This is a genomic window from Curtobacterium sp. 8I-2 (assembly GCF_902506155.1).
Taxonomy (GTDB): domain Bacteria; phylum Actinomycetota; class Actinomycetes; order Actinomycetales; family Microbacteriaceae; genus Curtobacterium; species Curtobacterium poinsettiae.
Genome location: NZ_LR732826.1, coordinates 54258 through 109627, shown reverse-complemented (window position 1 = coordinate 109627; position 55370 = coordinate 54258). Strand labels below are relative to the sequence as shown.

57 protein-coding genes (2 of these 57 cut by a window edge) are annotated in these 55370 nt (G+C 72.1%); 23 read left to right on the top strand and 34 right to left on the bottom strand.

Annotated elements, in window-relative coordinates; genetic code table 11:
* Positions 1–1255 carry the 5' portion of an ATP-binding cassette domain-containing protein gene (locus BOSE127_RS17255; protein ID WP_159555963.1) on the bottom strand. 323 nt of this gene lie to the left of the window's left edge, so the window shows 1255 of its 1578 coding nt (coding positions 1–1255); it begins with the start codon at positions 1253–1255; its stop codon lies off the left edge, out of view.
* Between the two features lies 1 nt (position 1256).
* Between BOSE127_RS17255 and BOSE127_RS00575 the strand changes: the two genes are divergently transcribed.
* Positions 1257–1970 (top strand): L,D-transpeptidase family protein, encoded by a 714-nt coding sequence (locus BOSE127_RS00575; protein WP_236559464.1) that lies wholly within the window; start codon positions 1257–1259, stop codon positions 1968–1970.
* A 99-nt stretch (positions 1971–2069) separates the two neighbouring features.
* Here BOSE127_RS00575 and BOSE127_RS00570 read toward each other — a convergent pair whose 3' ends face one another.
* Positions 2070–2984: a LysR family transcriptional regulator gene (locus BOSE127_RS00570; protein ID WP_159555961.1), complete on the bottom strand. Its 915-nt coding sequence runs from the start codon at positions 2982–2984 to the stop codon at positions 2070–2072.
* Between the two features lie 72 nt (positions 2985–3056).
* Here BOSE127_RS00570 and BOSE127_RS00565 point away from each other — a divergent pair, with 72 nt between their 5' ends.
* Positions 3057–4037 (top strand): EamA family transporter, encoded by a 981-nt coding sequence (locus BOSE127_RS00565; RefSeq protein ID WP_159555960.1) that lies wholly within the window; start codon positions 3057–3059, stop codon positions 4035–4037.
* On the opposite strand, the gene BOSE127_RS00560 is transcribed toward BOSE127_RS00565, so the two are convergent.
* Positions 4006–4983 (bottom strand): epimerase, encoded by a 978-nt coding sequence (locus BOSE127_RS00560; protein WP_017886482.1) that lies wholly within the window; start codon positions 4981–4983, stop codon positions 4006–4008. The two genes, BOSE127_RS00565 and BOSE127_RS00560, sit on opposite strands and share 32 nt — an antisense overlap.
* A 1-nt stretch (position 4984) precedes the next feature.
* Positions 4985–5209: a hypothetical protein gene (locus tag BOSE127_RS00555; RefSeq protein ID WP_159555959.1), complete on the bottom strand. Its 225-nt coding sequence runs from the start codon at positions 5207–5209 to the stop codon at positions 4985–4987.
* On the opposite strand from BOSE127_RS00555, the gene BOSE127_RS00550 reads away from it, so the two are divergent.
* Positions 5208–6122, top strand: coding sequence for a cation diffusion facilitator family transporter (locus BOSE127_RS00550; protein WP_017886484.1), 915 nt, complete (start codon positions 5208–5210; stop codon positions 6120–6122). The two genes, BOSE127_RS00555 and BOSE127_RS00550, sit on opposite strands and share 2 nt — an antisense overlap.
* 104 nt (positions 6123–6226) lie before the next feature.
* On the opposite strand, the gene BOSE127_RS00545 is transcribed toward BOSE127_RS00550, so the two are convergent.
* Together BOSE127_RS00545 and BOSE127_RS00540 are read right to left on the bottom strand one after the other, a co-directional pair.
* Entirely contained in the window at positions 6227–6832 is a 606-nt protein-coding gene (locus BOSE127_RS00545; protein WP_159555958.1) for a hypothetical protein, read from the bottom strand.
* Positions 6833–6931: 99 nt separating this feature from the next.
* Positions 6932–8221 (bottom strand): MFS transporter, encoded by a 1290-nt coding sequence (locus tag BOSE127_RS00540; protein ID WP_159555957.1) that lies wholly within the window; start codon positions 8219–8221, stop codon positions 6932–6934.
* A 48-nt stretch (positions 8222–8269) separates the two neighbouring features.
* Here BOSE127_RS00540 and BOSE127_RS00535 point away from each other — a divergent pair, with 48 nt between their 5' ends.
* Positions 8270–9181: a LysR family transcriptional regulator gene (locus BOSE127_RS00535; protein ID WP_159555956.1), complete on the top strand. Its 912-nt coding sequence runs from the start codon at positions 8270–8272 to the stop codon at positions 9179–9181.
* Between the two features lie 133 nt (positions 9182–9314).
* Here the strand turns inward: BOSE127_RS00535 and BOSE127_RS00530 are convergent, their stop codons facing one another.
* From BOSE127_RS00530 to BOSE127_RS00505, 6 genes are all read right to left on the bottom strand, one after another.
* Positions 9315–10091: a hypothetical protein gene (locus tag BOSE127_RS00530; protein ID WP_139179716.1), complete on the bottom strand. Its 777-nt coding sequence runs from the start codon at positions 10089–10091 to the stop codon at positions 9315–9317.
* Positions 10081–10620, bottom strand: coding sequence for an RNA polymerase sigma factor (locus BOSE127_RS00525; protein WP_017886488.1), 540 nt, complete (start codon positions 10618–10620; stop codon positions 10081–10083). The genes BOSE127_RS00530 and BOSE127_RS00525 overlap by 11 nt, the downstream gene beginning before the upstream one ends.
* 145 nt (positions 10621–10765) lie before the next feature.
* The gene (locus BOSE127_RS00520) at positions 10766–11029 is read right to left on the bottom strand and encodes a hypothetical protein (protein ID WP_017886489.1); all 264 of its coding nucleotides are present in this window, start codon (positions 11027–11029) and stop codon (positions 10766–10768) included.
* Complete coding sequence (locus BOSE127_RS00515; RefSeq protein ID WP_017886490.1) at positions 11026–11685, bottom strand: DUF308 domain-containing protein; 660 nt, start codon at positions 11683–11685, stop codon at positions 11026–11028. The genes BOSE127_RS00520 and BOSE127_RS00515 overlap by 4 nt, the downstream gene beginning before the upstream one ends.
* Before the next feature lie 145 nt (positions 11686–11830).
* Entirely contained in the window at positions 11831–13846 is a 2016-nt protein-coding gene (locus BOSE127_RS00510; protein WP_139179715.1) for a lectin-like domain-containing protein, read from the bottom strand.
* 109 nt (positions 13847–13955) lie between these two features.
* Positions 13956–15602 carry a glycoside hydrolase family 13 protein gene (locus BOSE127_RS00505; protein WP_159555955.1) on the bottom strand — a complete coding sequence of 549 codons (1647 nt, stop codon included), beginning with the start codon at positions 15600–15602 and terminating at the stop codon, positions 13956–13958.
* A 106-nt stretch (positions 15603–15708) separates the two neighbouring features.
* Between BOSE127_RS00505 and BOSE127_RS00500 the strand changes: the two genes are divergently transcribed.
* The 5 genes from BOSE127_RS00500 to BOSE127_RS00480 all read left to right on the top strand — a co-directional run bounded on the left by BOSE127_RS00500 (position 15709) and on the right by BOSE127_RS00480 (position 19624).
* Positions 15709–16275, top strand: coding sequence for an NADPH-dependent FMN reductase (locus tag BOSE127_RS00500; RefSeq protein WP_017886493.1), 567 nt, complete (start codon positions 15709–15711; stop codon positions 16273–16275).
* Between the two features lie 173 nt (positions 16276–16448).
* Entirely contained in the window at positions 16449–16961 is a 513-nt protein-coding gene (locus BOSE127_RS00495) for a MarR family winged helix-turn-helix transcriptional regulator (RefSeq protein ID WP_159555954.1), read from the top strand.
* A 122-nt stretch (positions 16962–17083) separates the two neighbouring features.
* Positions 17084–17590, top strand: a complete 507-nt coding sequence (locus tag BOSE127_RS00490) for a Dps family protein (protein ID WP_017886495.1) — start codon at positions 17084–17086, stop codon at positions 17588–17590.
* A gap of 8 nt (positions 17591–17598) precedes the next feature.
* Positions 17599–18399: an SDR family NAD(P)-dependent oxidoreductase gene (locus BOSE127_RS00485; protein WP_159555953.1), complete on the top strand. Its 801-nt coding sequence runs from the start codon at positions 17599–17601 to the stop codon at positions 18397–18399.
* A gap of 31 nt (positions 18400–18430) precedes the next feature.
* The gene (locus BOSE127_RS00480) at positions 18431–19624 is read left to right on the top strand and encodes an NAD(P)/FAD-dependent oxidoreductase (protein ID WP_159555952.1); all 1194 of its coding nucleotides are present in this window, start codon (positions 18431–18433) and stop codon (positions 19622–19624) included.
* A gap of 138 nt (positions 19625–19762) precedes the next feature.
* On the opposite strand, the gene BOSE127_RS00475 is transcribed toward BOSE127_RS00480, so the two are convergent.
* The 4 genes from BOSE127_RS00475 to BOSE127_RS00460 form a co-directional block, all read right to left on the bottom strand.
* Complete coding sequence (locus BOSE127_RS00475; protein ID WP_159555951.1) at positions 19763–20833, bottom strand: alpha/beta fold hydrolase; 1071 nt, start codon at positions 20831–20833, stop codon at positions 19763–19765.
* Between the two features lie 70 nt (positions 20834–20903).
* A complete protein-coding gene (locus BOSE127_RS00470) occupies positions 20904–21779 on the bottom strand; it encodes an SMP-30/gluconolactonase/LRE family protein (protein ID WP_159555950.1) in 876 nt (291 codons plus the stop codon).
* 52 nt (positions 21780–21831) lie between these two features.
* The gene (locus BOSE127_RS00465) at positions 21832–22665 is read right to left on the bottom strand and encodes a DUF1206 domain-containing protein (protein WP_159555949.1); all 834 of its coding nucleotides are present in this window, start codon (positions 22663–22665) and stop codon (positions 21832–21834) included.
* Between the two features lie 127 nt (positions 22666–22792).
* Positions 22793–23959 (bottom strand): RtcB family protein, encoded by a 1167-nt coding sequence (locus BOSE127_RS00460; protein ID WP_042538341.1) that lies wholly within the window; start codon positions 23957–23959, stop codon positions 22793–22795.
* A gap of 471 nt (positions 23960–24430) precedes the next feature.
* On the opposite strand from BOSE127_RS00460, the gene BOSE127_RS00455 reads away from it, so the two are divergent.
* The 8 genes from BOSE127_RS00455 to BOSE127_RS00415 all read left to right on the top strand — a co-directional run bounded on the left by BOSE127_RS00455 (position 24431) and on the right by BOSE127_RS00415 (position 33518).
* Complete coding sequence (locus BOSE127_RS00455; protein WP_159555948.1) at positions 24431–26251, top strand: glycoside hydrolase family 15 protein; 1821 nt, start codon at positions 24431–24433, stop codon at positions 26249–26251.
* A gap of 46 nt (positions 26252–26297) precedes the next feature.
* A complete protein-coding gene (locus tag BOSE127_RS00450) occupies positions 26298–26900 on the top strand; it encodes a J-domain-containing protein (protein WP_159555947.1) in 603 nt (200 codons plus the stop codon).
* Positions 26901–28410: 1510 nt separating this feature from the next.
* Positions 28411–30867 carry a phosphoketolase family protein gene (locus BOSE127_RS00440; protein ID WP_159555945.1) on the top strand — a complete coding sequence of 819 codons (2457 nt, stop codon included), beginning with the start codon at positions 28411–28413 and terminating at the stop codon, positions 30865–30867.
* A 93-nt stretch (positions 30868–30960) separates the two neighbouring features.
* A complete protein-coding gene (locus BOSE127_RS00435; protein ID WP_017887492.1) occupies positions 30961–31290 on the top strand; it encodes a hypothetical protein in 330 nt (109 codons plus the stop codon).
* Positions 31271–31486, top strand: coding sequence for a hypothetical protein (locus tag BOSE127_RS00430; protein WP_017887493.1), 216 nt, complete (start codon positions 31271–31273; stop codon positions 31484–31486). The genes BOSE127_RS00435 and BOSE127_RS00430 overlap by 20 nt, the downstream gene beginning before the upstream one ends.
* A 33-nt stretch (positions 31487–31519) precedes the next feature.
* Positions 31520–32203, top strand: a complete 684-nt coding sequence (locus BOSE127_RS00425; RefSeq protein WP_017887494.1) for a fumarylacetoacetate hydrolase family protein — start codon at positions 31520–31522, stop codon at positions 32201–32203.
* Positions 32204–32356: 153 nt separating this feature from the next.
* A complete protein-coding gene (locus tag BOSE127_RS00420) occupies positions 32357–33331 on the top strand; it encodes a sugar phosphate isomerase/epimerase family protein (RefSeq protein WP_017887495.1) in 975 nt (324 codons plus the stop codon).
* A gap of 10 nt (positions 33332–33341) precedes the next feature.
* On the top strand, positions 33342–33518 hold the full coding sequence (locus BOSE127_RS00415) for a hypothetical protein (RefSeq protein ID WP_017887496.1): 177 nt from the start codon (positions 33342–33344) through the stop codon (positions 33516–33518).
* A 321-nt stretch (positions 33519–33839) separates the two neighbouring features.
* Here the strand turns inward: BOSE127_RS00415 and BOSE127_RS00410 are convergent, their stop codons facing one another.
* From BOSE127_RS00410 to BOSE127_RS00400, 3 genes are all read right to left on the bottom strand, one after another.
* Positions 33840–33995 (bottom strand): hypothetical protein, encoded by a 156-nt coding sequence (locus tag BOSE127_RS00410; protein WP_017887497.1) that lies wholly within the window; start codon positions 33993–33995, stop codon positions 33840–33842.
* A 158-nt stretch (positions 33996–34153) separates the two neighbouring features.
* Positions 34154–36664 carry an ATP-dependent DNA ligase gene (locus BOSE127_RS00405; RefSeq protein WP_159555944.1) on the bottom strand — a complete coding sequence of 837 codons (2511 nt, stop codon included), beginning with the start codon at positions 36662–36664 and terminating at the stop codon, positions 34154–34156.
* A complete protein-coding gene (locus BOSE127_RS00400) occupies positions 36661–37551 on the bottom strand; it encodes an SDR family oxidoreductase (RefSeq protein WP_017887499.1) in 891 nt (296 codons plus the stop codon). Before BOSE127_RS00400 ends, BOSE127_RS00405 begins: the two co-directional genes overlap by 4 nt.
* A gap of 135 nt (positions 37552–37686) precedes the next feature.
* On the opposite strand from BOSE127_RS00400, the gene ku reads away from it, so the two are divergent.
* Positions 37687–38697 carry a non-homologous end joining protein Ku gene (gene ku / locus BOSE127_RS00395; protein WP_140449207.1) on the top strand — a complete coding sequence of 337 codons (1011 nt, stop codon included), beginning with the start codon at positions 37687–37689 and terminating at the stop codon, positions 38695–38697.
* 11 nt (positions 38698–38708) lie between these two features.
* Here the strand turns inward: ku and BOSE127_RS17250 are convergent, their stop codons facing one another.
* Positions 38709–39521, bottom strand: a complete 813-nt coding sequence (locus BOSE127_RS17250; RefSeq protein ID WP_236559463.1) for a cupin domain-containing protein — start codon at positions 39519–39521, stop codon at positions 38709–38711.
* Positions 39522–39663: 142 nt separating this feature from the next.
* On the opposite strand from BOSE127_RS17250, the gene BOSE127_RS00385 reads away from it, so the two are divergent.
* Positions 39664–40308 (top strand): antibiotic biosynthesis monooxygenase, encoded by a 645-nt coding sequence (locus BOSE127_RS00385; RefSeq protein WP_071251780.1) that lies wholly within the window; start codon positions 39664–39666, stop codon positions 40306–40308.
* Positions 40309–40320: 12 nt separating this feature from the next.
* Here the strand turns inward: BOSE127_RS00385 and BOSE127_RS00380 are convergent, their stop codons facing one another.
* Genes BOSE127_RS00380 through uriH form a run of 4 tightly spaced genes read right to left on the bottom strand, consistent with a single transcriptional unit; the run spans position 40321 to position 44638 of the window.
* The gene (locus BOSE127_RS00380) at positions 40321–41262 is read right to left on the bottom strand and encodes a Ppx/GppA phosphatase family protein (RefSeq protein ID WP_056073155.1); all 942 of its coding nucleotides are present in this window, start codon (positions 41260–41262) and stop codon (positions 40321–40323) included.
* A gap of 51 nt (positions 41263–41313) precedes the next feature.
* Positions 41314–42174 (bottom strand): ribokinase, encoded by an 861-nt coding sequence (locus BOSE127_RS00375; protein ID WP_140449204.1) that lies wholly within the window; start codon positions 42172–42174, stop codon positions 41314–41316.
* Entirely contained in the window at positions 42171–43601 is a 1431-nt protein-coding gene (gene uriT, locus BOSE127_RS00370) for a uridine transporter UriT (protein WP_140449203.1), read from the bottom strand. The genes BOSE127_RS00375 and uriT overlap by 4 nt, the downstream gene beginning before the upstream one ends.
* 5 nt (positions 43602–43606) lie before the next feature.
* Complete coding sequence (uriH, locus tag BOSE127_RS00365) at positions 43607–44638, bottom strand: uridine-preferring nucleoside hydrolase UriH (protein ID WP_071251777.1); 1032 nt, start codon at positions 44636–44638, stop codon at positions 43607–43609.
* Between the two features lie 162 nt (positions 44639–44800).
* Between uriH and BOSE127_RS00360 the strand changes: the two genes are divergently transcribed.
* Entirely contained in the window at positions 44801–45799 is a 999-nt protein-coding gene (locus BOSE127_RS00360) for a LacI family DNA-binding transcriptional regulator (RefSeq protein ID WP_040419828.1), read from the top strand.
* Between the two features lie 220 nt (positions 45800–46019).
* On the opposite strand, the gene BOSE127_RS00355 is transcribed toward BOSE127_RS00360, so the two are convergent.
* The 6 genes from BOSE127_RS00355 to BOSE127_RS00330 form a co-directional block, all read right to left on the bottom strand.
* Positions 46020–47717 (bottom strand): MDR family MFS transporter, encoded by a 1698-nt coding sequence (locus BOSE127_RS00355; RefSeq protein ID WP_017887508.1) that lies wholly within the window; start codon positions 47715–47717, stop codon positions 46020–46022.
* Positions 47714–48334, bottom strand: a complete 621-nt coding sequence (locus BOSE127_RS00350) for a TetR/AcrR family transcriptional regulator (protein WP_017887509.1) — start codon at positions 48332–48334, stop codon at positions 47714–47716. Before BOSE127_RS00350 ends, BOSE127_RS00355 begins: the two co-directional genes overlap by 4 nt.
* 51 nt (positions 48335–48385) lie before the next feature.
* Complete coding sequence (locus tag BOSE127_RS00345) at positions 48386–48868, bottom strand: GNAT family N-acetyltransferase (RefSeq protein WP_231564055.1); 483 nt, start codon at positions 48866–48868, stop codon at positions 48386–48388.
* A gap of 91 nt (positions 48869–48959) precedes the next feature.
* Entirely contained in the window at positions 48960–49649 is a 690-nt protein-coding gene (locus BOSE127_RS00340) for an HAD family hydrolase (RefSeq protein WP_042538317.1), read from the bottom strand.
* A 54-nt stretch (positions 49650–49703) separates the two neighbouring features.
* Positions 49704–50345, bottom strand: a complete 642-nt coding sequence (locus BOSE127_RS00335) for an MBL fold metallo-hydrolase (protein WP_159145922.1) — start codon at positions 50343–50345, stop codon at positions 49704–49706.
* 58 nt (positions 50346–50403) lie between these two features.
* Positions 50404–50829, bottom strand: coding sequence for a MarR family winged helix-turn-helix transcriptional regulator (locus BOSE127_RS00330; RefSeq protein ID WP_042538313.1), 426 nt, complete (start codon positions 50827–50829; stop codon positions 50404–50406).
* Positions 50830–50922: 93 nt separating this feature from the next.
* Between BOSE127_RS00330 and BOSE127_RS00325 the strand changes: the two genes are divergently transcribed.
* Together BOSE127_RS00325 and BOSE127_RS00320 are read left to right on the top strand one after the other, a co-directional pair.
* The gene (locus BOSE127_RS00325; protein ID WP_042538311.1) at positions 50923–51678 is read left to right on the top strand and encodes a glycosyltransferase; all 756 of its coding nucleotides are present in this window, start codon (positions 50923–50925) and stop codon (positions 51676–51678) included.
* Positions 51679–51789: 111 nt separating this feature from the next.
* Positions 51790–52431, top strand: coding sequence for a hypothetical protein (locus tag BOSE127_RS00320; RefSeq protein WP_071251775.1), 642 nt, complete (start codon positions 51790–51792; stop codon positions 52429–52431).
* A 9-nt stretch (positions 52432–52440) separates the two neighbouring features.
* Here the strand turns inward: BOSE127_RS00320 and BOSE127_RS00315 are convergent, their stop codons facing one another.
* Positions 52441–53058: a helix-turn-helix domain-containing protein gene (locus BOSE127_RS00315; RefSeq protein WP_056073188.1), complete on the bottom strand. Its 618-nt coding sequence runs from the start codon at positions 53056–53058 to the stop codon at positions 52441–52443.
* A gap of 58 nt (positions 53059–53116) precedes the next feature.
* On the opposite strand from BOSE127_RS00315, the gene BOSE127_RS00310 reads away from it, so the two are divergent.
* Positions 53117–54112, top strand: a complete 996-nt coding sequence (locus BOSE127_RS00310) for an NAD(P)/FAD-dependent oxidoreductase (RefSeq protein WP_056073190.1) — start codon at positions 53117–53119, stop codon at positions 54110–54112.
* 60 nt (positions 54113–54172) lie between these two features.
* On the opposite strand, the gene BOSE127_RS00305 is transcribed toward BOSE127_RS00310, so the two are convergent.
* The 3 genes in view from BOSE127_RS00305 to BOSE127_RS00295 are tightly spaced (at most 47 nt apart) and all read right to left on the bottom strand, a layout consistent with a single transcriptional unit that may run on beyond the window.
* Positions 54173–54838, bottom strand: a complete 666-nt coding sequence (locus tag BOSE127_RS00305) for a pentapeptide repeat-containing protein (protein WP_017887518.1) — start codon at positions 54836–54838, stop codon at positions 54173–54175.
* A gap of 47 nt (positions 54839–54885) precedes the next feature.
* Positions 54886–55296: a DUF6314 family protein gene (locus BOSE127_RS00300; protein WP_056073193.1), complete on the bottom strand. Its 411-nt coding sequence runs from the start codon at positions 55294–55296 to the stop codon at positions 54886–54888.
* Between the two features lie 9 nt (positions 55297–55305).
* Positions 55306–55370: the final stretch of a hypothetical protein gene (locus BOSE127_RS00295; protein ID WP_017887520.1), read on the bottom strand. It continues 190 nt past the right edge of the window; 65 of the gene's 255 nt are visible here — the last part of the coding sequence; the start codon falls outside the window, past its right edge — the gene reads right to left on this strand; it ends in the stop codon at positions 55306–55308.

The window sequence follows — 55370 nt, the reverse complement described above, 5'->3', positions numbered from 1 at the left end:
CCCCGAGCACGAAACGCGCGGGCAGCCGCAGCACCTGCGCGAGCCCGTCCGCCAGGTCGGTCGGGTCGACCCGCACGAAGAGCGCGATGGCCGGCACCCCCACCGCGAGGACCCGGAGCGCGGTCGCCAGCGCGAGCGTCAGCGACCCGTCGGTGACGTGCGCGAACCCGAGGTCGAACCACTCCCGACCCGAGGGTCTGCCGTACAGCGCGATGCTCACCGCCGTCAGCGGCACCGCGACCAGCACCGGTGCGAGTCGGAAGAGCAGTGTCCGGACCGGCAGGCGCAGGAGCGGCAGGAGCGCGAGTTCGAGCGCCAGGGCGACGGCGGCCGAGACGACGTCGAGGCTCAGCACCAGGCAGACACCGAGTGCGAGCACGCCGATCAGGGAGGCGACGGGCTGGACGCCGGGGATGCCGGTCGCGCGCGCGGCCAGCGGTCGTCGCGTGGGGGCCGACGCGTCGGTCGCGGCGGTCCGGTCCGTGTCGGTGGTCCGGTGCGTCCCGGCGGTCCGGTCTGGAGGCCCGGGGCGGTTCCCGGCTGTCGGTCCCGTCTCCGGGATGGCCGCGTCCGACGGTCCCTGGTCGCGCCCGACGGACCGCGCGCCGTCCGGCCCGAGGACGACCTCGTCGGCGTCGAGTGCCCGGACGAGGTCGCGGTCGTGGGTGACCGCCACCACCGCGGTACCGGCGTCCGCGAGTGCTCCGAGGCGCCCCACGACGGCCTGCCACGTGGCACGGTCCTGCCCGGAGGTCGGTTCGTCGAGCACGACGACCGGCGGACGGGCCGCGATGGCCGAGGCGATCGCGAGTCGTCGCTGCTCGCCGCCGGACAGGGTGAACGGGTTGGCGTCGGCCAGGTGTGCGAGCCCGAACTCGTCGAGCAGCGCGGAGGCTCGTTCGGCGGCATCGGGCGCACCGAGCACGCGGGGGCCGGCTTCGACCTCCTCGCGCACGGAACGGGCGACGAACTGGTGCTCCGGATCCTGGAACACCGTGCCGATCCGGGCCGCGAGTTCGCGGCTCGTCCAGGTGTGGGGCGTCGTGCCGACGCCGTCGGCCAGGAGGTCCGTGGCGCGGAGCTCACCGGCTGCCGGCGGGAGCAAGCCCGCGAGGGTCAGACCGAGCGTCGACTTGCCGACACCGTTCGGTCCGGTGACGGCGAGGACCTGCCCGGCTCGGAGCCCGAGGTCGATGCCGTTCCCGACCGGCTGCTTCCCCCGTGCCGTGCCGAGTCCCCGCGTCTCAAGCAGCACCGTGGTCCCCGCGCCGTGCCTGTCTCTTATACCCACCCCCACGCGGTCCGCCGCCGCACCGACCCCCACCCCGACGACGCCGAAGCCGACCCGATCGGCAGCACCGGTCGACGGGATCGACGCCCCGACCAGCACCACGGTCGCTGCCGCCACGGGCGCGTCCGTCCCGGTCAGCGCGAGCGCGGGTGGCAAGGCGACGCAGACCCTCGAGAACCCGCAGGCGTCCGGAGCCCCGCTCGTCCTCCGGGTCGTCGACCAGCAGGACGGCTGGGCCGAGGTGCAGCTCGCACAGCGCCCGAACGGCAGCACGGGCTGGGTGCCGACCAGCGCCGTCACCCTGTCCGAGGACCCGTACGCGATCGTCGTCACCCGTTCGACGAACACCCTCGACCTGTACAAGGCCGGCAAGGTCGTCGACAGCTACCCCGTCGCCACCGGCACCGGTGGCACCCCGTCGCCGACCGGTCGGTTCGCCCTGACCGAGCTGCTCGCGCCGACGAACGAGGGCTACGGCCCGTACGCGTACGGCACGACGGCGTTCTCGGACGTGCTCAACTCGTTCGGCGGCGGCCCCGGACAGATCGGGCTGCACGGCACCGACGACACGTCCAGCATCGGCACCGCCGCATCGCACGGCTGCATCCGCATGCACAACGACCACATCACCGCGCTGGCGGAGCGCCTGCCGCTCGGCACCCCGTTCCAGGTGCGCTGACGCGGTCACGCCGCCACAGAAGCGCGTCTGCCGCGGCCCGCCCGTGGCCCGCCCACGGCCTGGAGGCACGGCGTGCGCCCGGCAGTAGGCGCAACCGTCTCAGGTGGTGACGTCCAGGGCGACGGCGACCAGGGCCTCCAGGACGGTGCGCACCACGGGACGGACGGCACGGTCGGGGCGGACGAGTGCCTCGATGCGACGTCCGGCACGGACGTCGGCGAGCTCGGCCAGGTGGAAGCGGCCGGCGGCCCGCGTGCCCGTCGTGTACCGCGGGACGAGCGCGATGCCGTGCCCGGCGGCCACCAGGTTCTCGATGAGCGGCAGGTGGATCGTGCGGAACGCGACGCTCGGCGGGGTGTCCGTCGCCGCGGCCATGGCGTGCAGGACCCGGTCGATCGGGTACCCCTCCGGGACGCCGATCCACGTCTCCCCGACGACCTCGTCGATGCCCACGCGCGCGCGGCCGGCCAGGGCGTGGCCTGGTGGCAGGGCCACGTCGAGGGGCTCCCTGAGCAGCGGGACGGTCTCCACCGATCCTTGGTCGGCCGGTCGGACGCCGTCCGACCGGTGCCCGACGACCACGTCGTGGTCCGCCGCGAGCGGTGCGAAGTCTCCCTCGCTGACGTCCACGTCGACCAGGGTCAACGCGATGCCCGGGTGCGCCTGCATCCGGGTGAGCACGCCGGGCAGCAGCAGTTCCGCCGCCGACGGGAAGATCGCCAGCGACACCGGTCCGGTCGTCCCGCCCAGGTGCTCCTGCCAGGCGGCGTCCACCCGCGCGATGGCGGTGGCGACCCCGGACGCCAGGCCGGCGAGCACCTCGCCGTGCGGGGTCAGCCGGACCCCGCGGCCGACGCGTTCGACCAGCGGGACCCCGACCTGCCGTTGCAGGGTCTGCAGCTGCTGGGAGACGGCGCTCGGTGTGCGGTGGGTGGCCTCGGCGACGGCGGTGACACTCCCCCGCTCGGCGAGCTCCCGCAGGACCGCCAGCAGCTGCACGTCGAAGTCGACCATGCAGGGACCCTACATCGTGGTTCGCGAAGGTTTCGATGGACCTACAACGTCGTGCCCGGGACGATGAGGAGCATGACCGCCCGAGACCGCCTCCTCGCCGTCGTCGTCGCCGTGGTCTGGGGACTGAACTTCCCCGCGACGGCACTCGCGCTCGAGCACTTCCCGCCGTTCCTGCTCGCAGCGCTGCGGTTCGCGATCCTGGCGGTCCCGACGCTGCTGTTCGTGCCGCGGCCCCGGATCCCGTTCGGGCGGCTGCTGCTCGTCGGCCTGGGGCTCGGGGTGCTGCAGTTCTCGTTCCTGTACCTCAGCATGGCGTCCGGCATGCCGTCGGGGCTCGCCTCGCTGGTGCTGCAGGCCTCCGCGCCGTTCACGGTGGTGCTGGCCGGGGTGTTCCTGCGCGAGCGGCTGACCGGACGGCAGGTCGTCGGGGTCACCGTCGCCGTGGCCGCCCTCGCCGCGATCGCCCTGCACCGCTCGCAGACCGCCGCGCTGCTGCCGGTCGTGCTCGCACTGTGCGGTGCGCTCGGGTGGGCGATCGGCAACGTCGCGACCCGACGAGCGGGAGCCGCGAACCCGCTGCACCTGACCCTGTGGTGGTCCGTCGTGCCACCGGTCCCGATGGTTGTGCTGTCGCTCGTGGTCGAGGGGCCGGACCGCATCGGCACCGCACTCGGTTCGGCGTTCACGGCGGCCGCGCTGCCCGCTGACCTGGGCCTGTTGTACATCGTGGTCGTCGCCACCCTGGTGGGCTACGGCATCTGGTCACGGCTGCTGGCGGCCTACCCGTCGAGCACGGTCGCACCGTTCTCGATGCTCGTGCCGGTGGTCGGGGTGCTCGCGTCGTGGGCGGCCTTCGGCGAGGTGCCCGACCTGGTCGAGGTGCTCGCCGGCGCGGTCGTCGTGGCCGCCGTGCTGTGGTCGTCGCGCCCGGCCCGCGGGCCACGGCCGGGAGCGTACCCGGCGCCAGCCGCGGCCCCGGCACCGGCCCCGGCCCCGATCGACGGGGTCCCGGTTCCGGTGCTCAGCCCCGGTGCTGGCGACGCTCCGCGATGATCCCGGCGAGCGCCCCACGCAGGTGCGGGTAGCGGAACTCGTAGCCGGCCTCGGTCAGCCGGGTCGGCACCACCCACCGGCTCTTCAGCACGAGTTCGGTCTCGGTGCGGATCACGAACGACCCGAGCTCGAGCATCCACCGGAACGTCGGCACCCCGAACCGGCGCCCGACGGCGTCGCGGATGGTCGCCATGACGGTTCGGTTGTCGGACGGGTTCGGGCTCGACACGTTCACCGGCCCCTCGATCTCCGGGTGGTCGCGGAGGAACCGGATCGACCCGAGGACGTCGGCGATGTGCACCCAGCTGAACCGCTGCCGACCGTGGGTGGGCCGGTGGTGGTGGTAGGTGCCGGCGCGGAGCCGGGATCGGGTCGGCACCCACGGCCCGTCGTACTGCGGCCCACCGAGGCCGGCCTGGGCGAGCCGGAGGAGCGGCAGCAGGGCGCTGCCGTCGCCGAACACGATCGCCATCCGGAGTGCCACACGACGGGTGCCGGGCAGGTCGGCGCCGAAGAAGGCGTCCTCCCACGCGCGCGCCACCGAGACCGAGAACCCCTCGCCGATCTCCCCCGTCGCTTCGTCCTGCGGGCGGTCGTCGGCGTGCCGGTAGATCGTCGCGGTCGAGGCGTTCAACCACAGCGGCGTCGGGTGCTCGGACGTCCGGATGGCCTCGGCGAGCTCGAGCGTGGTGTCCACCCGCGAGCGCATGATCTCGGCGCGGTTGCGTCGGCCGTACCGGCAGTTGACGCTCTTGCCCGCCATGTTCACGACGATGGCGGCGCCGTCGACGAGTTCCCGGATGCGCATGGTGTTGCCCCACACGGCGTCGCCGGTCCGCCCGATCGTGACGACCTGGTAGCCCTCTTCCGTGAAGGCGTCCCGCAGGTACTGCCCCACGAAGCCGCTCGCTCCCGCGATCACGACGCGGCCCTTCTGGTCGCTCATCTCATCCCCGTTCTGTGTCCGGCGCGATCTCGTACCGGAACGCCCCCTCGTACCGGTACAGCGTGCCGACCACCGGTGCCGCGAGCACCAGGGACACGCGCTGCAGGTCGGCTTCGTCATCGAATCGTTCCACGAGCGTCACACGCGCGGGGACCAGGCGCAGCGCGACCGGCTCACGGTTCGATCCTGGCATGTCGTCGGTGCGGATCCCTACGATGTCGCACATGGGACACGACCACGGGCACGGCGTCGGGCACGCCTCGGAGCGCGCCCTGCTCATCGCGTTCTGCATCTCGGCGGGCATCCTGCTGGCCGAGGTCGTCGGCGCCGTGGTCACCGGTTCGCTCGCGCTGCTCGTCGACGCCGGGCACATGGTCGTCGACACCGGCGGACTCGGCATCGGGCTCGTCGCGACGCGGCTCGCCCGCCGGTCGCCGACCGCGCAGCGCACCTGGGGCTTCCAGCGGGCCGAGGTCCTCGGGGCCACCGCACAGGCCGCCATCCTGCTCGCCGTCGGGGTCTACGTGATCATCTCGGCGGCCCAGCGGCTCGTCGTGCCGGAGGAGATCCACTCCGGGCCGCTGCTCGTGTTCGGCATCGTCGGCCTCGTCGGCAACCTGGTGGCCTACGCGGTGCTGCTGCGGGCATCGGGCGAGGGGTTCACCTCGCGAGCCGCCCGGCTCGAGGTCCTCAACGACACCCTCGGGTCGGTCGCCGTCATCATCGCGGCGATCGTGCTCATGCTGACCGGGTGGGAGCGGGCGGACTCCGTCGCCGCGATCCTGATCGGTCTGCTCATCCTGCCGCGGGCGATCCGGCTGCTGCGTGAGACCGCGAACGTGCTGCTCGAGTCGACGCCGCCGGGGCTCGACCTCGACGACGTGCGCGGCCACATCCTCGAGCTCGACCACGTCATCGCGGTGCACGACCTGCACGCGACGCTCGTGGCGACCGGGGTACCGAACCTGACCGCGCACGTGGTCGTGGACGACCATTGCTTCTCGACGGCGCACGCCCCCGCGATCCTCGACGAGCTGCAGCGGTGTGTGGCGGAGCACTTCGACGTGCCGGTGGAGCACTCGACCTTCCAGTTGGAGCCGGTGTCGCACCGGCGGCACGAGTACGAGGTGCACGCGTAGGGTCCCGCGCTCGGGCGTGCGGGCGTCAGCGCCCCGGTTCCGCGACGATCCACCAGGTGATCGACGCGTGGTCTGTCGCAGAACGGGTGTCCGCGGGTGCCGGGTCAGCAGTCGTCGGTGCGCGTGGGGTACGCCGTGATCACCCGGTCGGTGGTGGCCGAGACGATCACCTTCACCCACGGCTCGTCGTCGGGGCGCGAACCGTCGTCGAACCGGACGGGTGCGGCGTAGCAGACCTTGCCGTCGCCGACGTCGAGCGGGAACCCGGGGCGGGGGTCCTCGAGCGCGGTCTGCACCGCCGTGAGCATGGCGTCGTCCCAGTCGCGCGAGCCGTGCCCGGTGACGACGTCGCGCCAGTCAGCGGTGTGGCGCACCCGGATGTGCTCGTACCCCTGGGCCGCGGTGCCGCACTGCAGGGTGACGCGGCCCAGGGCCTGGGTCTCGTACTGCGCGACCGCGGCCTGGGTAGTGCTGTCGCACCGCGCCAGGGCGGCGGACCCGGGCAGGTCCGGCCCCGTGCGGGTGATCGTGACGGTGCCGTCGCCGGTGGCGGTCGACGCGTCGCTCGGCGTCCGCGCGGCCGAGCCGACGTCGATGGTCGGGTCGTCCGCGCCCTGCCGTGCCGTCAGGAACAGCCCGCCGGCGAGGAGACCCGCGGCCACCACGGCCGCGATCCCCGTGATCACGGGACGGTTGCGGTTCTGGGGCACGCGCCCAGTATGCCGGAGGTGGGTCGCGCCTCCAGGCCGGATCACGGAGGACGGAACCCGGTTCCGGGTGCGGGAGGCGGACGCCAAGCCCGCCCGCCGTCAGGCGCGCGCGGCCAGCCGGGTGCCGGCGACGAGGGCCAGGACGGCGACGAGCACCACGTACCCGATCAGGACGGGCAGCGTCGGGATCACCAGCAGCGCTGCCCCGACGGCCACGACCGGCACGGTGAGCCCGGCGTAGGCGATGAGGAACGTGGCTGCGAGCACGCCACCCCGACGCTCCGGTCCGACGAGTGCTGCGGCACTGCCGATCGCGGCACGGAACAGCAGGCCGACGCCGGCACCCGCGACGACCCCGCCGCCGATGAACCCGGCGACCTGCAGCAGCACCGCGGCGACGGCCAGGACGACCAGCCCGACGACCAGCAGCACCATGCCGAGCCGGATCTGCGCCCGCTGCGACAGTCGGGCGAAGACGATCTGCGACAACGCGCTCGCGGCGAAGACCCCGAAGGTCGTGGCGCCGGCGGCCAGGCGGTCGGTGACGTGGAAGGTGGTGCCGAGGAAGCTCGGTGCGACCGAGGTGAAGAGCCCCTGCACGGCGAGTGCGGCGAAGGCGGCTGCCCCGGCGGCCCAGAACGCGGCACCCTGCCCCTCGGGAGCCTGCATGCGCTGCGGTCGGTAGGCCACGGGCTGCTCGGGGCGGTCGACCGTCTCCGGTGCGGCGAGCACCAGCACGAACGCGACCGCCAGCGCGATGACGAACACCACGTAGGGGACCATGAGCGGCTGCCCGACGAACTCGGCGAGGGCTCCACCGACCAGGGCGCCGAGCGACAGCCCACCGAGGTTCACGGCCCCAGCGGCGACGCTCGCACCCTTCGCGGAGTCGCTCGACCCGGTCGCCCGGACCCGGAGTTCACCGAGGTGCGCCGTCGCGGTCGCCGTCAGCGTCCCGACGCCGAGGCCGGTCACGAGCCGGGCGACGATGAGGCCGGTGACGTCGTTCCAGAGCAGGAACAGCACGGCGGCGACGAGCTCGAGCGCGATCGACACCAGGATGAGTGGCCGCCGCCCGTGCACGTCACTGAGGTGCCCCGCCAGGTACAGCGACCCGACGACCCCCACCCCGTACGCGGCGAAGATCACCGTCGTGGTGAACGTCGGGAACCCGTCGCGGGCCTGGTAGATGACGTAGAGCGGCGCGGGGACGGTCGCGAAGGCCATCACCGCGAGGAACGCGAACGCGACGACCCAGAAGCCGAAGCCGTGACGCCGACGGGTGTGGACACGGCGTCCGCGCGGCGCGACGACGCGGTCGCTCGCCGATGCGGGCGCGGCGCTGGTGGCGGGGACGGTACCCGTCGGGGTCTCGGTGACGGTTGACATGCTCTGATGATCGCGTGCGCGGTGCATCGAGTCCAACGGATGCCCTTGATGTCAGTGATCGATCTGCTCGATACTCAGACGATGGAGACCCGACTGCTCGAACAGTTCGTCACCGTCGCCGCCGAGGGCAGCGTCACCCGGGCGGCGGAACGGCTCTGGGCCGCGCAGTCCACGGTGTCCGCGGGCATCGCCTCGCTCGAGCGCAGCTTCGGCGTGCGGCTCTTCGACCGCACCGGCCGACAGCTCGTGCTGACCCCCGCCGGCGAGGACCTGCTCCCCCATGCCCGCGCGGTGCTCGAGTCCCTCGACCGGATGCGTGACCTGGCCACCGCCGACGACGCCGACCTGCGGGGTCGGGTGCGGCTCGGCATCTTCACGAGCATGGACATCGTCGACCTCACGGGCGTGCTGCAGCGGTTCCGGCGGCAGCACCCGCTCGTCGCCGTGGAGCTGATGACCTCGCCGTCGGGGACGACCGGCCTCGTGCAGGACCTGGTCGCCGGGCGGCTCGACATCGCCTACACGGGCCTGCCCACCGTGCCCGCCGGCGTCGTCGTGGAGCCGTTGCGGGAGATGCCGTTCCGGGTGTTCACCGCGGCGGACCACCCGCTCGCCGGCCGGTCGTCGGTGTCGCTCGCCGAACTCGCCGACGAGCCCTTCGTCGACACGGCACACGGGTTCGGCAACCGGATCATCCTCGACGGAGCACTCGAGCGACTCGGCATCCGTCGGCGCATCGTCGCGGAGATGAACGACATGCCCGCCGTGATCCGGTTCGCCTCGGCCGGGCTCGGCGTCGGGGTCGTGCCGGACTCGGGCGTGCGGTACGACGGGGCGGTGCTCGACCTGGAGGACGAGGTCGACCCGCTCCGCATCGGCCTGGCGGTCCGGACGTCCCCGGAGCCGAGCCGCGCGGTCCGGACGCTGGCGCGCGACATCGTGGCGGCGCGGGTGGGGTGACGCTGGGCGCGCTCGGTGTGCTTCGTGAGCAGGAACGGTCGCGTCGCGGTGCGCGAGGCGACCGTTCCTGCTCACGATCTGACCACCGACGGACTGGAGGCACGGGTCGGGTCCGCCACGTGCCTCCGGGCCGTCAGTCCCCCCAGAACGTCGCGATGAGGGCGGGCAGGAGCCCGTCGGTCGGGACGTTGGTCTGTTCGATGGTGATCCAGGTGTCACCGCGGGCGAAGTACGTGTAGGCCTTCTCGACGCCGTACGGCTCGACGATCCCGCGGGACTGGCAGAAGGTTCCGCCGTCACGCTCCGTGCAGGTCCCGCCGCCGTCGTACGCGGGGAACTCCTCGATCTCCCGCTGGATGGTCGCCTCGGTGGCGGTCCCGGCCCGGACCTCGATCCCGGACACGTCCGCGCGCGGGTCACGCCACGAGCAGGAGACCTTCGACTGGGTGCCCTCCGGGTCCTGACCATCCGGCACTCGATCGGTACCCGACGGTGGGTCGGCCTGCGTCAGCGGGGTGTCACCGAAGAAGCGGTCGTAGTCCTCGGCGGGGACGAGCGCGCGACAGTCCGTGGGGATCGTCGCCGCGACGGGGGTCGGTGTCGACGTCGGGGTGGGCTTCGGCACCGGGGCACCCGTGATCGGGGCGGAGCTCGGCGTCGTGGAGGACGGCGCAGGCTCGGGCTGCCGGGTCTGGGTGGGAGCGGCGACCGGGTCGGCGTTCTGCTGCGACAGGGTCAGGGCGACGGCGCCGGTGGCGGTGCCGACGGCGAGCAGCGCGACGACACCGATGACTATCCCGGACCGGCCACGACGACGCTTCGGGAGCGGGGTGGCACGTTCGAGGACGTTCTGCTTCATCGAGACGAGCATGCGCTGCAGGTCGTCTCCCTGCGGAGGCTCAGTGTTCATCGTGCATCACCACCTTCTTGAGTCGTCGACGGTTGCGGGACACCCGCTGGGTGACCGCGCCGACCGTGAGTCCGAGGAGTTCGGCGGCCTCGGCGTACGAGTGCCCCTCGAGCAGGCAGAGCTCGCAGATGCGGCGGTCGAGGTCCGGGAGCGCGGCGATCTCGGCGCGGACCCAGCGCAGGGTCTCGCGGGCCTCGTCGTGGTCGGCGGGCGAGGCGAGGTGCTCCGGGAGCTCGTCCGTGCGGCGCCGGGCCTGCTTGCGCCCGGTGTTGAAGGCGTGGTTGCGGCACACGACGAGCAGCCACGGCAGCACCGTGTCCGCCGGCAGCTCGAGGGTCGCGGCGCGCTGCCAGAGCGTCAGGAACGCGTCCTGCACGATCTCCTCGACGTCGGACCGGTCGTCGACCAGCGCCCACGCGTAGCGGGTGAGGGTGGCGGCGTACCGGTCGAACGCCCGGGCGAGCGCGCCGGTGTCTCCCTGTGCCATCGCACGGACGAGTCCTTCGTCCGTGTCGGTGCCGGTCGTCACATCCACATCCCACCCCCTTCACTCAGAGGTGTCGGCAGGACAGGCGATCCTGACAGGACCGTTCCGGATTCGTGACCTCGGGCGTGTCCGCCCAGGACTGGGGGTCAGCCGTCAGCCGTCAGCCGTCAGCCGTCAGCGGCGGGACTCAGTGGAAGTCGTCGCCGTCGCCCTCGGCCGGCGTCTTGTGTCCGCCGAGCATGTCGTTGTCGTCCTGGTCACTCGACGAGGCGAGCTGCAGCATCGCGAGCACGACGACCACCACGATGAACGCGACGCCGAGGAAGATCACGGCCAGCTGCAGTTCCCGCGTCGAGAACAGCACGACGAGCCCGGTGAACACCGCGATGATCGCGGAGATCCCGAGGAGCTCGACCGGGCGCAGACGGTCACGTCGGCTGGGGGTGGTCATGCGTGTGGTGCTCCGTCCGGGGCGACGGCCGGCGTGGCCGTGCCCCACTTGTGCGAGAGGCCGGCGATCACGTGGAAGACGGCCGTGATGGCGAGGTACGCACCGAGCAGGCCGACGAGCACGATCGAGGCGTCGAGGGTGCCGGTGACCTTCTCCACGCCACCGAGCTGCTGGGAGTAGTCCGGCGGGGTGACGAGGAAGGCGACCGCGAGCAGCAGCGTGAGGCCGCCGATCGTGGTCCAGTCGCGGGCGAAGGGCGAACGCCGCCGGGCCCGGAGCCCCTGCGACAGCTCGAGGGCTCCGGTCAGCACCGCGAACGCGACGATGACCGTGATGAAGGCCGGCAGCCCGAAGCCGTTGCACGCGATCGCGGCGACGGCGGCGAGCAGGGTGATGACGGCCTGCAGCAGGGTCGTGCGACGCGAACGACCGTCGAGGGGCAGTCGGGAGATCCCGGCGAACAGGAGCACGAGGCCCTCGACCAGGGCGAAGCCGCCGAAGAGCAGCAGGCCGTAGCCCGCGGCGTGGTTGGTCGAGAAGGTGATCACCATTGCGACGATCGCAGCGGGGACCGCTCGGAGGATCGGGATCGGCCAGTACCGCGCGCGCTGGGTCGCTTCTTCCACGGTGGTGGCGTCGTCCACGGTGTCGGACACGAGACCTCTTTCGGGCATGCGGATCGTGGATCCGATCCTACCGCCGGTGTGGTGAGCGCCCGACCGGAGCGGACTCGACCCCCTGTGGACGTCCACACCCCCCTGCACGGGGACGACACCGTCCTGCGGTGCCGTCCCCGTGGTGTCAGGGCTGCTGCGGGTCGTCGTCCGGGGCGCCCAGCCGGACACGACGTCGGGCGAGCCACCAGCACACGGAGCCCACCGCGGCGGCCACTGCGGCGAGCGCCGCGGCGAGGCCGAGTCCTTCGGCGCCCGTGTAGGCGAGGGCTCCGACGGGGGCACCCGGACCACGACCGGCCGCGGGGTCACCGGCGCCGCTGTCCCCGTCGTCGCGACCGTCCGGCGCGGGGCCGTCACCACCGGCGTCACCGTCCCCGTCGTCCGTGGCGGGGCCGGTCGTCGGCACCGGACCGGTGGTGGGCGAAGGGCTCGGCTCCGGCGCCTCGTCGTCCGGGCCGACGACGATCGCGACGCCGGTGGACGGGTCACCACCGTCCGGGTCGGTCGGCGACGTCGCGGTGGCCACGTTCACGACGTCGGAGCCGTCGCCCCGGTACGCGGGATCGAGCGCGGCACGGATCCGGAAGTCCAGGGTCTCGCCCACGTCCAGCGACACGTCGGAGCTGCAGGTCACCCGCTGGCCCTCGGCGGTGCACCCGTCGTCGGAGCCCACGAACCGCATCGCCTCGGGCAGGTCGTCGACCGCACCGACCTGCTGCGCCACCGACGGGCCCCGGTTCCGGGCGGTGACGAGGTACTCGACCTCGTCGCCGGGCTGGACGGTCGACGGCGACACCGACTTGTCGGTCTCGACGTGTGCCGCGACGACCGGTGCCGTCGCCGTCGTGCTCGCTCGCGAGGTGTTGTCGGCCTCGTTCGTGTCGGACAACGAGGTCGGCGGGGCGATCGTCGCCACGCTCTCCAGTGTTCCGGACGTGCCCTCGGCCACCCGGCCCTCGACCGTGACGACGGCCGAACCCCCTCGGGGCAGGGACAGGTCGGTCGCGACGTCCCCGGTGCCCGACCCGGTTGCGCAGGCGGAACCCTCGGCGGCGGTGCAGGTCCAGGTGACGTCTTCGACGCCGTCGGGCACGTCGACCTGCAGTGGGCTCGGGTCGGCGGCGTTCGGGCCGGGGTTGCGCGCCGTCACGGTGTAGCGGAGCGACTCACCGGCCGTCACGGTCGTGGGCAGGTCGTGCTCGACGGACAGGTCGGCGGGCTTCCAGACCCGGAGCGCGTCGACCTCGTGCTTGTCGACGTGGCTGCCCGTGGCCCCCGCGAACCCCAGGCGCAGCGTGCTGGGCAACGGAGCCTGGCCGTCGCCGTGCAGCGGGACCGAGTCGAGGACGGTGCGCATGGTCGAGCCGGCCTGCAGCCGGACCGTGACGGAGAGCCCGCCGTCGTCGTCGGGCAGCAGGGTGATGCGGACCGTGCGGGGCGTCGAGCCGGAGGTCACCGTGCCACCGGGAGCGGTCGCACCGGCGACGTACCGGTACCCCTCTGTCCCGTTGCCCGAGCCGCGGACCACGACGTGGTCGGGCTGCGCTCCCGGACCGGAGCCGTTGATGCGCGACGAGAAGTTGCCGTAGTGGTCGATCGCGACGGCTGCGAAGCCCCCGGGCACGCCGGGCAGGTCACACTGCCGCCCGCCGCCCTCGGTCGCTTCCTTGCGGCAGGCGTACCCGAGGCCGGCACCGAAGGACCCGACGCCCTGTGCCGCGGCCCCGTCGGCCAGGTACAGCAGCAGCCCGTCGGCCCCGGGGTCGTCCTTCGCGGTGTACATCGCGTAGGTGAACTCGATCTCGAGTCCGGTGTCGGACGGGAACGTGTCGTTGGTCGACCACGCTCCCGCCTGGTTCAGGACGTCGTCGGTGAGCCGCAGCCGCCCGCCGGACACCGCGGCGTCACCGTGCAGGGCGCCGCCGGACGCGCTGGAGAACTGGTTGACGTACGGGAAGTCGAGAGCCGCGGCGCTCGACCCGGACGGCAGGACGGCGGGCGCCGCGAGCACGCCGAGCGCGGTCACCGTGGCGCAGGCCGCGGCGACACGGCGGACGACCCGCGAGCGGAGCGACCGGAACGACCGGCGCGACCGCCGATCAGGGGCAGGAGCTGGAGCAGGAGCACTGGGATCTGTCATGCCCCGATGCTCGCGACCGGGACGTCACCCCCGGGCGGCGGCGGGATGATCTGTGGAACGCCCCCACGGGCCTCCGGGCTGTGGAGGAAGAACGGCGCAACCGGACCGCTCAGGCCAACCACACCGTCGTCTCACCCGGCAGCAGTCCCGGCGCGACCCCGTCGAGCGGCCCGGACGCGGCGACGACCGTGCCGTCGGGCAGGGGCACCGGGGCCGTGCCGAAGTTCGTCACCGACCGCCACCCGTCGTGCCGTGCGAACGCGACGACCTCGGAGCCGGACTCCAGCCACGTCAGGGCCTCCCCCTGCTGCAGGCGACGGCGGGCGGCGAGCGCCTCGCGGTACAGCGACAGGGTGGACTCGGGGTCGCCGTCCTCGGCCTCGACCGAGGACTCCCCGAAGTCCTGCGGCTGCGGCAGGTGCGGCGCGGCGTCCCCGAAGCCGAACGACGGCCCGGAACGCGCCCACGGGATCGGCACCCGGCAGCCGTCGCGGCCCTTCACGGTGTGCCCGGTGCGGAGCCACTTCGGGTCCTGCAGCAGGTCGCGCGGGATCGCCGCGGCCTCGTGCAACCCGAGCTCCTCGCCCTGGTAGACGTACGACGACCCGGGCAGCGCGAGCATCAGCATGGTGGCCGCTCGTGCCCGGCGGAGCCCCCGTGCGCGGTCGAGCTCCGGCGTCGTGCCGTCGGTCATGAGCCAGGCATCGGTGTCCGTGCCGTCCGGCAGGCCGTAGCGGGTGGGGTGCCGCACGACGTCGTGGTTCGAGAGCACCCAGGTGCTCGAGGCGCCGGACTGCTCCGAGGCGGCCAGGTTCCGCTCGATGATCCGACGGAACGCATCGGGCTCGAACGGGGCCTCGAGCAGGTCGAAGTTGAAGGCCTGCCCGAGCTCGGTCGGCCGGGCGTACAGGACGCGGCGCGGTGCCGGGGCCCAGGCCTCGGCGACGGCCGCGCGGGGCGGGTCGTACTCGTCGAGCACCCGACGCCAGGTGGCGAAGATCTCGTGCACCTCGTCACGGTCGTACAGCGGGTCGGAGCCGTCGAGCGGCAGGTCCTGCTCGTCCGACGGCCGGTACGGGGTCGACAGGTCCTTCGCCAGCCCGTGCGCGACGTCCACGCGGAACCCGTCGACACCGCGGTCCGACCAGAAGCGCAGGGTGTCCTCGAAGTCGGCACGGACCTCGGGGTTCGACCAGTCCAGGTCCGGCTGCTCGGGGGCGAACAGGTGCAGGTACCACTGCCCGTCGGGCACCCGGGTCCAGGCGCTGCCGCCGAAGTTCGACACCCAGTCGCTCGGCGGCAGTTCGCCGGAGGTACCGGACCCTTCGCGGAACACGTACCGCGCCCGCTCGGGCGAACCCGGCGCGGACGCCAACGCGGCCCGGAACCACTCGTGCTGGTCCGAGGTGTGGTTCGGGACGATGTCGACGATGACCTTCAGGTCGTGCTCGTGGGCGGCCCGGAGCAGCGCGTCGAGGTCCTCGAGGGACCCGAGCTTCGGGTCGACGGCCCGGTAGTCGGCGACGTCGTAGCCTCCGTCGGCCAGGGGCGACGGGAAGAACGGGGAGAGCCACAGCGCGTCGACGCCGAGCGATGCCAGGTACGGCACCCGGCTCGTGATGCCCGCGACGTCACCGAGTCCGTCGCCGTCCGTGTCGGCGAAGCTGCGTGGGTAGACCTGGTACACGACGGCGTCGCGCCACCAGGTCGGGTCGGTGGTTCGTGGCGTGCTGGCCGGGGTCCGAAGCGTGGTCACGACGCCACCGTACTCAGCGGACCGGGAATAGCGCCCCCTACGATCGCATTGGTTGTTGCTGACACCTTTCCGTCCAGCAACAGCATCCCGCAACAGAAGGAGCTCCATGACGAACGTCCTCGTCCTCGTCGGCAGCCTGCGCGCCGACTCCATCAACCGCAAGCTCGCCGAGGCCGCCGCGCACCACGCGCCGGAGGGCATCGAGCTGCACACCTTCGACGGCATCGTCGACCTGCCGTTCTACAACGAGGACATCGACGGTGACACCCCGCCCGCCCCGGCAGTCGCCTTCCGCGACGCGATCGCCGCCTCGGACGCCGTCCTGCTCGTCACCCCCGAGTACAACGGCACCATCCCCGCCGTGCTGAAGAACGCCCTCGACTGGGCATCGCGTCCGTTCGGCGCCTCGCCGCTGTCCGGCAAGCCGCTCGCCGCCATCGGTTCGGCGTTCGGCCAGTACGGCGGCGTCTGGGCCCACGACGACGCCCGCAAGGTCGCCGGCATCGCCGGCGCGAAGGTCCTGGAGGACGTCAAGGTCGCCATCCCGCAGTCGGTCGTCCGTTTCGCCGAGACCCACCCGCGCGAGGACGCCGAGGTCACGACGCTCGTGCAGGGCGCGCTCACCGCGCTCGCCGAGGCCGCGGCCGGCACGGACGAGTCCGCAGCCGCGTAACGCGACGACGGTCGGACAGGAGGCCCGTGGCGGGATCGCCACGGGCCTCCTGTCCGTCCGGTGCGGACGCAACGGTCGTTGCGAACGCATCGGACGGTGCGGACGCACCGGTCGTGGCGGAACCCGGGAGTCCGCTAGACGACCGAGATACGAGACGGGTTACCCTGAACGCCATGTCCACGCAGGAGATCACCGAGGCGTCCGGGTACTGGTTCCCGGACGACGACGCGACCCAGCGCGGGGTCGCCGTGCTGAACGCCCTGCGCCGGTACCGGTCCGCCGAGACCGCCATGCGCCGCCGGACCCGTGACTCGATGGGCATGGGTGAGACCGACCTGCTCGCCGTGCGGTTCCTGCTGCAGGCGCAGCGCTCCGGCACGTCCGTGAGCCCCAAGGACCTCGCGGCGTACCTCAAGATCTCGTCCGCGTCGACGACGATCCTGATCGACCGCCTGGTGAAGTCGAACCACGTGCGCCGCGATCCGCACCCCACCGACCGCCGGGCCCTCGTCATCACGCCGACGACCGAGACCGACGACGAGGTCCGCGCCACGCTCGGCGTGATGCACCGCCGGATGATGTCGATCGCCGAGGGACTCCCCGCGTCCGAGGCCCGGGTCGTCGCCGGTTTCCTGGAGCAGATGCGCCAGGCGGTCGACCTGGTCGACCCCGCGCCGTCGCACTGAGCACCGTCGCGGCGAGGCCTCCGACTGTCGTCGGGGGACGCTGCCTCCGAGCGCACTGAGAACGTGCACTGCGGCACCGCGTAGACCGGAACGGTCACACCGACGCGAAAGGAGCCACAACCATGCACGCTTCGGACAAGATGGCCAAGAACCTCCAGGCGGTCCTCGTGGACCTCATCGACCTGCACCTGCAGGGCAAGCAGGCCCACTGGAACATCCTGGGCACCAACTTCCGCGACCTCCACCTGCAGCTCGACGAGATCGTCGACGCCGCTCGCGAGTTCGCCGACGACACCGCCGAGCGCATGCGCGCGCTGTACCTCGTGCCGGACGGCCGCTCGGCGACCGTCTCCGCGGGCAGCCACCTCGACGCGTTCCCCTCGGGCGAGATCACCACGCACGACGCCATCGACCAGGTCACGCTCCGGCTGTACCAGGCGACCGGCACCATGCGCGACGTCCACGACGAGGTCGACGAGGAAGACCCGACGACCGCGGACCTGCTCCACGGCTTCATCGAGCGCCTCGAGCAGCTCGCCTGGATGGTCTCCGCCGAGAACCGCGCGCCCAGCACCCCGCTGGCGTCCGCCACCACGCCCGCCGTCGCCGACGCGTCGGCGCACGCGTAGGGGCCCGGGTGGACCTCGGTATCCAGGGCAAGACCGCACTCGTCTTCGGCGGTGACTCCGGCATCGGCTGGAACACGGCGCGCATCCTGCTGGCAGAGGGTGCGACCGTGGTCGTCACCGACATCGACCAGAGCCGTCTCGACACCAGTGCGGACCAGCTCGAGGCTCCCCTCGGCAAGCTGCACGCGTTCGCGGCCGACGTCCGGAGCGCCGAGAGCCTCGCCGCCCTGCACGACAAGGTGCGTGACGCCGTCGGCGAGATCGACATGCTGGTGCAGTCCTCGGGCGTCACCGGCGCCCAGGGCATGTTCCACGAGATCGACGAGGCCGGCTGGGCGGAGACGATCGACATCGACCTGATGGGGCCGGTGCGGATCACCCGCGAGTTCATCGGCGACCTGCGACAGGGCGGCTGGGGACGCATCGTCTACCTGGTGTCCGAGGACGCCTCGCAGCCGTACGACGACGAACTGCCCTACTGCGCTGCCAAGGCCGGGGTGCTCTCGTTCGCCAAGGGGCTCTCGCGCTCCTACGCCTCCGAGGGCCTGCTGGTGAACACGGTCTCGCCCGCGTTCATCCACACGCCCATGACCGACGCGATGATGGACAAGCGGGCCAAGCAGCGCGGCACCTCGTTCGACGAGGCCATCGGCAGCTTCCTCGACGAGGAGCGGCCGTACATGGAGCTCAAGCGGCGGGGTGAGCCGGAAGAGGTCGCCAACGTCGTGGCCTTCCTGTGCTCCGACCTGGCCAGCTTCGTGAACGGCGCCAACTACCGGGTCGACTCCGGCTCGGTCGCGACGATCTGATCGTGGCACCACAGCACAACCAGGAGGCGTCATGACCGACTTCCGCTACCTCATCGTCGGCGGCGGGATGGTCGCCGACGCGGCCGCCCGCGGCATCCGCGAGCTCGACACCGACGGGTCGATCGGGATCCTCAGCGAGGACGTCGACCGCCCCTACGCCCGGCCCGCGCTCTCGAAGAAGCTCTGGACCGACCCGGACTTCAGCTGGGACGACAAGGTCGACCTGCACACCGAGGAGACCGGGGCGCAGTTCGTCCTGGGCACCGCGGTGACGGCGATCGACCGTGCTGCGAAGACCGTCACGACGGCCGACGGTGCGACCCACGGCTACGAGCGGCTCCTGCTCGCGACCGGTGGGAAGCCCCGCGGGCTGCCGGGGCTGTCCCCGTCGGCACGCGTGCTCGACTACCGCAGCGCGTCGGACTACCGCCGCCTGCGCGAGCTCGCCGACGCCGGAGCGCACGTCGCCGTCGTCGGTGGCGGCTACATCGGCCAGGAGATCACCGCGGGCATCGTGCAGAACGGCGCACGCGTCACGCTGGTCGACCCGGACGAGATCGTCGGCGGACGGATGTTCCCCGACGACCTGGCACGGGCGTTCCAGCAGCGCTTCGTCGACCACGGCGTCGAGCTCCGCACCGGCCGCCGGGTGTCCGAGGGCGCCGAGACGGCCGACGGTGTGCGACTGACGCTCGACGACGGTTCCGTGGTCGAGGCCGACGCGGTCGTCGCCGGGCTCGGCATCGAGCCCGCGACGCAGCTCGCCGCCGACGCCGGACTCACCGTCCGCGACGGCATCGTGGTGTCCTCGACGCTGCTCACCGACGACGACTCCGTGTTCGCCGCCGGTGACGTCGCCGAGTACCCGGACCGGATCCTCGGCACACGCCGGGTGGAGCACGTCGACAACGCCCAGCAGCAGGGTCGACAGGCCGGCCGCAACCTGGCCGACGCCGACGAGACCTACGACCACACGCCGATGTTCTACTCCGACGTCTTCGACATGGGGTACGAGGCCGTGGGGCAGGTCAGCGCGAAGCTCCGCACGGTCGAGGACTGGCAGGACCCCACCGTGACGGGGGTCGTCTACTACCTTGACGACGACGACACGGTCCGGGGCGTGCTGCTCTGGAACGTGTGGGACAAGACCGACGAGGCCCGCAAGGTGCTCGCCGAGGCGAACTCGCTGGCGCCCGACATGCTGCCGGGCCGCATCACGGCCTGATCGCTCGCCCGTCGCGGTGGTCGCGACGCCCTGGAGGCCCGGTGCCGGTCCGTCGGACCGGCACCGGGCCTCCAGGCGGTCGCCCGCACACCGCGGCGCCCGCCGCCTCGACGGGGCTCGCTGCTTCGACGGTGCTGGCTACTTCGACTCCGGCGCGACCTCGTCGACGACCGCCCGGCGGTCCGCCGGGTCGACCGGCAGGTCGTCGCCGTCCGCCATCGCGACGGCGTGCGCGGACTTGGCGGCTTCGAGCGTCTCGTCGTCGTTCCGGGCCATCCCGAACAGCTCGATGAACCGCGACTTGACCAGCAACCAGGCGTCTCCCGGGCTGAGCCGGGCCAGGTCCGACGCCGTCGAGTCGTCACGCACCCGCTGCAGCGAGGACACGCCGCGGTCGGGGATCCGGTGGTCGACGTGCGCCACCGCGAGCCGCGCGACCGCGTCGGCCTGCGCGTGCATCACCGAGTGCGCACCGTCGACGACCTCGCGCAGGACCGCGTACGGGAACACGCGCGCCAGCCGGCGGACCCAGTCGCGCGGCACCATCGCGTCGTGCTCGCCGCGGACGATCAGGGTGCGGGCCTGCACGTGCGCGGCACGCTCCTCGATCGGGAACGCGATCATGCGCGGCAGGACCTTGCGGAACCAGTGCCAGCCGCACAGCGCGTACGCCGTGATGCCGTGCCAGCGGACCGCGGCCGGCTCGTGCAGCGTCGACCGCAGGAACCGGAACGCCGACTGCCGCACCGTGCGCGCCGACGAGTCGACCACGGGGCTGATGAGCACGAGGTCGGAGAGCTCTGGACGGCGAGCGGCGACCTCGGTGACGACCTGGGTGCCCATCGAGTGCCCGATGAGCACCGGGTCCTCGAGCTCGAGGTCGTCGATGACCCGCTCGACCGCGTCGGCGTACCGCTCGATCGAGACCGTCCCACGGAACCGCGGGACGCCCGCGAAGCCCGGCAGGTCGAGCGCGTGCACCGGTCCGTTCTCGTTGAGGTGCGGCGCGAGCCGTTCGTAGTAGGTCGACGCGATGCCGAGACCCGCGACGAGCACGAAGGCCCGCTCGCCCGGCTCACCGATCGAACTCACCCGGACGTAGGTGCCGTCGAGTGCGACCCGGTCGACCTGCACCGTGACGTCGGCGTCCTCGGCCTGGGCGAGCTCCCCGGCCGGGTCCGGACGGGGTGCCTGGCGTTCGTCGTCCACGTGGGTCTCCTCCGGTCGGGCGGTCGCCCAGGATACCCGGCCGCCGTCCGCTCGGGCGGCGACGCCGTGGTCAGCCGCTGAAGGTGTTCGCGGGGAAGCCGTGCACCGTGGTCGGCACCGCGAAGACGGCGCCGGAGGGCGGCGCCTGCTCCAGGTCCTGCTCGGTGAGGTTCTCGCGGGCCGTGCCGACGAACATCGTCGACATGTCCGGGCCGCCGAACGCCACCGACGTCGGGTTGGCGACGGGGAGCTCCACCGTCTCCAGGTGCGAGCCGTCGGGACCGTAGCGCTCGACGCGGGAACCGCCGTAGATCGCGCTCCAGAAGCAGCCCTCGTCGTCACGGACCAGGCCGTCGTGCGCGTGGCCGACGATGAACGGCTCGAGTTCGCCGAGCTCGCCGTCCGGGCCGTACGACCCCCGGAAGACCGTCGAGGCGCTGGTGGCGGTGACGTACATGGTGCTGCCGTCCTCCGACCACTCCATGCCGTTCGTCACGCCGAAGCCGCCGCGGAGCAGCCGGACGGTGCCGTCGGCCTCGACCGAGTAGAGCGCGGCGTCGGGTTCGCCGGTGGTCACGTTCATGCTGCCGACCAGGAACCGGCCGAACGGGTCGCACTTGCCCTCGTTGAACCGGTTGCCCGAGGTGCTGTGCGTGACGCGGGCGATCTCACGCTCCACGGCCCCCTGCTCGTCCGTCACGACGACGGCGTCGCCGAGGGCCGCGACGAACCCGCCGGAGGCGCGGGGCTGGAAGCTCGCCAGCGGGGGCGGCAGCGGCACGCTCGACCGGACGGTGCCGTCGGCGCCAGCGGTGTTGAGGGTGCCGAGGGTGATGTCGGTCCACCGGAGGAGCTGCGCGGACGGGTCCCAGACGATGCTCTCGGCGAGGACCGCTCGGGCGTCGACGAAGACGGTCGCGGGGCCGGTGGTGACGTTCGTGCTCATCGACCCCGTCTACCGCTGGGCGGGTCCGCGCCCGCTCAGGCGCGGAAGCGGGTCAGAGGCGGGCGAAGCGCGCGCGGAAGAAGCTGTAGACGCCGAACGCCAGGAACCCGATGCCGATCGCGACGAGGACGAACACCCCGCCGGGCATGCTCCGGACGGCGTCGAACGCGGCGTCGAGGCCGGTGGCCTGGTCGGGGTCGCTCTGCAGCCCCGCGACGGCGATGAGCACGCCCACGATCACCACGGCGATGCCCTTGCCGACGTACCCGACGACGCCGAGGACGGTGACCACGCGGTCGAGTTGGCCCGACGGTCGCGTGATCTGCTTCCGGAACGACCGACGGCAGCCGATCACCACGAGGCCGATGCCGACCGCGACCGCGACCGCCCCGGCCAGCACCAGCACGAACACCCCGCCCGGCGTCGCGAGGGTCTTCGCCGCGGCGCTCTGCGACGAGCTGCTCGAGCTCGACCCGGCGCCGAGCGCGTACGAGGCCGACGAGTACGCGATCACGCCGTAGACCACGGCCTTCGCGACGTCCTTCAGCCGGGCGAGCCAGCCGCGGGTGGTGTCGGACCGTCCGCCGACGATCGCCTCGACGACCAGACGCACGGTGAGTGCGGCGGTGCCGACGGCGATCAGCCAGAGCAGGAACACCCCACCGGGCACGGCGGCGATCTGCTGCAGCGCACCGGACTGGTCGGTCTCACCGCCCGAGGACGCGTTCCCGATGCCGAGCAGGATCGCCAGGTACCCGATCAGCAGGTGGACGATGCCACTGCCGACGAACCCGGCGCGTGCCGTGACCTCGAACCAACGGCTGTCGGCCGCTCGCCGGACCTGTCGTCCGGTCTCCTTCGCTGCGTGCTCCGCCGTGTCGCTCATCACGGCCAAGCGTGCCCGACGCGCGCCGTCCTGTCCGGGGCGCGCCGGGCCGTGCGGTCCGCCACGTGGCGGACGGGAGGCCCGTGGCGGTGCCGCCACGGGCCTCCCGTCCGTCGGTGGACGCGTCTCAGTCGCCCTTCACGTTGACGACCTGGCGCAGGGTGTGCCGGATCGACACGAGGTCCTCGGCGTCCGCCATCACCTGGTCGATCGGCTTGTACGCGGCCGGGATCTCGTCGAGGAACGCGTCGGTGTCCCGGTACTCGATGCCGACCATCGCCTCGCGCAGCTGCTCGTGGGTGAAGGTCCGCCGGGCAGCGCTCCGCGAGAACAGCCGCCCGGCGCCGTGCGGCGACGACTCGAGCGACGGCTTGTTGCCGAGCCCCTCGACCACGTACGACGCCGTGCCCATCGACCCGGGGATCAGGCCCGGCTGACCGGCCTTCGCCTGGATCGCACCCTTGCGCGAGACCCACACGGACTTGCCCCAGTGCGTCTCACGCTGCGTGAAGTTGTGGTGGCAGTTGATCCGCTCGCGCTCGTCGACGGGCGTGCCGACGGCCTCGGACAGCTGCCGGACGACGCGGTCCATCATCTCCTCGCGGTTGAGCAGGGCGAAGTGCTGGGCCCACCGCAGCTCGGCGATGTACCGGTCGAACTCCGGCGTGCCCTCGACCAGGTAGGCCAGGTCGGGGTCCGCCAGCTGGATCCACCAGCGCTCCATGGCCTTCTTGGCGACCCTGATGTGGCGCTGCGCGATCTTGTTGCCGACACCCCGCGACCCGGAGTGCAGGAAGAGCCAGACCCGGTCCTGCTCGTCGAGGGAGACCTCGATGAAGTGGTTGCCGGAGCCGAGCGTGCCGAGCTGGTTGCGCCAGCCGCCGTGCACGCCGTCGGGGTCGAACCCGGCGGTCTCGGCCATCGCCTCGAGCTCCGCGATCCGGGGTGCGGCGGTCGCCACGATCTTCCGGTTCGACGCACCGGCCGACAGCGGGATCGCGCGCTCGATCTGCTCGCGCAGACCCTGCAGGTCGGCGGGCAGGTCGCTCGCGGTGAACTGCGTGCGGACCGCGATCATGCCGCAGCCGATGTCCACGCCGACGGCTGCCGGCATGATCGCGCCGAGGGTCGGGATGACGGACCCGACGGTGGCCCCGAGGCCCAGGTGGGCGTCGGGCATGAGGGCCAGGTGCGGGAACACGAACGGCATGCGCGCGGTCGTGCGGGCCTGCTGCTCGGTGTTGTCCTCGAGCATCGAGGCCCAGCTGAGCAATCGGTCGTTGATCTTCTTCATGGTGTCGTCTCGCTTTCGTGACGGTCGAGGTGACGGTCCGAGACGGTCGCACGCCGGGCCTCCTGGTCGTCGCCGGACGTGGCGGACGGAAGGAAGCGGTGCTGACGAACGCCCCGGGCCGGGTGGGCACGAGGCGTCGTGGGACGTCGCGTGCCTACGCGGGATAGCGGAGGGACCGCTGCTGCTCGGGCAGCACGGCGGCCGCGGCGAGCTGGAGCTCGACGCGTTCCTCGTTGTGCTGCACGGCGCGCATGCGCGGTCCTTCCGGTGTGCCCGGGGCGGGCGGTCTGCCTGATCGGCAGGAGGACGACGGTAGTGCGACACGCCCGGAGTGCGCAAATCATCTGGGCGTGTCGGCTGCGCGCCGGCGGTGCTCCGGCGGTTCTCCACAGGCGGGAGGCGCGTCGCGCGTTCTCCACGAGGGGTACGTCCGCCTGATGGTCGCCGCCGGGGCCGGGGCAGGCTGGACGCATGACCGAGCGCACGCGAGACACCCCCGACGCGACCGAGAACGAGGAACGGACGAACGGGTACGTGCCGCTCCGCTCCTACGGCGCGATCGGTGACGGGCGGACCGTCGCCCTCATCGCGCTCGACGGCCGGATCGACTGGCTGCCGATCCCGTCGATGGACTCGCCGCCGGTGTTCGCGAGCATCGTCGACGCCGAGCACGGCGGACACGTCGCCCTGCGACCCGTCGACGACCAGGCGGAGGTGTCCCGGGCCTACCTGCCGGGGACGAACGTGCTCGTGACGACGTGGACCACCCCGTCCGGCACCGCCACCGTGACCGACGCCATGGTCACCGGTGTCGCCGGACGTCTGCCGTGGGCCGAGATCGGCCGCTGCGTCCAGGGGGTCCAGGGCTCCGTCGAGATGGAGTGGGCCGTCGTGCCCGGCACGATCCTGAACACCGCGGAACCCCGACGCCTCGACACCGCGAACGGCACCGTCATCGGGATCGACGGCGTCACCATCGCGATCGTCGAGCAGGGCTTCGAACCCGTCCACGACGACGGACCCCGGTTCTCCGGCCGGTTCTCGACGGCCGAGGGCTCGAAGTCGATCCTGACGATCGTCGGCACGTACGACGAACCGATCTTCCTGCCCGAGCCGGAGCGCACGCTCGAGGGGGTCGACCGCACGATCGAGAACTGGGCGACCTGGTCGAAGGAGTTCAGCTACGACGGGCCGTGGTCGGATGCCGTCCAGCGCAGCGCCCTCGCCCTGAAGCTCCTGATCTTCTCCCCCACCGGTGCGATCGCCGCGGCACCGACGACGAGCCTGCCCGAGGACCGCACCGGCGGGAAGAACTGGGACTACCGGTTCGCCTGGGTGCGCGACCTGGCGTACACGGTGCACGCACTCACCCGCTTCGGGCTGCGCGAGGAGACCCACGCGGCCGTCTCGTGGGTGATGCGCACGATCGCCGAGCACGACGAGACGATGCCGATCTTCTACGCACTCGACGGGTCCAAGAGCGACTCGGTCGAGGAACGCGACGTCCCCGGCTGGAACGGCATCGGGCCGGTCACGATCGGCAACCGGGCGGGCGATCAGCTGCAGCTCGGCGTCTGGGGCGACGTGTTCGAGATCATGCGCCAGTACGTCCGCGCCGGCAACGTGCTCGACCGCAAGACCGCGTCGGTGCTGCAGGGGCTGGCCGACGACGCCTGCCACCGGTGGCCGGAAGCAGACTCGGGCATGTGGGAGCTGCAGGAGACGCAGCACTACACGACGAGCAAGATCGGCTGCTGGCAGGCGCTCGACGCCGCGGTCGAGCTGCACGACGCGGGGATGATCGACGGCCCCCGTGACAAGTGGATCGAGAACCGCGAGCTCATCGAGGACTGGGTCGCCGAGAACGGGTGGAACGAGGAGCTCGGCCACTACGTCATGTACCCGGGTAGCGATGCACTCGACTGCTCGATCCTGCTGCACGCGATGTCGGCGTTCGACCGCGGGCCCCGCATGGAGTCCACGATCCGGGCCATCGAGGAACAGCTGCAGCACGGCCCGCTCGTGTACCGGTACTCCGGCATCCAGGACGAGGAATCGCCCTTCGTGGCGTGCTCGTTCTGGCTCGCTGCGGCGATGGCCTGCGTCGGACGCGTCGACGACGCGAAGCACCTGATGGACGACATGGTGGCGCAGGCGAACGACGTCGGTCTGTTCAGCGAGATGCTCAGTGCCGTCGACGGGGACTTCATGGGGAACATCCCGCAGGGCCTGTCGCACCTGGCGCTCATCCAGGCGGCGCTGACCATCGAAGAAGTCTCAGAGAAGTCCTGACGGGGCTGGACGAACCGTCGGGGGCGCGGGGCATCATGGTCTGACGATGAACGACGTCGATGCACGCATGGACCGCCTCCGCCGGGCCGCGCGCTACCGGTACCAGCAGCTCGTCGACCAGGAGATCGAGCGGGGGTCGCTCGACCCCGACGAGGTGCGGTCGGAGCGCGAGGAACGCCGGCTGCTCAAGGCCGCCGACGTCGCGGCCCACGCGCGGGCGCAGATCGCCGAAGCCGAACGCCGAGGAGTCTTCGAGGGCAACCCGTACCACGGCAAACCGCTGCCCGGGATCGACGGCCAACACGATCCCGACTGGTGGATCAAGTCGAAGATCGAGCGCGAGGACATCCGGGGCATCGCGCCACCGGCCCTGGCGCTCCGGACGGAGGACGCCGAACTCGACGACGCCCTCGACGCCCTGTCGCTCGAGACCGACGTGCGCGACGTCCTGGTGGACTTCAACGCACGGGTGAAGGAGGCCCGGCGACAGCTGCTCGGTGGGCCGCCGGTGGTCACGCCGATGCGCGACGTCGAAGCCGAGGTGCTCGCCTGGCGGGAGCGCCGCGAGCTGCGCATGGCGGCGGCCGCTCGGGCTGCGGAGCAGGCGCTGGCCGGCGCGAAGCCGCGGCGGTGGTGGCGCCGCCGCTGAGCGGTGCCGTGGCGCGGCGGCGCGGGCCGTCGCCGGGCTTTCGCGCTGAGCGACAGTTCTCGCGAGCGTGAGCGCGTGAGGTGTCGCCCAGCCCGTGGCGAGGGCGACGACGGCCGCCGGGTACGACTGGTTCTGCCAGGCGCGGGCCCGCGGCGCGGTGCGGTTCGCGCAACGCGAATCGGCCCGGACCGCGCTGCTGCGTGGTCCGGGCCGATCGTGGTGCGGGGGTGTTACTTGATCTGTGCGGTGATGGTGGCGGTGCCGACGAGGAGGCCGCGCTTGACGGCGTCGGTGCCGAAGGTCTTGTTCAGCAGGCCGGCGGCGTCTTCGCTGATGTGGACGGTGGTGCCGGTCAGGATGGCGTTGTCGCCCTCGAGCTGGAGGGGCTTGAGGGAGCCGCCGNGGTGTTACTTGATCTGTGCGGTGATGGTGGCGGTGCCGACGAGGAGGCCGCGCTTGACGGCGTCGGTGCCGAAGGTCTTGTTCAGCAGGCCGGCGGCGTCTTCGCTGATGTGGACGGTGGTGCCGGTCAGGATGGCGTTGTCGCCCTCGAGCTGGAGGGGCTTGAGGGAGCCGCCGTGCAGCTCGAACAGGAACGCGTTGTTGACGGCGACCTTGCCGTTGACCAGGACGTCGCCGTAGAGCTTGGACGAGCCGGGGTTGACGACGAAGTTCTCGAGGGTGACGGTGGTGTCGCCGCCCTTGAGGGTCAGGCCGGAGTCGTCGTGGTTGAGCAGGCCCTGGACGTAGGGGCGGTAGTTGCCGTCGGGGGACCAGTAGGTGACCGATCCGGCGGTGATCGGGAACGACACGGATCCGTCGGCGAGCTTGGCGGTGCCGGAGACGCCGGGGGTGAGCTTGAGGGAGGTGAGGGCGTCGGTGAAGCCGGAGTCGAGCTTCACGGCGGTGGAGCCACCGAGGACCTCGGGCACCGAGGCGACCGGTGCGGGGATCTTCGACGACGACGAGGACACCGTGTGGATGGCGGGGGTCGCGGCCTGGGCGGAGGAGATGCCGAACGCGGCACCGCCCAGCACGAGGGCNCCGTCGGCGAGCTTGGCGGTGCCGGAGACGCCGGGGGTGAGCTTGAGGGAGGTGAGGGCGTCGGTGAAGCCGGAGTCGAGCTTCACGGCGGTGGAGCCACCGAGGACCTCGGGCACCGAGGCGACCGGTGCGGGGATCTTCGACGACGACGAGGACACCGTGTGGATGGCGGGGGTCGCGGCCTGGGCGGAGGAGATGCCGAACGCGGCACCGCCCAGCACGAGGGCGCCGGTGGTGGCGAGGGTGATGGAGGTCTTGAGGCTCTTGCGCATCGTGATCAGTCCTTTGCTCTGGAGGCGCTCCGGCCGGTGGCCGAACGTGCACTGTGCACGCGCTGAGTACCGGCCAACTGCGACCGGAGAGCGCCCTGGGCTTTTGCCCTGTGCAAGTCATTCGGCGCCGCTGCCCGAACGGTTTGGACGAGTTTCCTGAGGTGCAGCAACCCGGTGTTTCGTACCGTGTACCCATGGCTCCAGCACACATCTCCACGACCGACCGGCTCCGGGCGGTCGACGCCTGGTGGCGCGCCGCCAACTACCTGACGGTCGGGCAGATCTACCTGCTGGACAACCCGCTGCTCACCCGGCCGATCGAACCCGACGACGTCAAGCCGCGGCTGCTCGGGCACTGGGGGACCTCGCCCGCCCTGAACCTCGTCTACGCGCACTGCAACGCGCTGATCGCGGAGACCGGTCGCGAGTTCCTGTACATCTGCGGCCCGGGACACGGCGGCCCGGCGATGAACGCGAACGCCTGGCTGGACGGCACGTGGAACGAGCTGTACCAGGATGTCGACCTGCAGCGGTTCTTCCGACAGTTCTCGTTCCCCGGCGGCATCCCCTCGCACGCCGCCCCGGAGACCCCCGGGTCCATCAACGAGGGCGGCGAGCTCGGCTACTCGCTCTCCCACGCGTACGGTGCGGCGCTCGACAACCCCGACCTCGTCGTCGCGTGCGTGGTCGGCGACGGTGAGGCCGAGACCGGTCCGCTCGCCGGGTCGTGGCAGGCGCACACGTTCCTCGACCCGGTCTCCGACGGAGCAGTCCTGCCGATCCTCAACCTCAACGGCTGGAAGATCGCGAACCCGACGGTCCTGGCACGCATCCCCGACGAGGACCTCACCGCGTACTTCCGCGGGCTCGGGTACGACCCGATCGTGGTCGACTCCCGCCGCGTCGACGACGACCCGTACGCGGTCCACGCTCTGTTCGACGGCGCCCTGCGACGCGCCCTCGCCGGCATCGACGACATCCAGGCCGCCGCACGTGCCCAGGCCGCTCGTGCCGCCGCCGGCCAGCCCGCCGGCGCCGCGGCCCTGCGTCCGCGGTGGCCGATGATCGTGCTGCGCACCCCGAAGGGCTGGACCGGCCCGAAGGTGGTCGACGGTGAACAGGTCGAGGGGACCTTCCGTGCACACCAGGTGCCACTGCCGGCCGTGCGCGAGGACGACGGTCACCGCGCCCAGCTCGAGGAGTGGATGCGCTCGTACCGCCCGGAGGAGCTCTTCGACCAGGACGGCCACCCGGTCGGCATCATGACGTCGATCCGCCCGACCGGCGACGAGCGGATGAGCGCCACCCCGCACGGCAACGGCGGCCGGCTGCGGACCGCGCTCGACCGCCCACCCCTCGAGCCGTACGCGGTCGAGGCCGGCACCGAAGCGTCCGCCACGGGCACGCTCGGCCCCTGGCTCGCCGCCCTGATCGAGAAGAACGCCTCGACCTTCCGGCTGTTCGGTCCGGACGAGACCATCTCGAACAAGCTCGACGCCGTGTTCGACGTCACCACCCGCGTCTGGCGTGCCCAGCGTGCGCCGGGCGACGAGCACCTCTCCCCCCGCGGCAGGGTCACCGAGGTCCTGTCCGAGCACCTGCTCGAGGGCATGCTCGAGGGGTACGTGCTGTCCGGTCGGCACGGGATGCTCAACACCTACGAGGCGTTCGCCCACATCATCGACTCGATGGTCGGGCAGTACGCCAAGTGGTTGGAGTCCTCGACCGACATCGACTGGCGGGCACCGGTGTCGAACCTGTCGCTCCTGCTGTCGTCGCACGTCTGGCGGCAGGACCACAACGGCTTCTCCCACCAGGACCCCGGGTTCCTGGACGTCGTCGCGTCGAAGCAGCAGGACCTCGTGCGGATCAAGCTGCCGGCCGACGCCAACACCCTGCTCGCCGTCGCCGCCCATGCCATGGAGACCACGGACCGCATCGAGGTGATCGTCGCGGGCAAGCACCCGGAGCCGGTCTTCCTGTCCCTCGAGGACGCCGTCGCGCACGCCGACGCAGGACTCGGGGTCTGGGACTTCGCCGGCACCGAGCAGGCCGTCGGCAGGGTCGACGTCGTCCTCGCGTGCGCCGGTGACGTCCCCACCGTCGAGGCGGTCGCCGCCACGGACATCATCCGGAAGCACGCACCCGGGGTCGGTGTCCGCGTCCTCAACGTCGTCGACCTGCTGGCGCTCGGCGACCCGCGCAAGCACGAGCACCCGATCCCGGACGAGCAGTACGACGCGCTCTTCCTGCCCGGCACGCCCACGGTCTTCGCGTTCCACGGGTACCCGACGCTCGTGCACCAGCTGACGTACCGCCGGAACGGGCACGACGACCTGCACGTGCACGGGTTCCTCGAGCAGGGCACGACGACCTCGCCGTTCGACATGCTCATGCGCAACGAGATGGACCGCTTCGCCCTGGCCCACGACGCCCTGACACGGGTGGACGCCGAGGCGCACGCCGACCTGCTCACGAAGCTGTCCGAGGCGCGTGACGCTGCACGGACGTTCGCGTACACGAAGGGCGAGGACCACCCGTCGCTCGCGGGCTGGGAGTTCGCGGGCTGGCCGCAGGACGAACCCGCCAGCGGTGGGACCGGCGGCGACCCGGGTGCGGGCGAGACCGAGGCGTCCGCGCCCGGCAACTGACGCAATCCTCCACAGGCCGGGAGGCCCGGAGCACCCTCCACAGGACCGGTCACGCCCGCCGCGTGACCGGTTCCGTGCTGTCAGGGTTCCGGCATGGACATCGGCTGGATCAGTGCGCTCGTGTCGGTCACGAGCGCGTCCGTCGCGCTGGGTGCGCTCGTCGCCTCGGTGCTCGACGGGCGCGCAGGACGGCGAAATGCAGAGTTCTCGGTGCACCGCGACCTGTGGTGGCAGCGTTGGTCGTGGGTCGCCGACCGGGCGACCTCGGACGACGAAGGAACGCGCGCGGCCGCCGGTGTGATGGCAGCTGCGCTGGTGAGCCGCAGTTGGACGACCGCGGACGACCGCTGGGTCGGCCGGGCGCTCGACGACCTGACCGCAGCGACGATCGAAGGAGCGAACGATGATCTCGAAGCTGAGTGACAAGGACTTCAAGCGCTGGCTCGACGGACGTGAACTGACGACGCCCGCACTGCTGGCAGACCCGCACTACGGGCCCATGATGCGGGCGAAGGGCGCCGAGGAAGAGCTCCGTCAGGCGCGGATCGAATGGCGCGAACGGCAGGAGCGCGCACGAGCGCGGAAGCTCAAGGACGAGGCGTCCTTCGGTGAGGGCTGAACCGACGCCATGCGAGCCTGCCACGCTGGGACCGTGACCGAACTCGTCATCCCGGCCCCGAGCCTCCCGACCGTGCCCACGACGACGGGCGCGCGGTTCCCCGTCCGCCGTGTGTTCTGCGTCGGCCGGAACTACGCGGCGCACGCCCGCGAGATGGGCCACGACCCGGACCGCGAGCCGCCGTTCTTCTTCACCAAGCCGGCCGACGCCGTCGTGGTCGACGACGCCGACACCCCGTACCCGCCCCTGACCCAGCAACTGGAGCACGAGGTCGAGCTCGTCGTCGCGATCGGCACCGGCGGCGCGGACATCGCCGTCGCCGGTGCCCTCGCCCACGTGTGGGGCTACGCCGTCGGCATCGACCTGACCCGCCGTGACCTGCAGGCCGAGGCGAAGCGACTCGGGCGCCCGTGGGACACCGCGAAGGGCTTCGATGCCTCGGCACCGATCGGCGCGATCACCCCGGCGGACGCGGTCGATCCGACCAGCGGCGCGATCGAGCTGACGGTGGACGGGGAACTCCGGCAGGCGGGCGACCTGGCCGACCAGATCTGGTCGGTCGCCGAGACGATCGCGGCGGTCTCGCGGTCGGTGTCGCTCGCGCCCGGCGACCTGCTGATGACCGGCACCCCCGACGGCGTCGGCGTGCTCGAACGCGGCTCGGTGCTCATCGGCACGATCGCCGGTGTCGGCGAGGTCCGGACCCGGATCGTCTGAGCCACGTGTCGCCGATGTGTCGACGGGCTGGGAGCCTTCGCAGGCAGCACGGGTAATCCTTGGGCATCGTCGCGGGTGGGGCCCGCGGCGGACACGGGGCGGCGCATCGCGACGGGGCGACGCGGACACCCCGGGACTGCCGGAGGTACGACCGTGCTGGAACACGACCTGCTCGCCACGTCCTGGACGTGGGCGGGCGACGAGAGCGTCCGCGACCGCGTGCACGCGGTGGGGTCCGCCGGGTTCGCCGGCCTGTCACTGTCCCTCGACGACCTGCACGAGGTCCGTGCCACGACGGGCTTCGCCGAACTCCGCCGCATGCTCGACGGGGCCGGCATCGTCTGGGTCCAGCTCGGACCGCTCGACCGGTGGTGGACCTGCGCGAGCCGCACCCAGGACGAAGACGCCGATCGCGGGGTGGTGCTCGAGGCCGCCGCGACCCTGAGCGCCTGGCAGGTGGTGGTCCGTGCCGACACTTCGTTGCCCGGAGCCTCCCCTGCGACGATGGCCGACGACTGGGTCGCGCTCGCCGACCAGGCCGAGGCCGTCGGGGCGCAGATCGTGCTCGAGCCGGAGCCGTGGTCCAACCTGCCCACGATCGAACGGGCCGCACGCTTCGTCGCCGCTGCCGGGCACCCGAACGGCGGGCTGCTCCTCGACGCCATGCACGCGCTCCGCGGCGGTTCGACCCTCGCGTCGATCCGGCAGGGCGTCGCACCGGGGGTCCTCGCAGCCGTCGAGCTGAGCGACGGACTGCTGCACACCCCGAGCGGGATGACCCTGGCCGAGGAGTCCCGGACCGCGCGGTACCTGCCCGGTGCCGGAGCGTGGGACCTGCCCGGCCTCGTCCGGACGGTGCGTGAACTCGGGTTCGACGAGCCGTGGGGCGTCGAGGTCCGGACCCCGGCGCACCGTGCGATGCCCGTCCGTGACGCGCTCCGCACCGCCGTCGCCGCCACCCGTGCGGTGCTCGACGCCGCTGACGCCTTCGGTGCCCCGGCTGCCCCGGCGATGCCCTCGACGCCCGCACCGACGTCCGCCGTCGACTTCGAGCCGCCGCAGACCGGCCGCCACGACCCGACGAACGGTGCGCGACGTCGGGACGCCGACACAGGGACGCCCGCGTAGGTTGCTGGGCATGACCGATCAGGCAGCACACGACGACGACCTGCTCCGCCGTTCTCAGGAGTCCATCGACGAGGCCAAGGCCGCCGCGGCCGAGGTCGTGGAGCCGGACGAGGACGCGCTCATCGACGAGGACGCCCCCGTGGCCGACCACGCGGAGCCCGCCGACGGACCCGCCCCCGCGGCGTGAACCGGTACTGACCCGGTACTGTCCCGAAAGCACTCCCCACACCGACGGAATCGCCGGGCGACCATCCAGGTCGCCCGGCGATTCGTTCGTCTTCGCGTGTGACGATCCGCTCACTCGGTGCGTCCCACCAGTGGACCCACCGGTTGCGCTGCTGCGCGCCCGGTGCGGGGCCGTGCGGCCGGTCTCCCTGAACCGGCTGGCCGCGTGCCCCGGCGGCGGTCCGTGCGCTCCCTGATCCAGCGTGCGGGCCGTCGGGTCCGCCGACCCGTTCCGCCACCACGGAGCCGCCGGGCCGCCGCGCGGGTCAGGCCACCGTGCTCGTCAGTCGTCGTCCTCGTCGGCGAGGAAGTCCGCGTACCGGACCTCGGTCTCCGTGGTGCTGCTGCGCGGTTCGACGATCCGCTGCGACAGGTCGTCCCCGGTGATCGCGACGCGTTCTGCGGCCGTGAACGGCGGCAGGTACTTGCTCGAGTTCATCCCCTGAGCCCCCTTCGTCTCGGCGAACGTAACAGTCCGTGGCCGGACCCCGGCGTCGTTGCCGGAATCGTCCCCCGCCCGAGCGTCGCACGGGGGACGGAATTTCGCCAGGGGCGGACCCATGCGGATGCATGCGCCGGCCGCGGCCGGCCAGCGCGTCAGGACTCCCGCACGACGTCGTCCGGGTCCTTGTCGACCCGCCATCCCCGCCACGACGGTTGCCGGAGCCGCCCGTCACCCGTCCACTCGGCGAACTCGACCTCGCCGACGCGCTCCGGCGTGACCCAGTGGGCGTCCCGCGCGTCGGGCCGTGGGACGTCGACGAACGGTGAGGTCTTCCGTGCCAGTGGTGCGAGGACATCGCCGATCTCGTCGAGGTCGCGGTCGCGGAACCCGGTGCCGACCTTGCCGATGTACTCCAGTCCGTCCGGGCCGGGTACCCCGAGCAACAGCGATCCGATCCCGCCGGCACGCCGACCGCTGCCCGGCTTCCAGCCGCCGACGACGACTTCCTGGGTGGCGTGGTGCTTGCGCTTCAGCCAGGCTTCGGACCGACGGCCCTCGGCGTACTTCGACGACCGCTTCTTCGCGACGACGCCCTCGAGGCCCTGCTCGCGCGAGGCGGCCAGCACCGCGTCGAGTTCACCCTGCACCGCCGGCGGCACGTCGATCGCACCACCCGGTTGCACGACGGTCTCGAGCGCCTGGCGCCGGGCGTCGTACCCGAGCCGAGTCAGCTCGTGCCCGTCCGCCTCGAGCACGTCGAAGAGCAGGAACCGGACCGGGGTGGTCTCCTGCGCGCTCCGGACCTCACGCGCCTTCGTCAGCCCCATCCGGTTCTGGAGCCGCTGGAACGACGGTCGGCCGCGGTCGTCGACGGCCACGATCTCACCGTCGAAGACCCCGTCGACCCCGGCCCGCTCCCCCAGTTCCTGCAGTTCCGGGTACTGCGCCGTCAGGTCGTTGTCGTTGCGGCTGCGCACGGTGACCGATCCGTCGCGGACGGTTGCGAGCGCCCGCACCCCGTCCCACTTCATCTCGAACGCCCAGTCCGCCGGGTCCAGCCGGGTCTCGCCCTTGTCCAGGGTCGCCTGCATCGTCCGGCGCTCCGACGGCGGGGTCTCGGCGTCCGCCGCCCGGGTGATCCGTCGCCGCCCGTCGGACCCGCCGGGTGCGGTGCGCGCCACCGCCGGCCCGGCACCGCTGCCGCCGTCCGCCAGCCGTTCGGGTTGTTCCTTCGTGCGGTGGATGAGCCAGTTCTTCTCGTCGCCCCCGCCCCGGCCGCGGGTGTGCAGCAGCGCGAGGCGGCGAGCGCCGCCGGTCCGACCGTGCAGGGTGACGATGACCTCCTGCCCCTCGCGCCACTTCTCGAGCTCGTAGGTGCCGTCGTCCCAGATCGTGACCGTGCCACCGCCGTACTCGTCCTTCGGGATCGTGCCCTCGAACGAGCCGTACTCGAGCGGGTGGTCCTCGGTCTGCACGGCCAGGTGGTTCTTGCCGGGGTCGGTCGGTTCACCCTTCGGCAGTGCCCAGCTCACCAGCACGCCGTCGTGCTCGAGCCGGAAGTCGTAGTGGTCACGGGTGGCGTGGTGCTCCTGGATGACGAAGGTCGGTGTGCCGTCCTTCCGCACCGTCGGGGCACCTTCCGGCACGGGTTCCGGCGTCTTCGAGGCGTCCCGCTTGGCCCGGTAGGCGGCGAGCCGGTCGCGGGCGGGCTGCTCGGCGTCGTTCGCCCGCTCGGTGCGGTCGCTGTCCCAGTGACCGTGGTCGTCGCGCCCGACGGCCAGCGAGGCGGAGGCGACCGGGTGCAGGAAGTCCCCACGGGCCTCCAGGCGTTCGAGGACCTCGTCCAACGTGAGCTGCGCGAGCCCGCGTTCCTCGAGTTCCTTCCAGGTGCGTGGTGCCGCGACCGTCGGCCGTTCGCGGCCGCGCAGCGAGTACGGGGCGATGGTCGTCTTGTTGCCGTTGTTCTGCGACCAGTCGACGAAGACCTTGCCCGTCCGCTCGGCACGGCTCATCGACGACAGCACCAGGTCCGGCAGGTCCGTCTCGAGGGCCTTGGCCAGCTCGTGGGCGACGTCGGAGACCTGCGCCGTCGTCGCCTTGCCGTCGAGGGCCGCGTACAGGTGGATGCCCTTGGAGCCGGACGTCACCGGGTACGGGTCGAGTCCCATGCCGTGCAGGATCTCGCGCGCGGCCACGGCGACCTCGACGCACTCGGGCAGCCCGACGCCGTCACCGGGGTCCAGGTCGAGCACGAGCCGGTCCGGGTGCTGCTGCGCACCGCGGGGACCGAACCGCCACTGCGGGACGTGCAGTTCGAGCGCGGCCTGCTGCGCCATCCACACCAGGGTCGGCAGGTCGTCGACGATCGGGTACTCGTTGTCGTGCTCCGAGTGGTGGATGGTGTGGTGCCGCACCCAGTCGGGGGCCGAGTCGGGCAGGTTCTTCTCGAAGAAGACCTTGCCGTCGACGCCGTTGGCCCAGCGCTTCCGGGTCACGGGGCGGTCCTTGACGTGCGGGATCATCCACGGCGCGACCCGCTCGTAGTACTCGATCACCCGACCCTTCGTGGTGCCGGTCTCGGGGTAGAGCACCTTGTCGGTGTTCGTGAGCGCGAGCCGACGGTCGCCGACCAGGACGACGGTCTTGCGCGAGGCGGGACTCACAGCGCCACCCCGGTCGCTCCCGCCACCGTCAGGGTCGTGCCGGACGTGTACGACGACTCGGGCCCGGCCAGGTAGACGTAGGCGCTGCCGAGCTCGACGGGCTGGGCGGGACGCCCGAACGGGGTGTCCTGGCCGTACGCCGCGATCTCGTCGCCCGGGTAGCTGATCGGCTGCAGGGGCGTCCACACCGGCCCGGGCACCACCGTGTTGGCACGGATGCCCTTGCTGGCGAGCTGCCGCGCGAGCCCGTTCGTGTACGTGATGATCGCGGCCTTCGTCGCGGCGTAGTCGATCATGCGGTCCTGCGGCTGGTACGCCGACACCGAGCTGGTCGTGACGATCGAGCTGCCCGGCGCCATGTGCGGGACGGCAGCGCGGACGAGCCAGAACAGCGAGTACAGGTTGACCTTCATCGTCCGGTCGAAGTCCTCGGTGCTCTGCTCGGTGACGTCCTGGTGCACCTGCTGGTGGCCGGCGACCAGCACGAGCGCGTCCAGGCCACCGAGCTCGCTGACGGCGTCCTGCACCAGGACGTCGCAGAATGCCTCGTCCGTCAGGTCGCCGGGCAACAGCACGGCCTTGCGCCCGAGGTCACCGATGACGTCGCGGACCTGTTCGAGGTCCTCGCGCTCCTCGGGCAGGGCGTTCAGGGCCACGTCGGCGCCCTCCTTCGCCATCGCGATCGCCGCGGCGCGCCCGATGCCGGAGTCCGCGCCCGTGACGAGCACCCGGTACCCGCGCATCCGCCCGGTGCCCAGGTAGCTCGTCTCGCCGTGGTCGGGGGCGGGGTCCATCGCACTCGCCAGCCCGGACCCCTGCTGGGTCTGCGCGGGGAACGGCGGACGGGGGAACTGGTCGCGCGGGTCCTGCTTGTCGAGCTGGCTCATGGGCCCATCGTGCTCGCGCCGGCCTCGCGGCGGTCCAGCGAACCGGACATCCGTGGAACGATCCCCCGGACGGCGGACCTGTGGAGGAACCGTCGGCTCCGGGCACGCACGCGTGCGGGCGGGCATCATGTGCGCATGAGGTCGATCTGGAAGGGCTCCATCGCGTTCGGGCTCGTCAACGTGCCCATCAAGGTCTACGCGGCCACCGAGACGCACGACGTGTCCCTGCACCAGGTCCACGACGACGACAAGGGCCGCATCCGGTACAAGCGGGTGTGCGAGTTCGGCCACGAGGTCGAGTACGCCGACATCCAGCGCGCCTACGACGACGGTGACAAGACCGTGGTGCTCACCGCGGACGACTTCAAGCAGCTCCCCGAGGAGCAGTCGCACGAGGTCGAGGTGCTCGAGTTCGTCCCCGTCGAGCAGGTCGACCCGATGATGTTCGAGAAGACCTACTACCTGGAGCCCGACTCGCGCTCGCCGAAGGCGTACGTGCTGCTGCGCGAGACCCTGGCGAAGACCGACCGCCTGGCGATCGTGCAGTTCACCCTGCGGCAGAAGACCCGGCTCGGGGTGCTCCGGGTGCACGACGAGGTCATCCTGCTGCAGGGGCTGCTCTGGGGCGACGAGGTCCGCGCCGCCGACTTCAAGACCCTCGACACGACGGTGAAGGTCAGCGCCAACGAGCTGAAGATGTCGTCCTCGCTCGTCGAGAGCATGTCCACCGACTTCGACCCCGACCGCTACACCGACTCCTACCAGGAGGAACTGCAGCAGCTGATCGACGCCAAGCTCGAGGCGGGCGACGACATCGACACCGAGAAGACCTTCGGCGCGCAGGACGACGAGGACGACGACGACGAGGGCGGTGACGTGCTCGACCTGATGGCCGCCCTGCGTGCGTCCGTCGACAAGAAGCGGACAGGAGGCTCGGGGTCGCGTTCGTCGTCGGCCGCACGGTCGTCATCCGGTTCCGGCTCGGGCACGTCCGGCTCCGGCAGGAAGGCGCCGGCGAAGAAGGCGCCCGCCAAGAAGGCCGCGGAGAGCACGACGGAGAAGGCCACCGCGAAGTCGGCGCCGAAGAAGGCACCGGCGAAGAAGGCCCCGGCCAAGAAGCCCGCCGCCAAGAAGCAGGCGAGCTGACCACTCCCGGGTCAGGCCGCGGTCGACCCGCCGCCTGCCAGGTGCTCGAGCGTGGTGAACACCTCGGCGTACTGCTGGCGGAGCGCCGCCCACCCGGCGCCGGTGTCGATCGACTCCGGGTCCTCGACGTGCACCGCGTACCCGTACTGCGCCCGCGGGACCGGGTCACCCGGCAACCGGAGCTCCTGGGTGAACGCGCCGCTCGCGGCCTCGAAGGTCAGGGTGTGCGATGCGATGTTCCGGCCCCAGTCCGCGGACGGCCACGACATGAACGCGACGTGCCGCATCCCCTCGGCGGGATCGGTCGCCGAGACGTAGCAGCCGTGGTGGTCCTCACCCGGGGACAGGATCGTGTACGTGCCGTTGTCCCGGTAGACGAGCAGGGCCTCGGCGAAGGGCTTCGGCGCGTACATCGCGGTGTAGCGCAGGGCGTGGACGAACTGCGGCCGCCCCAGCGGGACCGTCACGAGCGCGCTGCGGGCCGGCCCCTCGTTGGCTGGCGCCTCGCCCGGGGTCGACGCCGCTGCACCTGCCGGCAGGTGGGCGACGTAGAGCAGCTCGGCGTCCTCCGTGCCGGTGCTGCGGCCGTCGTGCACGATGCGCGGCTCCTCGACCAGGGCCTGCCCCGGCCCGACGACCCGAGTGGCCTCTTCGGTGACGTGCGTCAGCGCACCGCGCACCACGAGACCCGTCTGGCGTGCGTCGTGCTGGTGCCAGCCGGTCGACGCACCCACCGGGAGCGTCAGCCGCCGTACCTCGTACGTGCCGCCGTCGGGCCCGTCGACGGTGGCGATGAGGGTGGTGGTGGGCTCGGGGTGGGGCATCGGGGTCCTCTCGGTGGTGCGTTCGCCAGATGATCGTCTTGCACCCACCTGGGACGGTGGTCGAAGGACGACGCGGATCCGTTCAGCCGGCGCGCGAGGCACGTGTCACGAGCCGGAAACACGGGTCCGCGACACTGGGCACATGACTCCAGAAGAGCCTGGGGCCTTGTCGTCGCCACCCGCGACCGATGGCCCACCCGTCACCGTCTCCGTCACCCGCCTGGTCGAACCCGACCGCATCCCCGAGGCCACCCGCTGGGTGCAGTCCGGGGTGAACCTGGCGAACCGCTACCCGGGCTTCCTCGGCTCCGGGTGGGTGCGTTCCCGGGCGCAGTCGCGCGAGTGGCACATGCTCTACCGGTTCGCCGACCACGACTCCCTGGCGACGTGGGAGAACTCCGACGACCGGCTGCGGTGGCTCGACCTGGGCCGTGACCTGGTGGTGGAGTCCCGCGTCGAGAAGCGCACCGGCATCGAGGGGTGGTTCGACGTCCCGCAGGACGCTCCGGCCTCGAGCGCTCCCCCGCGGTGGAAGCAGTCCGTGAGCATCTGGCTCGGCTTCTTCCCGGTGAACCTCGCCTTCACGTACCTGATGGCCTGGCTCGTCCCCGCGTTCGCGCACGTCGCGATCCTGCCCCGGGTGCTCATCACGACCGTCGTGCTCACGCCGATCATGACGTTCTGGGTGCTGCCGTTCGTGACGAAGCTGATCCGTCCGTGGCTGCTCGCACCGCCGAAGCAACCGCAACAGCAACGGCAGCAGCCGGTCCGGCAGCCGCGCGGCTAGATCGACGGGTCGCTACGGGGTCCCGAGCACCGACAGCTGATCGAGCCGCTCGAGGATGACGCCCTCGCGCAGTGCCCACGGGCAGATCTCGAGGGCCGGCAGGTCGAAGATGTCCAGGCACGCCTCGGCGACGAGCGCGCCGGGCACCACCTGGTGTGCGCGGCTCGGTGAGACACCGGGCAGCGCCGCGAGCTCGTCGACCGACATCGTCAGCAGCTCCGGCAGGCGCTGCCGCAGCACCGCGCCGTCGAGCGCACGGGGCACGAGTGGTCCGGCGGCGGACGGCGCGGCCCCGCAGACGCGGGCGATCGACCGGAACGTCTTCGACGTCGCCACGGCCCGGTCCGGACGCCCCGAGCGGAGCAACCGTCCGGCGTCACGGGCGATCTCCACGCGGATCTCGTGCCGGATGCGGCGGACGTCGTCCTCGGTCGGGGTGCCGGCCGAGAAGTAGGAGCGCGCCAGCCGGGCGGCACCGATCGGCATCGACCACGCGACGTCCGGTGCCTCGTCGGCACCGCCGGCGATCTCGAGCGAGCCCCCGCCGATGTCGAAGACCGCCAGGCGACCGGCGGACCAGCCGAACCAGCGGCGCACGGCCAGGAACGTCAGCCGGGCCTCGTCCGAGCCGGACAGGACGGCCAGCTCGACCCCGGTGGAGGCCTCGACGTGGGCGAGCACGGCCTCGGAGTTGCCGGCGTCGCGCACCGCCGAGGTGGCGAACGCGAGCATGTCCTCGCAGCCGCGCTCCTCGGCGACGCGGACCGCGTCGGCGACGAAGGTGGTCAGGGCGTCGATCCCCTGCTGGGTCACCGCGCCCGAGTCGTCGAGGTGCTCGGCCAGCCGCAGCGGCTGCTTGAACGAGGACGCCGGCAGCGGCGCAGCGCCGCCGTGGGCGTCCACGACGAGCAGGTGGCCGGTGTTGGACCCGATGTCGAGGACTCCCACGCGCATGGACCCAACGCTAGTGGGCCGCGCAGTCACCCCACGGCCAGGAGGCGCGGGTCACGCCCGCAGGAACGCCTCCAGCTCGGCGGTGGTCGGGTACGAGGCCTGCGCGCCCGGCTTGGTCGCGGCGTACGCCCCGACCCCCACCGCGAACCGGGCGGCGTCGACGAGGGTGTCCCCGGTGGCCAGGCGCAGCGCCACCGCACCCATGAAGGCGTCGCCGCAGCCCGTGGTGTCCACCGGCTCGACCCGCACGGCGTCGATCGACACCGGCTCGGCACCGCGATCGTGCACGACGCAGCCGGCACCACCACGGGTGACGATCGACCGCGCGACACCGTGGTCCCCGAGCGCGGCGGCCTCGTGCTCGTTCACGAGCAGCACGTCGGTCAGCTCGAGCAGTTCGGCCGGCACCGCGCCGAAGGGCGACAGGTTCGTGAGCACCGTGACCCCGGCGGCGTGCGCAGCCCGGGCGGCGGCGAGGACGACGTCGATCGACACCTCGAGGCAGAGCCCCAGCACCGTGGCGTCGGCGAAGGCGTCGGTCGGCACGTCCTCCGGCGTCAGCGTGCCGTTCGCCCCGGCGGAGATCACGATGGTGTTCTCGCCTGCGGCGTCGACCGTGATGACGGCGGTGCCGGTCGCCGTTCCCTGACGGACGGCGACGTGCGTCGTGTCGACACCCGCAGCCGCGACGGAGTCGCGGAGCAGCGCACCGTTCCCGTCGTCACCGACCGCACCGATCATGCGCACCGTGCCCCCGAGCCTCCCGGCAGCCACCGCCTGGTTGGCGGACTTGCCGCCGGGCAGGATCGCGAGGTCCGAGCCCTGCAGGGTCTCACCGGGCTGGGGGAAGCGCTCGGTGCGGACCACCAGGTCCGCGTTGAGCGACCCGACGACGACGATGCTCTCGGTCAACGGACGGTCTCCTTCTGCGGGGCGACGGACGTGGTCTCGGCGCCCTCCGGACGGGGGATGAGGAACGAGATCGCGAGCGCGACGGTCGTGATCGCGGCCCCGAGCAGCATGCCACCGGAGTACCCGGCGGTGCCCGCGGAACCGCCGACGCCGAGCGCGATCTGCAGCGCGGGCAGGACGGCGAAGCTGACGCCGGCGCCGAGGTTGAACGCACCGGCGTTCAGGCCGGGCAGGAAGCCGGGGTTCGACTCCGGCGACAGCACGATGCCCAGGCCGTTCAGGATGATGTTCGCGATGCCGGCGTAGGTGATGCCGATCAGCACGGTCGCGGTGACCAGCACGGGCAGGGAGTGCACCCCGACGAGCGCCATCAGGACGGTCGAGACGATGCTGCCGATCAGGCCGAAGCGCAGGACAGCGCGGTACCCGATGGTCGGGGCGAGGCGCCCGGCGAAGGGTCCGACGATCCAGCCGACCAGCGCGTACGGGGTGAGGAACACGAGCGAAGCCAGGTCGGGCTCCATGCCGAAGCCGGCGTCGCCGTTCTGCGCGAGCGACGTGACCAGGCCGTTGACGACCGCGAACACGCCCGTCATCGTCAGGAACGTCGTCGCCAGGAGCGCCCAGGTCGCACGGCGTTTCAGGAACCGGGTCTCGACCAGGGGTTCCCGCACCCGCGACTCGACGGCCCAGAACACCGCGAAGGCGACGAGCGCGACGACGACGCCACCGACCACGAGCACGGGGTTCGCCGCACCGAGCTTGCCCGCCTCGTTGAACGCCGTCAGGAGCGCGCCGACGCTCACCACCAGTGGGACGACACCGATCCAGTCCATCCGGGTGCCGGCGGAGGGCTTCGACTCGACGCCCCAGACGGCGACCAGGAACAGGGCGAGGACGGTGACGACGGCGATGACCCAGAAGATCCCGCGGAACCCGAAGTTCGTCGCGATCCACCCGCCGGCCAGGGCGTCGACGCCCGCGATGCCGCCGTTCACCGCGGTCAGCAGCCCGAGCGCGGCGCCGTAGCGCTTCGGGTCGCTGATCTCGTTGCGCAGGACGAGCAGGCAGATGGGGACGACCGGACCCGTGACGCCCTGGATGATCCGGCCGGCGAACAGCATCGGCACGTTCACCGCGAGCGCGGCGACGATGCTGCCGACGAGCATCACGGCGAGCATGCCGAGCAGCACGCGCTTGCGACCGACGATGTCGGAGAGCCGCGGCAGGAACAGCGAGAACAGCGCCGCGAGCGTGAAGTACAGGGTCTGCGACAGGCCGATGGTGGCGTCGTCGGTGTGGAGCTCGCGCGCCATCGTGACGAGCGCGGGGCTGAGCATGCTCGCGTTCAGCTGGAACGCGATGCACGCGGCGAGGAGCGCGGCGGTGAGGGCGCCGATCGACTTCTTCGTCGAGGTGGTGGTCATGGGGTTCAGTGCTCCGGGGTCGTGGTGATGCCGGCTTCGACGGCGTCGGCGGCGGCACGAGGGGTCCAGCCGGTGTCGGCCGTCTCGCCGATGCGCTCGAGCGCGTCGACGACCAGGTCCCAGAACCGGCCGTGGTCGAGCTCCATCGCGGCGCTCGTGCGGCAGTCCTCGGGCGCCGGGGCGCGGAAGTCGGCGACGGTCATCCCGAGGGTCAGGGCGCCCTGGGTCTCGACGTGGATCGGGACCTTCACGGCACGGACGATCGTCGGGTCGATCACGTAGGCGACGGCGCAGGGGTCGTGCACCGGCGGGGCGTCGAAGCCCTGGGCGTCCTTGTAGGTCTGCCCGAAGAAGTCGAGCAGCTCACCGACGAACGCGGCGGGGGCGGTGCCGACACCGGCGATGCGCGCGGCGACCTCGGGGGTGGCCAGGGCCTGGTGCGTCAGGTCGAGACCGACCATCACGACGTCCCAGCCGGCCTCGAACACGATGGCCGCGGCCTCGGGGTCGATGACGATGTTGAACTCGGCGACCGGGCTCCAGTTGCCGACGTGCACGCCGCCGCCCATGAGCACGACCTGCTTGACGCGCTCGACGATGCGGGGCTCCTTGCGGGCGGCGAGGGCGATGTTCGTCAGGCCGCCGGTCGGCACGAGAGTGACCGTGCCGGGCTCGTGCGCCATCACGGTGTCGATGATCAGGTCGACGGCGTGGCGCTCGTCGAGGTCGAACGACGGCTCGGGGAGCATCGGGCCGTCCAGGCCGCTCTCGCCGTGGATGTCCGGGGCGACCTCGATCTGACGCAGCAGCGGGCGGGCGGCACCGGCGGCGAACGGCACCCCGGTGATGCCGGCGATCCGCGCGACGGCCAGGGCGTTGCGGGTGACCTTCGGCAGGGTCTGGTTGCCGACGACGGTGGTCACGGCGAGCAGGTCGATCGCCGGGCTGCCGTGGGCGAGCAGGAGCGCCACGGCGTCGTCGTGGCCGGGGTCGCAGTCGAGGATGATCTTCGCGGCGGGCTGGGTCGCATCGGGCACGCTGGGCGCTCCACTTCTTCGGGGAATCGAGGTGAGTGCTCGACGTGGTGGGGATCCACGGGCCGGCAGAACGCTGGCGACGCGGCGCGTCAAGCGTTTGACATCGAAACACGTCAAACGCTTGACGTCAAGTTCGAGCACCGCGCTCGCTAGCATCGACGGGTGCCCTCCCCCGCCGCCCCGAGCCGTCGTGTGACCGCTGCGATGGTGGCCGAGCGTGCGGGCACGAGCATCGCCACGGTCTCCCTCGTCGTGAACGGCAAGGACCGCGGGCGGGTCTCGGCTCCCATCGCCGCGCGGGTCCGCGACGCCGTGGACGACCTCGGCTACGTCGTCGACCACGCCGCGAGTTCCCTGGCGCGCGGCAGCGGTGACCTCGTCGTGTTCATCGCCCCCGACCTGTCGAACCCGTTCTTCGCCGAGGTCATCCGTGGGGTCCGCGACACCCTGGGCGACCGGTTCCAGCTCGTGCTCTCCGTCACCGAACGGGGCGCGCAGCCCGTCGCGGCCGACGTCCGGCGCTTCGAACGGCTCCGGCCCGCCGGCATCCTGGTCGATGCCCCCGCCGCCGACGAGCCGATGTCGGCGAGCGTCCCCGTGGTGCTGCTCGACGCCCCCGGTGGCCCCGAGGCCGTCAACTACGACCTCTCCACCGGCGTGCACGAGCTCGTCGCACACCTGCACGACCAGGGGCACCGGCACGTGGGCTACCTCGACGGCACCTCGCGGGCGGCGACGTTCGGCGTGCGCCGCGACCTGTTCGAGCAGGCCTGCGCAGACGCCGGCATCACCGTCTCCGAGGTCACCGCCCGTGCCGACCTGACCGTCGAGGCCGCGGCCTCGGCCACCGAGCACGTCATCGAGGCCTGGCAGGACGACGACGTCACCGCCGTCGTCGCGGCCGCGGACACCCTGGCCTACGGGGTCCTGCGGGTCGCTGGCGCGCTCGGCATCGCCGTCCCCGGCGCACTCGCGGTCGCGGGCTTCGACGACCTGCCGTCGTCGTCGGTCACCGCGCCGGCGTTGACGAGCGTGGCACTGCCCGGCGCTGACCTCGGTCGGGCTGCGGCACTGCGACTCCTCGCGACGCTCGACGGCACGGCCGCCGAGCCCGCGGCCCTGCCGACACGGCTCGTCCCGCGCGCGAGCACCGGCGCGTAGCGCCGGGCGACCGCGACCTCACGCGCTCAGCGACGGCGCACGCGCGCTGGAACGCGTGAGGTGTCGCCCGGCACGAAACGCCGGCTGCGGCCGTGAGCGCGACCGGACGACCGACGGGAGGCGCGGCACCAGCTGGCACCGCGCCTCCCGTCAGCACGCCGTCGTCTCCACAACGCGCCCCGCGATCCGCTGGACGCCGCCGAATCCGGCGGCGTCTCGCTCAATCCGAGGCGTCCCGGCGGGACGCCGGCGTCTCACCACCCGACGAGACGGACTCCGACCCCGCCGTCCGGGCCGCGCGCTGGGCCCGCTCGAGCTCGTCGGCCTCGTCACCGCCGACGGCCTCGCCACGGGCGACCATGCCGGCCGTGTCGGACAGTGTGATCTGCGGCAGGAACAGCGCGAGCAGGAACGCCACCGCGATGAACGGCAGCAGGTACCAGAACACCGGTGCGAGCGAGTCGGCGTAGGCGTTCACGACGCCGTCCTGCACCGCCGGCGGCAGCCCCGCGACGGTCGACGGGTCGATGCTGCCCGCCGACGACGCCGCATCGGTCGCCGAGCCACCGGCACCGCGGAACACGTCGGTCAGCGACGTCGTGAGCCGCGCGGTGAAGAGCGCGCCGAAGACGGCGGTGCCGAGGGAGGCACCGACCTCGCGGAAGTAGTTGTTCGTCGACGTGGCGGTCCCGACCTGCTCGGCAGGAACGGCGTTCTGCGCGACGAGGACGACCACCTGCATGATCAGGCCGAGCCCCGCACCGAACACGAACAGGTAGGCGCAGATGAGCCAGATCGGGGTGTCCGCCGCCAGCTGGGTCATCGCGAGCATCGCGATGGCCACCAGCACCGTGCCGACGATCGGGAACATCCGGTAGCGGCCGGTCTTGGTGATCAGGACACCCGATGCGATCGACGTCCCGATCAGGCCGGCCATCATCGGCAGCATCAGCAGGCCGGAGACCGCGGCCGAGGTGCCCGAGGCCATCTGCAGGAACGTCGGGACGAACCCGATCGCCGCGAACATGCCGATTCCGAGCACCAGGCCGATGCCGGTCGCCAGCAGGAAGGTGCGGTTGCGGAAGAACGACAGCGGGAGCACCGGGTCCTGCGCGCGGGACTCGACGAACACCAGGAGCGCTGCCGAGACGACGAGACCGGCGAACCAGGCCCAGGTCTCGGGGGCATCCCAGCCGTGGTCCTTGCTCCCGCCGAACTCCGAGAAGAACACCAGGCACGTGGTCGCCGCGGACATGAAGAGCACCCCGAGCACGTCGATGCGCTTCGTGGCCTTCTTGTTCGGCAGGGTCAGCGCGAACCACGCCACGAAGAACGCCGCGATGCCGACCGGGATGTTGATGTAGAACGCCCAGTTCCAGGTCAGGTGGTCCACGAAGAAGCCACCGAGCAGCGGGCCGCCGATGGCGGACAGACCGAAGATCGCACCGAGCGGACCGAGGTACTTGCCGCGCTGCGACGCCGGCACGATGTCCGCGATGATCGCCTGCGACAGGATCATCAGGCCACCGCCACCGAGTCCCTGCATGGCACGGAACGCCACGAGCTGCGTGAAGTCCGTGGCGAACGCGCACCCGGCCGACGCGATGGTGAACAGCGCGATGGCGATGAGGAACAGGTTGCGACGACCGAGGACGTCGCCGAACTTGCCGTAGACGGGCATCACGATGGTCGAGGCCAGCAGGTACCCGGTCGTCAGCCAGGCCTGGTGCGCGACGCCGCCGAGTTCCCCGACGATGGTCGGCATCGCGGTGGAGACGATGGTCTGGTCGAGGCTGGAGAGCAGCATCCCCGCGATCAGGGCGGAGAAGATGATCCAGATGCGACGCTGCGTCAGGAGCAGCGGTCCGTCGGAGCCTGGGCGGGCACGCTTGGTGGTGCCCGGCGCGGTGGCGCTCATGTGGTGTGTTCCCGTTCGGTCGTGGTGACCGCCCTGAGCAGGCGGAGGTTCTCGGTGAGCAGCGCGTCGAACGTCGGCCCAGTGGCCTCGTCGAACGCGTCGTCGAAGTACTCGGTCGCGGTGACCTTGAGGAGCGCCGCCGCGGTCTCGGTGACCAGACGCGGTCGGCGGTCGGCGGGGTCGTCCCACCCGAACCGCCGTCCGAGCGCCACGGTGACCCGGGCGAGCTGCACGTCGGTCGCCGACAGGAACCGTGCGACGAGCGCCGGCTCCCGCTCGAACACCCGGCGGACCAGGGCTTCGTCGGCGCGGGCGATGCCGACCCGGTGGAACTGGTCGATGGCCAGCGCCACGATCGAGTCGAGGGGGTCGAGTCCCGCGGGGACGATGCCGCCCGCGGCGTAGGCGTCGATCGCCTCGACGTCGGCGTTGAGCTCGATGCCGAGCACGGCGTCGTCCTTCGACCCGAAGTGGTTGAAGAACGTGCGGCGCGACACTCCGACGGTCTCGCAGAGCTGCTCGATCGTGAAGCCGTGCAGCCCGTGCTCGACCGTCGCCCGACGCGCCTCGCCGATCATGCGTCGGCGGAGCGCGCGGGTGCGTTCGGTGGTGCTCACCGAGCAAGAATTGCACTCTCGTGGTGAAAGTGCAATGTGGACCGGGTCGAGTTACAGGGTCTTCTCGAAGCAGAACGACCACGGCATCGTCGCGGCGTAGGGCTCGTAGACGTCGATCTGGTCCCAGCCGGTCTTGCGGTAGAGCGCCACGGCGTCGGGCTGCTTGTCTCCGGTCTGCAGGATGAGCCGCGGGGCACCGAGTTCGCGACCGACGCGCTCGCACTCGTCGAGCAGTGCGGTGGCCGCACCCTTGCCGCGCGCGGACGCCAGCACGATGAGGCGCTTCAGCTCGACCTCGTCCCCCAGACGCCGGACGGCGATGTGCCCGACCGGTTCGCCGGACTCGTCGACGGCCAGGATCGACGTGACGACTGTCGACGGATCGACGCTCAGCGCACGGCTGCGCTCGGCGGTGACCGCCGGGTCCTCGCCGGCGTTCGCCGACCCGTAGCGCTCGTGCATCTCGTCGTCCATGCGGGCGCGGAGCACCACGCTGCGGGGGTCGTCCCAGGACACGCGTTCGATCGTGATCACGAACGTCGATCCTGGCACGGGCGACCGACGTCGCAGAAACCGAGGACGGCCGTCGAGCACGACCGGCGCCACCCGTCAGGCGCGCCGCCCGTCAGGCGCGCCGACCGAGTGCCGCGAGCGGACCCTCGCCGGCGCGGAACGCCGCGAGCACGGCCGCAGCGTCGTCGTACACCTCGGCCGCTCCGGCACCGCGGAGTTCGTCACCGCCGATGCCACCGGTCATCACGCCGACGCACGTCACCCCCACCTTGCCGGCGGACTCGACGTCCCACATGGCATCCCCGACCATCACAGCGTCGTCAGCGGAGACACCGACCTTGTCGAGCGCCACCCGGATGATGCCGGGGTCCGGCTTCGCCTGCTCGACGTCCTCGGAGCTGGTCTCGGCGGTGACCCACTCGCCCGCGTCGAGCAGGTCGCGCAGGCGGGCGAGTTCGTGCTCGGGGGCGCTGGTCGCCAGGACGACGGCGTGCCCGGCCTCGGCGACGGCCTGCAGGAGCTCGCGCGCACCCGGCAGCAGCCGGAGCCGCGGCATCTGCTCGGCGTAGTAGGCGGTGTGGAACTGCTTCGCGGTGTCGCGGGTCTCCTGGGACGCGTCCGGCAGCAGCGTCTCGAGCAGCTTCGCCGAGTCCATGCCGATGGCGCGGTGGATGCGCCAGGCGTCGACGGACTCCCCCGCCGCCAGGAACGCTCGCCACCACGCGTCGATGTGCGCGTAGTTCGAGTCGGCGAGGGTGCCGTCGATGTCGAAGAGGACTGCTGTCGTGGGTGCGTCGGCCATCCCTCCATGCTGCTCGGGAGGCCCGGATCGCCTCCCAGGGGCAAACCGCGTCCGTCAGAGGGTGATCGTCTCCCCCGCGGGCAGGATCAGGACCGGGACCGGCCCGAGACCGTCTGGCCCGAGGAAGCGCGCGGCGGACTGCTGACCGAGCTCGCTCAGCATCGCCTCGTGGATCTGCACCGCCCGCTCGGGTGCCACGGCGCGGACGTAGTCGACGGCCTGGGCGGTGTTCGTCCAGGGGCCGCTCGTCGGCAGCAGCAGGGTCGGCACCGGGACGCCGGGCTCGAGGTACGCGTCGCCCGGGTGGAACACCGCGTCGTCCACCAGGTAGCCGACGTTCGCGGTGGACGGGATGTCGGGGTGGATGACCGCGTGCTGCTCACCGAAGACCCGGACGGAGAACGGTCCGACGGTGATCGTGTCACCGGCGTGCACCGCTGCGACGCGTCCGTGGTGTTCGCCGAGATGCTCGACGACGGTCTCCGGGCCGCGCACGACGAGGTCGGGGTCCGCGGCGAGTCCCGCACGGAGCGCGTCGATGTCGAAGTGGTCGGGGTGGTCGTGCGTGACGAGGACGCCCGCGGCACCGCGGACGAGGTCGACGGCCTCGGGCGTGAAGACCCCGGGGTCGATGACGAGGGTGACGCCGTCCTGCTCGAGGACGACGGTGGCGTGGTTGTACTTCGTCAACTCCATGCCGTCGACCGTACAGCGGTGTTGTAGAAGTCCTGCTGTGCCGGAGGTGCGGGCGCGTTCAGTCCGCCCGGCGCGCGACCCGCTCGAACAGCTCGGGCAGGCGGCTGAGCAGGGCGCGCTCCTCGGCGTCGGTCTCCTGACGGAGCGCCTCGGCCAGCCAGTCCGTCCGGGCGTCCGTGTCGTGCTGCAGCGCGGCCCGGCCGGCGTCGGTGATCCGGATCACCGTTGCCCGCCGGTCGGTGTCCGACGCGGTCCGGTCGACGAACCCGAGCCCGGCCAGTTCGCCGACCGTGCGGGACTGCCCCTGGTGCTTCACGCCCCGGCGTCGCGCGAGTTCCGCGATGGTCATGGGGCCCTCACGCTGCAGGAACCCGAGGGTGGTGGCGTGCGTGGCCGGCAGCGCGTCCGCCTCGCGTCGTGCGGCGCGCACGAGGCGTCCGATGGACTGCCGCAGTTCGGCGGCGAGCGCGTCGATCGGGTCCATGCCCGGAACGCTACCGCGCGGTGATCGGCGGGCCGGGACAGTGGGGGACGCGGTCCGACAATCCGCACAGCTGACAGCCGGTTGGATCGATGGATGCCCCGTGTCTCGGTCGTGATCCCCGTGCGGGACGACGCCGTGCACCTGCGCCGGTGCCTCACCGCCCTCGCGGTCCAGACCCGGCCCGCCGACGAGGTGGTCGTGGTCGACAACGGCAGCACCGACGACAGCGCGGCGGTCGCCCGGGGCGCCGGTGCGGTCGTCCTCACGGAACCGGTGCGCGGGATCGCCCGGGCGTCGGCGCGCGGCTACGACCGTGCATCAGGGGACGTCATCGTGCGGCTCGACGCCGACTCCGTCCCACCGCCGTCCTGGATCGCCGACGCGGTCCGGTTGGTGGCCGACCCCGAGGTCGTCGCGGTGACCGGGCCGGGCCGGCCTCGTGGCGGTGGCCCCGTGGTGCGACGGCTGTGGGACGCCGTGTACATGGGCCCGTACTTCGTCCTGATGTGGAGCGCGCTCGGGCGCCCGCCGCTGTTCGGGTCCGCCATGGCGATGCGCCGGTCGACCTGGGCCGCGGTCGCCCGCAGGGTGCACCGCGGCGACGCCGAGGTGCACGACGACGTCGACCTGAGCATGCAGCTCGACCCGGCCTGGCGGGTGGTGGCCGACCCCGTGCTCACGGTGCAGGTGTCTGCGCGACCGTTGGCGGGCCTCCCGTCCGTCTGGGTCCGGACGCGACGTGCCTTCCACACGTTCCGCGTGAACGGCCGACGGGCGAACCCGGTGCGCCGGTGGGCGCGACGGCTGCGCGCACGGTCGCGGTCGCCGCAGTGGTGGCGCAGCCGCTGACCGACGGGGTCGGGGGACAACGAATCGGTGACGGTCTCAGCCACCGCGGCCCCCGGTCGGTACGTTCGTGAGCGACGGTCATCACCTGACGCGACCGGACGAAGGGGAACCATGCGCCACACGATCGTGCTCACTGCCCTGGTGGCTGCGGGTCTCGCCCTGACCGGCTGCGCCCAGGCCGGACCGGCCGGACCGGCGAGCGCCACCGCGACCTCCGCAGCCGACCCGACGACGGCGCCGAGTCCCGGCCCCACGAGTTCCGAGGACGCGGACGCGGACGTCGACGTCGACGTCGACACGGCCACCGTCCCGGCCAGCTGCACCGACCTGATCACACCCGGCAAGTGGGACGAGGCGTTCGCTTCGGCACCGCTCAACGACCCGTCGGTCGTCGGCGACCCGATCGCGATCCCGAAGAGCTCGTTCACCCCGGCACTGCTGGGCGACGGCAAGCGCCTGTACTGCGTGTGGCGGGAGCCGCAGGCCGACACCTCGTACCTGTCCATCGCGGTCGACGCCGTCGACCCCGCGGCCGCCCGCGACGCGCTGGAGCAGCTCGCCACGAAGGGCTACGACTGCGACGACGAGTCCGACGGGTTCCTGTGCCAGAAGGTCTCGAAGAACTCGCAGTACCCGGTCACCGACGGCGACACGTACTTCGCGCGGGGCGACATCGGCATCCACATCCAGCAGTCGAACATCGAGACGACCGATCTGCTCGACGACGTCGTGGGGCACGTCTTCACGGACTGACCCAACCGGTCAGCGGGCCGGACGAGACCGCACGTGGGCTCGTTCGCCCTGCGGCCCGTACAGGCACAACACCTCGGTGACGGAGTCGGTCACGTTGCCCATCCAGTGCGGGGTGTGGGTGTCGAACTCGGCGACCTCGCCGGGCCCGAGGTCGAGGTCGTGCTCCCCCAGCACGAGCCGGAGCCGTCCGGACAGCACGTAGAGCCACTCGTAGCCCTCGTGCGTCTTGAGCGACGGTTCGCCACCGGGGGTGTTCGGCGGGAACAGCTGCTTGAACGAGCGCACCCCGCCGGTGCGCTTCGTCAGCGGCACGACGACGCGGCCTCCGTGCACCTCGGGCTTCATGTGCACGCGAGGGTCGCCCGTCTGCGGTGCGCCGACCAGGTCGTCGAGGGGCACCATGTAGGCCCGGGCGAGGCGCAGCAGCAGTTCCAGCGTGGGCTTCCGCTGCCCGGACTCGAGCCGCGACAGGGTGCTCACCGACACCCCCGTCTGTTCGGACAGCGCGGCGAGCGTCACGTCGCGATGGACGCGCAGCGCGCGGAGTCGGGGGCCGACCCCGTCGACGACCTCGGCTGTCGAGCGCGGGGCGGTCGCGTCCCGGTTGCCGTGTCCCATGGCGCCCATGTTGCCATACCGGCAAACTTCGTTGCTGTCGCAGTCGCTCCCGCCGCATGATCAGCACATGCCCGAACACTTCGACGTCATCGTCATCGGCGGCTCGGCCGCCGGCTTGTCCGCCGCCCTCATCCTCGGCCGCTCGCGGCGCTCGGTGCTCGTCGTCGACTCCGGCGAGCCCCGCAACGCGCCGGCGGCCGGCGCGCACAACTACCTCGGCCACGAGGGCGTCGCACCCACCGAGCTGCTCCGCATCGGTCGCGACGAGGTCGCCGCCTACGGCGTCCGGGTCACGGCCGGGAGGATCGTGGCCACGTCCGCCACGACCGGTGACGGTCACGACACGGTCGGCTTCTCGGTCACGCTGGACTCCGGCGCGGTCGTCACCGCACGCAGGCTGGTCGTCGCCTCCGGCGCCGTGGACGTCCTGCCGGAGGTCCCGGGCCTGGCCGAGCAGTGGGGGCGCGGGGTCGTGCACTGCCCGTTCTGCCACGGGTGGGAGATCCGCGACCAGCGGATCGGGGTCCTGGTCACGACGCCGAACGGCGCACACCACGCGCTCATGTTCCGGGCGCTGAGCGAGCGGGTGACCGTGTTCCTGACCGATCCGGCACTGATGGACGACACCGCCCTGGCCGGTTTGGCCGCCCGCGGCATCTCGGTCGTCGAGGGCCCCGTCGCCGCCGTCGTGTCCGAGGGTGACCGGCTGACCGGCATCCGGCTCGGCGACGGTTCGTCGGTCGAACTCGATGCCCTGGCCACGGCGAGCCGGCCCGAGGCACGGGTGGGCTTCCTGTCCGGGCTGGGCCTCACCGCCACCGACCAGTTCATGGGTGACTTCCGGTTCGGGACGGCCCTGACCGTGGACGCCACCGGGCAGACGGCGGTTCGGGGTGTCTACGCGGCCGGCAACGTGACGGCCCCGATGGCGACGGTCATCGCGTCGGCGGCTGCCGGCACCCAGACAGGCGCGGCGGTGCACGGCGACCTGGTGCAGGCCGACCTGGCGGAGGCGCTGGCCGGGGTCGGTGCGGGCGTCGGTGCGGCCGATGTTTCGCGCTGAGCGACAGTCCGTGGGGCCTGGCGGGCGTGCAGTGTCGGTGAGCGCGAAACCCGGGCTCGGTCAGTCGACGCGGTAGCCGGCCTGTGCAGCCAGCAGCGGCGCGAGCGTGTAGAGCTGGTCGGCGCCGATCGTGGCCCCGCGGAACCCCTCGAGCCGTTCGACCCGGTCCAGGTCGGCTCCGCGCAGGTCGACGTGGTCGATGCGGGTGTTCGACCCCTCGGCGGCACGGATGCTGCTGCCGTCGAACGACACCCGCAGCAGCTTCGCGTCGGCGATGTCGAGCTCGTCGATGACGCAGTCGCGGAACACCACGTCGGTGATCGTCGAGCCACGCAGGTTCACGAACCCGAACTTCATGCCGACGAACTCGACGCCGTTCAGCCCGGAGTCGTACAACTCCGCCGACCCGACCCGCCCGCCGGAAACCCGGACCTCGCGCCACGTACTGCTCGATGCCCGCAGGATCGGGGCGTCCAGCGAGTCGATGATCGAGTCACGGACGCGGAGCCCACGGAAGTCGGCATCGTCCCCCCGGAGCGTGTCGATGACGCACTCCTCGATCTCCAGGTCGGGCAGCCGCTCGCCGGTCAGGTCGAGGACGTCGATGCGCTTGCCCTCGATGCGGTCGCCCGTCAGGACGTCACCGGGAGCTGGCGCCCAGTCCTCCAGGTTCATCGGTTCGGTCAGGGTGATGCGCGGGGCGTCGGTGCCGGAGGAACGTGCCATGCACCCAGTCTGTCGGTGACCGCCGACCCCGCGGGCCCCGACCGGGATCAGGACCGGGGTCGGGTGAGGACGCTGTCCAGCCGGTAGTCCTTCGCGGGGCCGCGCGCTTCCCACCGCACGCTCCAGCGGTCCTGGTCGCCGTCGAAGGCCCCGGTGTAGTCGTCCGGAGCGCAGGCGTGGGCGACGCTCGTGCCCCAGACCCAGTCGTGGAAGACCCGACCGTCGGAGAAGTGCACGGTCCAGCCGCCGTCCGGGCCGCGCCGCAGGACGAGGGTGCGCGAGACCGGCGTCGTCCGGCCGTCGAACGTCATCACGCCGGACTCGTCCCAGCGCACCTCGTCGTCACCGACCCGGGTCAGGGTGGTGGTCCCGGTGACGGTCCCCGCGGCACCGGCGCGGTGGTCGTGCACGGTGCGGTGGAGTTCCCACACCCCGAGCAGGTCCGTCGGCAGCAGCACCCGCCCAGGCTAACCGCGCAGGGCCTCCGCCCGCGCGGCTCGGCGCTCGTCCTCGCTGATGACCCCGCGGGCGT

Excerpts from the sequence above, each read along its gene's own strand:
- BOSE127_RS00570 (WP_159555961.1), bottom strand. The coding sequence starts at position 2,984 with ATGGTCGACTTCGACGTGCAGCTGCTGGCGGTCCTGCGGGAGCTCGCC.
- BOSE127_RS00315 (WP_056073188.1), bottom strand. The coding sequence starts at position 53,058 with ATGGGCGCCATGGGACACGGCAACCGGGACGCGACCGCCCCGCGCTCG.
- BOSE127_RS00520 (WP_017886489.1), bottom strand. The coding sequence starts at position 11,029 with ATGACCACCCCCAGCCGACGTGACCGTCTGCGCCCGGTCGAGCTCCTC.
- BOSE127_RS00480 (WP_159555952.1), top strand. The coding sequence starts at position 18,431 with ATGACCGACTTCCGCTACCTCATCGTCGGCGGCGGGATGGTCGCCGAC.
- BOSE127_RS00310 (WP_056073190.1), top strand. The coding sequence starts at position 53,117 with ATGCCCGAACACTTCGACGTCATCGTCATCGGCGGCTCGGCCGCCGGC.
- BOSE127_RS00380 (WP_056073155.1), bottom strand. The coding sequence starts at position 41,262 with ATGCGCGTGGGAGTCCTCGACATCGGGTCCAACACCGGCCACCTGCTC.
- BOSE127_RS00385 (WP_071251780.1), top strand. The coding sequence starts at position 39,664 with ATGACTCCAGAAGAGCCTGGGGCCTTGTCGTCGCCACCCGCGACCGAT.
- BOSE127_RS00340 (WP_042538317.1), bottom strand. The coding sequence starts at position 49,649 with ATGGCCGACGCACCCACGACAGCAGTCCTCTTCGACATCGACGGCACC.
- BOSE127_RS00305 (WP_017887518.1), bottom strand. The coding sequence starts at position 54,838 with ATGGCACGTTCCTCCGGCACCGACGCCCCGCGCATCACCCTGACCGAA.
- BOSE127_RS00510 (WP_139179715.1), bottom strand. The coding sequence starts at position 13,846 with ATGACAGATCCCAGTGCTCCTGCTCCAGCTCCTGCCCCTGATCGGCGG.
- BOSE127_RS00535 (WP_159555956.1), top strand. The coding sequence starts at position 8,270 with ATGTCAGTGATCGATCTGCTCGATACTCAGACGATGGAGACCCGACTG.
- BOSE127_RS00460 (WP_042538341.1), bottom strand. The coding sequence starts at position 23,959 with ATGAAGAAGATCAACGACCGATTGCTCAGCTGGGCCTCGATGCTCGAG.
- BOSE127_RS00470 (WP_159555950.1), bottom strand. The coding sequence starts at position 21,779 with ATGAGCACGAACGTCACCACCGGCCCCGCGACCGTCTTCGTCGACGCC.
- BOSE127_RS00435 (WP_017887492.1), top strand. The coding sequence starts at position 30,961 with ATGGACATCGGCTGGATCAGTGCGCTCGTGTCGGTCACGAGCGCGTCC.
- BOSE127_RS17250 (WP_236559463.1), bottom strand. The coding sequence starts at position 39,521 with ATGCCCCACCCCGAGCCCACCACCACCCTCATCGCCACCGTCGACGGG.
- BOSE127_RS00330 (WP_042538313.1), bottom strand. The coding sequence starts at position 50,829 with ATGGACCCGATCGACGCGCTCGCCGCCGAACTGCGGCAGTCCATCGGA.
- BOSE127_RS00450 (WP_159555947.1), top strand. The coding sequence starts at position 26,298 with ATGAACGACGTCGATGCACGCATGGACCGCCTCCGCCGGGCCGCGCGC.
- BOSE127_RS00560 (WP_017886482.1), bottom strand. The coding sequence starts at position 4,983 with ATGAGCGACCAGAAGGGCCGCGTCGTGATCGCGGGAGCGAGCGGCTTC.
- BOSE127_RS00415 (WP_017887496.1), top strand. The coding sequence starts at position 33,342 with ATGACCGATCAGGCAGCACACGACGACGACCTGCTCCGCCGTTCTCAG.
- BOSE127_RS00455 (WP_159555948.1), top strand. The coding sequence starts at position 24,431 with ATGACCGAGCGCACGCGAGACACCCCCGACGCGACCGAGAACGAGGAA.
- BOSE127_RS00555 (WP_159555959.1), bottom strand. The coding sequence starts at position 5,209 with ATGTGCGACATCGTAGGGATCCGCACCGACGACATGCCAGGATCGAAC.
- BOSE127_RS00320 (WP_071251775.1), top strand. The coding sequence starts at position 51,790 with ATGCGCCACACGATCGTGCTCACTGCCCTGGTGGCTGCGGGTCTCGCC.
- BOSE127_RS00400 (WP_017887499.1), bottom strand. The coding sequence starts at position 37,551 with ATGAGCCAGCTCGACAAGCAGGACCCGCGCGACCAGTTCCCCCGTCCG.
- BOSE127_RS00430 (WP_017887493.1), top strand. The coding sequence starts at position 31,271 with ATGATCTCGAAGCTGAGTGACAAGGACTTCAAGCGCTGGCTCGACGGA.
- BOSE127_RS00540 (WP_159555957.1), bottom strand. The coding sequence starts at position 8,221 with ATGTCAACCGTCACCGAGACCCCGACGGGTACCGTCCCCGCCACCAGC.
- BOSE127_RS00355 (WP_017887508.1), bottom strand. The coding sequence starts at position 47,717 with ATGAGCGCCACCGCGCCGGGCACCACCAAGCGTGCCCGCCCAGGCTCC.
- BOSE127_RS00490 (WP_017886495.1), top strand. The coding sequence starts at position 17,084 with ATGCACGCTTCGGACAAGATGGCCAAGAACCTCCAGGCGGTCCTCGTG.
- BOSE127_RS00565 (WP_159555960.1), top strand. The coding sequence starts at position 3,057 with ATGACCGCCCGAGACCGCCTCCTCGCCGTCGTCGTCGCCGTGGTCTGG.
- uriT (WP_140449203.1), bottom strand. The coding sequence starts at position 43,601 with ATGACCACCACCTCGACGAAGAAGTCGATCGGCGCCCTCACCGCCGCG.
- BOSE127_RS00465 (WP_159555949.1), bottom strand. The coding sequence starts at position 22,665 with ATGAGCGACACGGCGGAGCACGCAGCGAAGGAGACCGGACGACAGGTC.
- BOSE127_RS00550 (WP_017886484.1), top strand. The coding sequence starts at position 5,208 with ATGGGACACGACCACGGGCACGGCGTCGGGCACGCCTCGGAGCGCGCC.
- BOSE127_RS00500 (WP_017886493.1), top strand. The coding sequence starts at position 15,709 with ATGACGAACGTCCTCGTCCTCGTCGGCAGCCTGCGCGCCGACTCCATC.
- ku (WP_140449207.1), top strand. The coding sequence starts at position 37,687 with ATGAGGTCGATCTGGAAGGGCTCCATCGCGTTCGGGCTCGTCAACGTG.
- BOSE127_RS00440 (WP_159555945.1), top strand. The coding sequence starts at position 28,411 with ATGGCTCCAGCACACATCTCCACGACCGACCGGCTCCGGGCGGTCGAC.
- BOSE127_RS00495 (WP_159555954.1), top strand. The coding sequence starts at position 16,449 with ATGTCCACGCAGGAGATCACCGAGGCGTCCGGGTACTGGTTCCCGGAC.
- BOSE127_RS00410 (WP_017887497.1), bottom strand. The coding sequence starts at position 33,995 with ATGAACTCGAGCAAGTACCTGCCGCCGTTCACGGCCGCAGAACGCGTC.
- BOSE127_RS00530 (WP_139179716.1), bottom strand. The coding sequence starts at position 10,091 with ATGAACACTGAGCCTCCGCAGGGAGACGACCTGCAGCGCATGCTCGTC.
- BOSE127_RS00335 (WP_159145922.1), bottom strand. The coding sequence starts at position 50,345 with ATGGAGTTGACGAAGTACAACCACGCCACCGTCGTCCTCGAGCAGGAC.
- BOSE127_RS00325 (WP_042538311.1), top strand. The coding sequence starts at position 50,923 with ATGCCCCGTGTCTCGGTCGTGATCCCCGTGCGGGACGACGCCGTGCAC.